63 protein-coding genes and 1 riboswitch (1 of these 64 only partly in view) are annotated in these 57,435 nt (G+C 33.3%); of the genes, 37 read left to right on the plus strand and 26 right to left on the minus strand.

The annotated features are described in order from the left end of the window. The 8 genes from ASG22_RS21045 to ASG22_RS21050 all read left to right on the plus strand — a co-directional run. A partial coding sequence (locus tag ASG22_RS21045) for a hypothetical protein (RefSeq protein ID WP_409991390.1) occupies positions 1 to 1,006 on the plus strand: 1,006 nt, incomplete at its 5' end. Next, complete coding sequence (locus ASG22_RS18695) at positions 975 to 1,514, plus strand: hypothetical protein (protein ID WP_055987915.1); 540 nt, start codon at positions 975 to 977, stop codon at positions 1,512 to 1,514. The genes ASG22_RS21045 and ASG22_RS18695, both read left to right, overlap by 32 nt. 501 nt (positions 1,515 to 2,015) lie before the next feature. Next, the gene (locus tag ASG22_RS18700; RefSeq protein ID WP_131726214.1) at positions 2,016 to 2,363 is read left to right on the plus strand and encodes a hypothetical protein; all 348 of its coding nucleotides are present in this window, start codon (positions 2,016 to 2,018) and stop codon (positions 2,361 to 2,363) included. Positions 2,364 to 2,493: 130 nt separating this feature from the next. Next, positions 2,494 to 3,054: a hypothetical protein gene (locus tag ASG22_RS21435; RefSeq protein WP_055987919.1), complete on the plus strand. Its 561-nt coding sequence runs from the start codon at positions 2,494 to 2,496 to the stop codon at positions 3,052 to 3,054. Positions 3,055 to 3,064: 10 nt separating this feature from the next. Next, positions 3,065 to 4,219 (plus strand): hypothetical protein, encoded by a 1,155-nt coding sequence (locus ASG22_RS18710; protein ID WP_055987921.1) that lies wholly within the window; start codon positions 3,065 to 3,067, stop codon positions 4,217 to 4,219. Between the two features lie 845 nt (positions 4,220 to 5,064). After that, the gene (locus tag ASG22_RS18715) at positions 5,065 to 5,334 is read left to right on the plus strand and encodes a hypothetical protein (RefSeq protein ID WP_055987925.1); all 270 of its coding nucleotides are present in this window, start codon (positions 5,065 to 5,067) and stop codon (positions 5,332 to 5,334) included. A 247-nt stretch (positions 5,335 to 5,581) separates the two neighbouring features. Further along, positions 5,582 to 5,782: a phage baseplate assembly protein V gene (locus ASG22_RS21705; RefSeq protein WP_055987927.1), complete on the plus strand. Its 201-nt coding sequence runs from the start codon at positions 5,582 to 5,584 to the stop codon at positions 5,780 to 5,782. A 253-nt stretch (positions 5,783 to 6,035) separates the two neighbouring features. Then, positions 6,036 to 6,200, plus strand: a complete 165-nt coding sequence (locus ASG22_RS21050) for a hypothetical protein (protein WP_157844732.1) — start codon at positions 6,036 to 6,038, stop codon at positions 6,198 to 6,200. A gap of 74 nt (positions 6,201 to 6,274) precedes the next feature. Here ASG22_RS21050 and ASG22_RS18725 read toward each other — a convergent pair whose 3' ends face one another. The 3 genes from ASG22_RS18725 to ASG22_RS18730 all read right to left on the minus strand — a co-directional run bounded on the left by ASG22_RS18725 (position 6,275) and on the right by ASG22_RS18730 (position 7,285). Further along, entirely contained in the window at positions 6,275 to 6,670 is a 396-nt protein-coding gene (locus tag ASG22_RS18725) for a hypothetical protein (protein ID WP_055987929.1), read from the minus strand. A 47-nt stretch (positions 6,671 to 6,717) separates the two neighbouring features. Continuing rightward, on the minus strand, positions 6,718 to 6,849 hold the full coding sequence (locus ASG22_RS21510; protein WP_262483961.1) for a hypothetical protein: 132 nt from the start codon (positions 6,847 to 6,849) through the stop codon (positions 6,718 to 6,720). Between the two features lie 79 nt (positions 6,850 to 6,928). Then, complete coding sequence (locus ASG22_RS18730) at positions 6,929 to 7,285, minus strand: hypothetical protein (RefSeq protein WP_055987932.1); 357 nt, start codon at positions 7,283 to 7,285, stop codon at positions 6,929 to 6,931. Between the two features lie 205 nt (positions 7,286 to 7,490). Here ASG22_RS18730 and ASG22_RS18735 point away from each other — a divergent pair, with 205 nt between their 5' ends. The 5 genes from ASG22_RS18735 to ASG22_RS18755 all read left to right on the plus strand — a co-directional run bounded on the left by ASG22_RS18735 (position 7,491) and on the right by ASG22_RS18755 (position 13,317). Then, complete coding sequence (locus ASG22_RS18735) at positions 7,491 to 8,504, plus strand: nucleoid-associated protein (protein WP_055987934.1); 1,014 nt, start codon at positions 7,491 to 7,493, stop codon at positions 8,502 to 8,504. 23 nt (positions 8,505 to 8,527) lie between these two features. Beyond that, positions 8,528 to 9,301 (plus strand): cyclase family protein, encoded by a 774-nt coding sequence (locus ASG22_RS18740; RefSeq protein ID WP_055987936.1) that lies wholly within the window; start codon positions 8,528 to 8,530, stop codon positions 9,299 to 9,301. A gap of 173 nt (positions 9,302 to 9,474) precedes the next feature. Next, positions 9,475 to 11,682, plus strand: a complete 2,208-nt coding sequence (locus tag ASG22_RS18745; RefSeq protein WP_055987938.1) for an ATP-binding protein — start codon at positions 9,475 to 9,477, stop codon at positions 11,680 to 11,682. A gap of 16 nt (positions 11,683 to 11,698) precedes the next feature. Next, positions 11,699 to 12,250, plus strand: coding sequence for a biliverdin-producing heme oxygenase (locus ASG22_RS18750; RefSeq protein WP_055987944.1), 552 nt, complete (start codon positions 11,699 to 11,701; stop codon positions 12,248 to 12,250). Between the two features lie 140 nt (positions 12,251 to 12,390). Then, complete coding sequence (locus ASG22_RS18755) at positions 12,391 to 13,317, plus strand: malate dehydrogenase (protein ID WP_055987946.1); 927 nt, start codon at positions 12,391 to 12,393, stop codon at positions 13,315 to 13,317. 59 nt (positions 13,318 to 13,376) lie between these two features. Here the strand turns inward: ASG22_RS18755 and ASG22_RS18760 are convergent, their stop codons facing one another. The 10 genes from ASG22_RS18760 to ASG22_RS18805 form a co-directional block, all read right to left on the minus strand. After that, positions 13,377 to 13,814, minus strand: coding sequence for a lipocalin family protein (locus ASG22_RS18760; protein WP_055987948.1), 438 nt, complete (start codon positions 13,812 to 13,814; stop codon positions 13,377 to 13,379). An 87-nt stretch (positions 13,815 to 13,901) separates the two neighbouring features. Next, positions 13,902 to 14,159: a hypothetical protein gene (locus ASG22_RS18765; RefSeq protein ID WP_131726215.1), complete on the minus strand. Its 258-nt coding sequence runs from the start codon at positions 14,157 to 14,159 to the stop codon at positions 13,902 to 13,904. A 32-nt stretch (positions 14,160 to 14,191) separates the two neighbouring features. Continuing rightward, positions 14,192 to 14,728 (minus strand): hypothetical protein, encoded by a 537-nt coding sequence (locus ASG22_RS18770; protein WP_055987951.1) that lies wholly within the window; start codon positions 14,726 to 14,728, stop codon positions 14,192 to 14,194. Between the two features lie 259 nt (positions 14,729 to 14,987). Continuing rightward, a complete protein-coding gene (locus tag ASG22_RS18775) occupies positions 14,988 to 16,556 on the minus strand; it encodes a rhomboid family intramembrane serine protease (RefSeq protein ID WP_055987953.1) in 1,569 nt (522 codons plus the stop codon). A 114-nt stretch (positions 16,557 to 16,670) separates the two neighbouring features. Next, positions 16,671 to 17,465, minus strand: a complete 795-nt coding sequence (locus tag ASG22_RS18780; RefSeq protein ID WP_055987956.1) for a helix-turn-helix domain-containing protein — start codon at positions 17,463 to 17,465, stop codon at positions 16,671 to 16,673. Positions 17,466 to 17,626: 161 nt separating this feature from the next. Beyond that, entirely contained in the window at positions 17,627 to 18,604 is a 978-nt protein-coding gene (locus tag ASG22_RS18785; protein WP_055987957.1) for an SDR family oxidoreductase, read from the minus strand. Between the two features lie 395 nt (positions 18,605 to 18,999). Then, positions 19,000 to 19,737 (minus strand): SDR family oxidoreductase, encoded by a 738-nt coding sequence (locus ASG22_RS18790; RefSeq protein ID WP_055987959.1) that lies wholly within the window; start codon positions 19,735 to 19,737, stop codon positions 19,000 to 19,002. A gap of 66 nt (positions 19,738 to 19,803) precedes the next feature. Then, positions 19,804 to 20,388, minus strand: a complete 585-nt coding sequence (locus ASG22_RS18795; protein ID WP_055987961.1) for a TetR/AcrR family transcriptional regulator — start codon at positions 20,386 to 20,388, stop codon at positions 19,804 to 19,806. 92 nt (positions 20,389 to 20,480) lie between these two features. Then, positions 20,481 to 21,017, minus strand: a complete 537-nt coding sequence (locus tag ASG22_RS18800) for a GNAT family N-acetyltransferase (protein ID WP_055987963.1) — start codon at positions 21,015 to 21,017, stop codon at positions 20,481 to 20,483. A gap of 4 nt (positions 21,018 to 21,021) precedes the next feature. Beyond that, positions 21,022 to 21,348: a hypothetical protein gene (locus ASG22_RS18805; protein ID WP_055987965.1), complete on the minus strand. Its 327-nt coding sequence runs from the start codon at positions 21,346 to 21,348 to the stop codon at positions 21,022 to 21,024. A gap of 418 nt (positions 21,349 to 21,766) precedes the next feature. Between ASG22_RS18805 and pafA the strand changes: the two genes are divergently transcribed. Then, positions 21,767 to 23,413 carry an alkaline phosphatase PafA gene (pafA, locus tag ASG22_RS18810; protein WP_055987968.1) on the plus strand — a complete coding sequence of 549 codons (1,647 nt, stop codon included), beginning with the start codon at positions 21,767 to 21,769 and terminating at the stop codon, positions 23,411 to 23,413. 53 nt (positions 23,414 to 23,466) lie between these two features. On the opposite strand, the gene ASG22_RS18815 is transcribed toward pafA, so the two are convergent. The 7 genes from ASG22_RS18815 to ASG22_RS18845 form a co-directional block, all read right to left on the minus strand. Beyond that, entirely contained in the window at positions 23,467 to 24,063 is a 597-nt protein-coding gene (locus tag ASG22_RS18815; protein ID WP_055987971.1) for a Crp/Fnr family transcriptional regulator, read from the minus strand. Positions 24,064 to 24,291: 228 nt separating this feature from the next. Continuing rightward, positions 24,292 to 24,600: a barstar family protein gene (locus tag ASG22_RS18820; protein ID WP_055987973.1), complete on the minus strand. Its 309-nt coding sequence runs from the start codon at positions 24,598 to 24,600 to the stop codon at positions 24,292 to 24,294. Then, complete coding sequence (locus ASG22_RS18825; RefSeq protein ID WP_055987975.1) at positions 24,597 to 25,214, minus strand: matrixin family metalloprotease; 618 nt, start codon at positions 25,212 to 25,214, stop codon at positions 24,597 to 24,599. Before ASG22_RS18825 ends, ASG22_RS18820 begins: the two co-directional genes overlap by 4 nt. Beyond that, positions 25,201 to 25,683: a ribonuclease domain-containing protein gene (locus tag ASG22_RS18830; protein WP_055987977.1), complete on the minus strand. Its 483-nt coding sequence runs from the start codon at positions 25,681 to 25,683 to the stop codon at positions 25,201 to 25,203. Before ASG22_RS18830 ends, ASG22_RS18825 begins: the two co-directional genes overlap by 14 nt. 121 nt (positions 25,684 to 25,804) lie before the next feature. Then, positions 25,805 to 26,596, minus strand: a complete 792-nt coding sequence (gene nadE / locus ASG22_RS18835) for an NAD(+) synthase (protein ID WP_055987979.1) — start codon at positions 26,594 to 26,596, stop codon at positions 25,805 to 25,807. Between the two features lie 60 nt (positions 26,597 to 26,656). Continuing rightward, positions 26,657 to 27,181 carry a GNAT family N-acetyltransferase gene (locus tag ASG22_RS18840; protein WP_055987981.1) on the minus strand — a complete coding sequence of 175 codons (525 nt, stop codon included), beginning with the start codon at positions 27,179 to 27,181 and terminating at the stop codon, positions 26,657 to 26,659. Beyond that, complete coding sequence (locus tag ASG22_RS18845; RefSeq protein WP_131726216.1) at positions 27,165 to 27,842, minus strand: leucine-rich repeat domain-containing protein; 678 nt, start codon at positions 27,840 to 27,842, stop codon at positions 27,165 to 27,167. Before ASG22_RS18845 ends, ASG22_RS18840 begins: the two co-directional genes overlap by 17 nt. A gap of 51 nt (positions 27,843 to 27,893) precedes the next feature. On the opposite strand from ASG22_RS18845, the gene ASG22_RS18850 reads away from it, so the two are divergent. The 10 genes from ASG22_RS18850 to ASG22_RS18895 all read left to right on the plus strand — a co-directional run bounded on the left by ASG22_RS18850 (position 27,894) and on the right by ASG22_RS18895 (position 37,304). Then, entirely contained in the window at positions 27,894 to 28,877 is a 984-nt protein-coding gene (locus ASG22_RS18850; protein WP_082505052.1) for a gliding motility protein GldB, read from the plus strand. A 130-nt stretch (positions 28,878 to 29,007) separates the two neighbouring features. After that, on the plus strand, positions 29,008 to 29,910 hold the full coding sequence (locus tag ASG22_RS18855; RefSeq protein WP_055987985.1) for an ABC transporter ATP-binding protein: 903 nt from the start codon (positions 29,008 to 29,010) through the stop codon (positions 29,908 to 29,910). A gap of 6 nt (positions 29,911 to 29,916) precedes the next feature. Beyond that, complete coding sequence (locus ASG22_RS18860; protein WP_055987987.1) at positions 29,917 to 32,118, plus strand: thioredoxin-like domain-containing protein; 2,202 nt, start codon at positions 29,917 to 29,919, stop codon at positions 32,116 to 32,118. Positions 32,119 to 32,151: 33 nt separating this feature from the next. Beyond that, positions 32,152 to 32,478 carry a gliding motility protein GldC gene (gene gldC / locus ASG22_RS18865; RefSeq protein ID WP_055987989.1) on the plus strand — a complete coding sequence of 109 codons (327 nt, stop codon included), beginning with the start codon at positions 32,152 to 32,154 and terminating at the stop codon, positions 32,476 to 32,478. Between the two features lie 89 nt (positions 32,479 to 32,567). After that, on the plus strand, positions 32,568 to 33,707 hold the full coding sequence (locus tag ASG22_RS18870) for a cystathionine gamma-synthase (protein WP_055987991.1): 1,140 nt from the start codon (positions 32,568 to 32,570) through the stop codon (positions 33,705 to 33,707). A gap of 23 nt (positions 33,708 to 33,730) precedes the next feature. Next, complete coding sequence (locus ASG22_RS18875; RefSeq protein WP_055987993.1) at positions 33,731 to 34,210, plus strand: DUF4440 domain-containing protein; 480 nt, start codon at positions 33,731 to 33,733, stop codon at positions 34,208 to 34,210. 22 nt (positions 34,211 to 34,232) lie between these two features. Next, on the plus strand, positions 34,233 to 34,727 hold the full coding sequence (locus ASG22_RS18880; RefSeq protein WP_055987995.1) for a DinB family protein: 495 nt from the start codon (positions 34,233 to 34,235) through the stop codon (positions 34,725 to 34,727). An 83-nt stretch (positions 34,728 to 34,810) separates the two neighbouring features. Then, complete coding sequence (locus ASG22_RS18885) at positions 34,811 to 35,119, plus strand: GIY-YIG nuclease family protein (RefSeq protein WP_055987997.1); 309 nt, start codon at positions 34,811 to 34,813, stop codon at positions 35,117 to 35,119. Positions 35,120 to 35,159: 40 nt separating this feature from the next. Then, complete coding sequence (locus tag ASG22_RS18890) at positions 35,160 to 35,708, plus strand: L-threonylcarbamoyladenylate synthase (protein WP_055987998.1); 549 nt, start codon at positions 35,160 to 35,162, stop codon at positions 35,706 to 35,708. 174 nt (positions 35,709 to 35,882) lie between these two features. Then, entirely contained in the window at positions 35,883 to 37,304 is a 1,422-nt protein-coding gene (locus ASG22_RS18895; protein WP_055988000.1) for a CCA tRNA nucleotidyltransferase, read from the plus strand. A gap of 349 nt (positions 37,305 to 37,653) precedes the next feature. On the opposite strand, the gene ASG22_RS18905 is transcribed toward ASG22_RS18895, so the two are convergent. The 5 genes from ASG22_RS18905 to ASG22_RS18925 form a co-directional block, all read right to left on the minus strand. Beyond that, entirely contained in the window at positions 37,654 to 38,667 is a 1,014-nt protein-coding gene (locus ASG22_RS18905) for a T9SS type A sorting domain-containing protein (RefSeq protein WP_055988004.1), read from the minus strand. A 25-nt stretch (positions 38,668 to 38,692) separates the two neighbouring features. Continuing rightward, entirely contained in the window at positions 38,693 to 39,973 is a 1,281-nt protein-coding gene (locus ASG22_RS18910) for a T9SS type A sorting domain-containing protein (protein ID WP_055988006.1), read from the minus strand. 19 nt (positions 39,974 to 39,992) lie between these two features. After that, positions 39,993 to 41,117, minus strand: coding sequence for a YncE family protein (locus ASG22_RS18915; RefSeq protein ID WP_055988008.1), 1,125 nt, complete (start codon positions 41,115 to 41,117; stop codon positions 39,993 to 39,995). A 15-nt stretch (positions 41,118 to 41,132) separates the two neighbouring features. Continuing rightward, positions 41,133 to 43,154, minus strand: a complete 2,022-nt coding sequence (locus ASG22_RS18920) for a TonB-dependent receptor plug domain-containing protein (RefSeq protein ID WP_055988010.1) — start codon at positions 43,152 to 43,154, stop codon at positions 41,133 to 41,135. Positions 43,155 to 43,268: 114 nt separating this feature from the next. Beyond that, positions 43,269 to 43,408, minus strand: a riboswitch (cobalamin riboswitch). A gap of 113 nt (positions 43,409 to 43,521) precedes the next feature. Further along, on the minus strand, positions 43,522 to 44,004 hold the full coding sequence (locus ASG22_RS18925) for a cytidine deaminase (RefSeq protein ID WP_055988012.1): 483 nt from the start codon (positions 44,002 to 44,004) through the stop codon (positions 43,522 to 43,524). Between the two features lie 103 nt (positions 44,005 to 44,107). Between ASG22_RS18925 and namA the strand changes: the two genes are divergently transcribed. From namA to ASG22_RS18985, 13 genes are all read left to right on the plus strand, one after another. Further along, positions 44,108 to 45,154: an NADPH dehydrogenase NamA gene (gene namA / locus ASG22_RS18930; protein WP_055988014.1), complete on the plus strand. Its 1,047-nt coding sequence runs from the start codon at positions 44,108 to 44,110 to the stop codon at positions 45,152 to 45,154. Between the two features lie 18 nt (positions 45,155 to 45,172). After that, positions 45,173 to 45,457 carry a DUF2752 domain-containing protein gene (locus ASG22_RS18935; RefSeq protein WP_055988017.1) on the plus strand — a complete coding sequence of 95 codons (285 nt, stop codon included), beginning with the start codon at positions 45,173 to 45,175 and terminating at the stop codon, positions 45,455 to 45,457. A gap of 210 nt (positions 45,458 to 45,667) precedes the next feature. After that, on the plus strand, positions 45,668 to 46,072 hold the full coding sequence (tssD, locus tag ASG22_RS18940; RefSeq protein ID WP_055988019.1) for a type VI secretion system tube protein TssD: 405 nt from the start codon (positions 45,668 to 45,670) through the stop codon (positions 46,070 to 46,072). Between the two features lie 151 nt (positions 46,073 to 46,223). Further along, positions 46,224 to 48,155, plus strand: coding sequence for a type VI secretion system Vgr family protein (locus ASG22_RS18945; RefSeq protein WP_055988021.1), 1,932 nt, complete (start codon positions 46,224 to 46,226; stop codon positions 48,153 to 48,155). A gap of 1 nt (position 48,156) precedes the next feature. Further along, positions 48,157 to 48,327, plus strand: a complete 171-nt coding sequence (locus ASG22_RS21055) for a hypothetical protein (RefSeq protein ID WP_157844733.1) — start codon at positions 48,157 to 48,159, stop codon at positions 48,325 to 48,327. 64 nt (positions 48,328 to 48,391) lie between these two features. Beyond that, a complete protein-coding gene (locus tag ASG22_RS18950; protein WP_055988023.1) occupies positions 48,392 to 49,366 on the plus strand; it encodes a DUF2931 family protein in 975 nt (324 codons plus the stop codon). 34 nt (positions 49,367 to 49,400) lie between these two features. Then, a complete protein-coding gene (locus ASG22_RS18955) occupies positions 49,401 to 50,813 on the plus strand; it encodes a T6SS phospholipase effector Tle1-like catalytic domain-containing protein (RefSeq protein WP_055988025.1) in 1,413 nt (470 codons plus the stop codon). A gap of 8 nt (positions 50,814 to 50,821) precedes the next feature. Further along, on the plus strand, positions 50,822 to 51,124 hold the full coding sequence (locus tag ASG22_RS18960) for a hypothetical protein (protein WP_055988026.1): 303 nt from the start codon (positions 50,822 to 50,824) through the stop codon (positions 51,122 to 51,124). 40 nt (positions 51,125 to 51,164) lie between these two features. Further along, complete coding sequence (locus ASG22_RS18965) at positions 51,165 to 52,208, plus strand: hypothetical protein (protein WP_055988028.1); 1,044 nt, start codon at positions 51,165 to 51,167, stop codon at positions 52,206 to 52,208. A gap of 31 nt (positions 52,209 to 52,239) precedes the next feature. Further along, the gene (locus ASG22_RS18970) at positions 52,240 to 52,746 is read left to right on the plus strand and encodes a DUF4280 domain-containing protein (RefSeq protein WP_055988030.1); all 507 of its coding nucleotides are present in this window, start codon (positions 52,240 to 52,242) and stop codon (positions 52,744 to 52,746) included. A 1-nt stretch (position 52,747) separates the two neighbouring features. Beyond that, a complete protein-coding gene (locus ASG22_RS18975; RefSeq protein ID WP_055988032.1) occupies positions 52,748 to 55,648 on the plus strand; it encodes an OmpA family protein in 2,901 nt (966 codons plus the stop codon). Between the two features lie 82 nt (positions 55,649 to 55,730). After that, the gene (locus ASG22_RS18980) at positions 55,731 to 56,666 is read left to right on the plus strand and encodes a hypothetical protein (protein ID WP_238586949.1); all 936 of its coding nucleotides are present in this window, start codon (positions 55,731 to 55,733) and stop codon (positions 56,664 to 56,666) included. A 13-nt stretch (positions 56,667 to 56,679) separates the two neighbouring features. After that, positions 56,680 to 57,132 (plus strand): hypothetical protein, encoded by a 453-nt coding sequence (locus tag ASG22_RS18985; protein WP_131726217.1) that lies wholly within the window; start codon positions 56,680 to 56,682, stop codon positions 57,130 to 57,132. Positions 57,133 to 57,414: 282 nt separating this feature from the next. Here the strand turns inward: ASG22_RS18985 and ASG22_RS18990 are convergent, their stop codons facing one another. Next, positions 57,415 to 57,435: the final stretch of an endonuclease gene (locus ASG22_RS18990; RefSeq protein WP_055988037.1), read on the minus strand. It continues 1,518 nt past the right edge of the window; 21 of the gene's 1,539 nt are visible here — the last part of the coding sequence; the start codon falls outside the window, past its right edge — the gene reads right to left on this strand; it ends in the stop codon at positions 57,415 to 57,417.

The raw sequence follows: 57,435 nt of genomic DNA on the forward strand, positions 1-57,435 counted from the left end.
AGGCGGAGATTTAATAGAAGAAATCGGAGGAAGCTATAAAATTTATGCCCAGGAAGGCTACGAAATTACTTCAGGAAAAGAAATTGTTTTTAATGCTAACAACGGAGTAAAGTATGCAGAACCTGTAAACCCTCCTGAAGTAGAGGATAAAGAGGATAAAAAATGTTATTGTAATAGGGATTTTACAGAAAACGAAATTAAAACAATTATTCAGACATTGCGAGAAACTGAAAAAATAAAGATCACATCTTTATTTTACGATGAAAACTGCCCATTACCTGAATCCGAAAAAACTTATAAAAGACTATGTGATGAACTTAACGATACAATGAAAAAACATAATATCAATACGTGTATTAGAAAAATTCATTTTTTAGCACAATCATATCATGAGTCATCCAGATATGGTACTACGTTAGAATATTCCTCTGGTAAAAGATATAATCCAGGAAATCATAGTGATGCCAAGAGTATGGAGCATAATATAGATGGAGATGGTCCTAGATACAAAGGTCGAGGGATCATCCAATTAACTTGGAGGAAAACTCAAAAAAAGTATCTCTTTTATATATTAGAAAAAGAACCACAATTATTAAATAATAAAAAGATAGACGAACTGTTTGATAGAAAGCCCCTCTACAAAGAAAAGTATATTTATTATAAGGATAAAGTAGATAGTAGTGGTAAAAAAATATTAAACAAAAATGGGAAACCGATTAAAGAGAAAGTTATAGAAATGGTTGATGTTGATTCCGCATCACTTATTGCAAGTAATTTGCATTTTGCTTTTGGCTCAGCTGGATGGTATTGGGAAAATATTGGAAAAACGGTACCGACAGGGGAGAATATTAACTTAGTTGCTGATACAGATGATGTTTTAAGAGTGTCACAATGTATAAATGGAAAAGTAAAAACCCCTTATGGACTTAAAGAACGAAAAGAATTTACAAGAAATTTAAAAATATTATTTAAATATGACGAAGAATGTATCTCTAAGAAAAAGTAAAACTATTTTATTTTTGTTTTTTTTTATATTAAATAGTGCACAATATAAAGTAATTGCCAAAGTAGATTTGAATTTAGATAAAATAAACGACAATGTTTATAAGGATTCTATTAGTAATAATTTTATTTTTGAATATGGAAAATTAAATCACAAAAAAAAAAATGATTCTATATTCTTTTTCTCAAACTATAACAAAGAAGCTGGTAGTGTAAATTTTAAAATAATAAAAAATATTATTACTGTTAAATTCACATATGCACCCAAGTATCTTGACCATGATTTGTTAACTTTTACCTACGACAAACAAAAAAAAGACTGGTTCTTGTCAAATCTTTTGAGTTATAGAACTGATGCTTTGAGTGAAAGATTAATGACTGAAAAATGTCATTATAAAGTCCCAAAGAAATTAGATTTTTCTTTTAAAAAAAATAGGTTTGATGATATACAGGAAAAAATAATTGATAACAGAAAATATTTATCCAAATGTTCAAAAAATTACCTTGAATAAAAGGATTTTATTATGGGTATAAATATCTAAAATGTAAAAAGTTATGTTTTTTCCATAAAATCAATTTAAAGAAGAAAAAGGCAATAGGACAAAGGAAATGGGAGATACAGCAGCGAGAGATTCAACAACATTTATTTATCATATTAAAAAAGATAGAAAATATTTTTAAAAAAATCCTAATGATTTTCCTAATTATAAAAAAGGTGATTTTTTAACACCAAAGACGGTTTGGAAAATAGTTCAAGATTCTCCGAAAAATGAAATCCATCCTGTATATATACTTGAAAAAGAAAAAAATAATGAAAAAAATTGTTCTTTCATTGTGTATTTTTATTATTGATTAATTGTCAAAAAAAGAAAGTCAGTATTAAATTATTAGATTATTTTGATATCAGTTGGTCATCATATTCCACTGTTTCTGGAATGGAATCTGGATAGTGAGACCTTCGCTGAAATGATTCTATTTTCTATTATAATCACAAAATGTATAAAAATGGAAAAATGTACTATTTAGGTGATTCATTAAAAAATAATGAGATAATTAAAAAGTACAATCTAAAAATAATAGAAAACTCATTTTTTTTTGGATATACCACAAATAATTATAAAGATCATTTTTCATATGAGGATATTTTTTTTAATAAAACAATCACTTGTGATTCTGGATATGTGACAACTTTAAAGTCTAAAAAAAATGATATTTATCAATTTATTGACTTAAAGAATAATCCAATGCTATTACAAGTATATTCTAAAGGAAAACGTACAAATTCAATATTGAAAAAAAACATCCAGAGGAAAATAATAAATATGGAAATGGAAGATCTAAATCTCTTTTGTATGATGTAGACAAAGATGGAGAAGAAGAATTTTTAGTGATTTTTGACAATTCTATTGATTATGTTCTGTATGCACAAGTTTATAAGATTATCTGGTAGTTTATTTATATTTTCATTTTATCCCTGAAATTGGCGAAGAAGTGTTGGTTGGTTTTGAATCCAATAATGCCGAAAAACCTTTTGTGATGGGAACGCATTATAATGGGAAGGAAACGAGCGGGTATCATACTGCAGGAAATGACAAAAAAGCAATTCATACAAGATCGGGAACAAAGATTATCTTAAATGATGCAGAGGGTTCGGTTTTTATAGATGATCCAAGTGGGAATACGTATCTGATGGATGGACAGGGGAATATTAATGTGAATGCGCCGAAGAATATGGCGTTTACGGCGGGAGAGAACATAAGTATGACAGCAGGAATGAATATCACTTCAAGTGCCGGAATGAATATTTCTGAAACGGCAGGAGCAAGTCACAGTAGTTTTGCGGGTGGAATGATGATCCAGAATGCGACACTCGATTATATGCTTAACGCGACTAATATTGTGAAAATAGCAAGCGAAAATTATTCTTATGAAGCAAATGACATTCATAAAAATGCAATAGAAACTATAGATATTTCTGCAGGAAAGGATTATATTCAAAATAGTGAAACAACCATACATAATCTTTCAGGAGAGAAAGGTCATAATGCATAAATTATAAAGTATGGAGCCAACAAATAAATCTGGACAGATTCGAGTTTTTACCAAAAATATTATTGGTAAAGCTAAAGAGGAAATACTCGAAGAAAGCAAACAGACTAAAAATAATGCAGGGCTAAGACATATCCAAAATGGCAAAACTAATGGAGTAAATCATGGAGCAAATCACGTAAGAAAGATATCTTTAGAATTAAGGGTTTTGAAAGTTGAAGGTCCTTTTGATGAAAAGAATAAGAAAGTTCAAATAATTGAAAAAGATAAATGGTATACTTATAAAGCTACTAAATTCAATAGAGAACCTACAAAGAATGAACTACAGAATTTACGATGGGGAATAAAGTATGATGACGATAAAATAAAAGAGTTGAAAGAAGTTTCATGTAAAGGTTACAGGGATATAACTCATAAAGTCTTAGATAATAATAGTGCATCTAAACTTACTATTTACTCTTTTTTTAAAGCTCCAAATCAAGATGTAAATACCTGGGCGAATTTAAAAAAATGTACATGTAATTGTTTAAATCCTAAAGAAAATTTTCCCTATACAGAAAATACATTTAATAAAATTAAAGAAATAGCCACTTTAATTAATTACTATTCAAGTAAATATTCTGTGCCTGCGGTAGCAATTGCAGGATCAATTGCTGACGAATACAATATTATAAATGAAAGTGATAGTGGAAAATTTATAAATTGGTTACAGGATGATATAGTAATAAATTTTATGCCCAATTTTGCGATCGAGTTTGATGTTTATATAGGTGGCACTTCAAAACTAAACAATGCAACAAAACATGATTTAGGTATTGGAAATATTAAACTTGAAACAGCCAAAAAATTATATGATCAATATAAAACAGAATTTAAAAGAAATGATTTGAATTATAAAGATATTGTTAGCTATATACAGTCAAATGAAGGAACAGTTCATTTAGCCACTTTAGTAATTAGAAAAGCGCAAGGGTTATTTGAAAAATATGTTTCAGAATATTGTAATTGTAAAAAAGAAGCTGTTTATGTAACATATTACAAGCAAGGAGATTTATACTTGAAGAAATTCTTAGCGGCAAAAAAAAATAATCCCAAACATAAGATATTGCCAGGTGAGGGTTGCAGAGTTAGTTTACAAAGAGAAAAAATTATTAATTCTTTGACTTAGATTAAAACGAATTATGCGAAATTTTATAATTTATTCCATATTAATACACATCATATCTTTTTTATTTTTTTCATATAATAAAAAAAAGCACCCTTTTTTTCTTGTATTTATTAATATTTTTATTTTAACTCTAATTCTCATTTCATTAGTTTTTATTGTCAAATCAGAGATTGAGATATTATCTACTTTGTTTATATGCATATATATAATTGGTCTCAATCTCTTAAATTATTTGATCATTAAAAATAAAATAGTTAAAAATAGCTATTTGAAATTTAGTTTAATTTTTTATCTCCTTTCAAGTCTTTGGTTTTTTCTATTATCTTTTATAGTTGTTATCATAGGCATATTGACAGGAGTTTCCGGTTTATGAAAGAAATGAAATATTTGAAATTTTTTGGATTAAGTATTTTTTATTTATGGATACCATTTGCGATTTCTTTTTTATCAATGATTTCATTTTCAAATGAACAATTATCTAAGTGCTTAGAATGCTCATATTTTAAAGAGATACTTTTCTTATCATCACTTGTATTTATAACTAATTTTTTACTTGTTTTTCTATTAAACAAAATGAAACTTAATAAGTTTTATTTTCAGTTATAATAACATTATTTATTGTTGTTTTTACTTTTTCAAATAATTTAAGCGTATTTCAAGATCGGGTTTCTTCTTGGTCTTCTTACAATTTGTCTGAGGAAATAATATCAACTTTATTTCAGTCTTATATTTATTTAATAATTGGAGGAATTATCATTTTTTCTTAAACAAAAAGATCTACAGTATTCTAATATAAACCCATTAATTCTAAATTTAGAACCAATGTTCATTTTCACCCTTAAATTTTGGAAGAAGTTCTGGATGGTTTTGATCACGATTATTTCTGGGATAGTAATGGAAATGATGATATGTCTAGTAAAGCATTAGGTGCTATTATAATATTAATAAATTCATTACAAGAACAATTTCCTAACATAAATGTACTAGGAGGACATCAGGAATGGAAAAATAATGTAGGAGAACGAGATGCCCAAGAAGAATATGGGATGAATTATATAAGATTTTTACGTCAAAAGTTAAACATGAAATCACCTAAAGAAACTGGACATGGTTAAAAAAAATAATTTTAATTACAATATTAATAATTCTGATTAGGCTATTTGGAGGTATATATGAAGATGATGAATTTGGTGAAAAAAATAGTCAGACGTGGAAATGGTATTTTTATTCTCCAAGAGGTATGAGTGATTTAAAAATAAGTGACATGACAGAAAAGCAAAAATATGATCAGCAAATGTATGATCATTATGTTACAAATAGGCTGGTAGCTTTTCCAATTTGGAGATAAGATAGAAAATAAATTTGAAACACAATCTCAATAAGACTAAAAGATTAGAAATCCTTTATATTAGCGGAAAAGGTTTTTATTTTATTCCTGAAATCAGTGAAGAAGTGTGGGTTAGTTTTGAATCCATCAATGCCGAAAAACCTTTTGTGATGGAACGCATTACAATGGCAAGGAAACGAGCGGGTATCACACGGCAGGAAATGACAAAAAAGTAATTCATACAAGATCGGGAACGAAGATAATTCTGAATGATGCAGAGGGTTCGGTTTTTATTGAAGATCCGAGTGGGAATACGTATCTGATGGATGGACAGTGAAATATTAATGTGAATGCGCCGAAGAATAGGACGTTTAAGGCGGGAGAAAACCTTAGTATGATGGCAGGAATGAATATCTCAGAGACAGTGAGCGCAAGTCACAGCAGTTTTGCGGGTGAAATGATACAAATGCTGTTGAAGATTATTCTTTGATGGCAGTCAATATTATGGAAGTGGCAGAGGGAGAAAGAAAATCCAGAGCTAAAGAGATTAATGAAAACTCTGGAAAGCATACAACTAACTCTCAAGGCGAAACAAATGTTCATGCTCAGAAAGAGTTGCATAAAAATTCCGGAGAAAAATCTAATTTTAATTAAGCAATTGCAGGTGGAGTATATTGAGAATTTCATAAAAAATCCCCAAACACAGTTCAGGGATTTCAGTTAATTTTTTATTTACCGAAGAATATTTTATCCTGTTTTCGCTGATCGTTATAGATCACCTGAAAATTTACCGGCATATTTTGATAGAGAAGCTTCCAATGTGTAATCTTAGCATGTTTTTTAAAGCTTTCGAATGATCTCACAAAAAGATTTTCAATAATATGTTTAACATACGAATCTCCGATTTTATGGATCATATCCATCAGTTTGATATGATGGGCAATGATGCTTACTTTAGACTCCAATAGAAGTTTTTTTAGATAATTAATTGTTGCTTGAATTACTCCTGCGAAATTATCCTGTACAGATAATTGTGTGATTTCTTGGCGAAGTGGTGGATAGAAAAATTTTAAATATTCAACAGCTATTTTTTGATTAATAGTTTTCATATTTACATTCATCATAATTAATATTTTTCAGACACAGCTAAGGATACTAAAACTGTACCAAATTATATAATAGCAGCAATAATAAATACACCGATAATCACAGCGATGTGAGTTGCCAAAATTTCTATATTATGTCTGTTTGTAGTAGTTCTGAAGGTTTTCCAATCGGAAATTTTTCTTATTTTTGTTTTCATAATGTGTTGATTTTGAATGTGTTTTTATTTTGTTGGATTTTATCATTCCGTAATGAAATACATTAAAAATGTAATAAAACTATATTCCGTGACTGTAAATCTGTCTTGAATACAATTTTTGCAGATCATTTGAAATATGACTAAAGATCAGTTTACGATATTCGGGGCTGCAAAAAGTGGTAGAATTGTCCAGAGAATATATGAAAGTACACTCAACCGCGTATTTTAACATAATATCTCCGTTTCGATAAATATCATTCATCTTTTTAAGGCTTTTGAATAACAGATTCCGTTCTTTCTGCACAATCATAGTTTTTATCCTATTGGTAAAAGCATTAATTACACTGTAAGAACTCTGTATTTTCTTTTCTTCTAATTCTTCTTCGATATTGGGAATAATCCCTGAAATTTCCTGAATGGCTTTTAAATAATTCATTATAATTGTTTTGAAGGTAATGATGCCAAAAATATTCCGTTAGATTTTTATTTGACGTAATGATTTGGAAATGAGTATTTTGATTTGTTTCTGTTGAGTTTTTATTATTAGAAATGATCTCAGATTGATAGGGTTTTTATCAGAATGAAATGCTGTTGATTGTTTGAGATTATTAATATCTTTGCAATCCAAAAATATACAAGAGATGTTTTCAAAAATAGTAGTACACAGAGTCGGAAATAAAATCAATGGAGAATCGCTTATTCTTTCTCAGGAGGAGTTGCAGTTGGAAGAGGGAATGGCAGAATTGCTGGAAGATTATTTTTTAGGTTCGTTCAAATCCGAAGAAACGTTTAATTTTTACAGTGATTCTTATTTGGTAAATAATCCGGTGTACAGTGCTGTGTCAGAAATTTTTGATGACAAAGCAAAATTCCTTTGGGAATCTGAAAATATTGCAAAGCATCTTTTCGAAGCGGCCGAAAACCCAAGAGTTCAGGGCGGAGAATTATTCATCGTATATTTTGAAGATGAAAGAGAAGGAACAGAAAGGGTCGACAAAATTGGAATTTTTAAAACCGAAAAAAGAGAATCTTTCCTGAAAATTTCTCCTCAAAGCGAGACTTTTGATATTGAAAAAGATCAGGGAATTGGTTTGTCAAAAATTGATAAAGCGGCTTTAATTTACAATAATCATAAAGAAACCGGATATGTACTTTCTGTGGTTGATAACAACAAAAATGGTGATATGTATTATTGGTTTGAGGATTTTTTAAAGGTAAAGCAGCGTGATGACGAATATTTTCATACACAAGAAGCTTTAATGGTGTATAAAGATTATATTACCAAACAATTGCCTCAGGAATTTGAAGTTTCTAAAGCAGATCAGGCAGATTTCTTAAATAAATCAATCAATTTCTTTAAAGAAAAAGAAGAGTTTAAGCTGGATGAATTTGCGAGTGAAGTATTGGGAGATGAGCATGTGATCGAGAGTTTTAATAATTTTAAAACAGATTACGAGCAGGATATGCAGATCAATATTGCCGAAGAATTCCCGATCAGTGAAGCTGCGGTGAAGAAAACCCAGAGACATTTTAAAAGTATCATTAAGCTAGATAAAAACTTCCACATCTACATTCACGGGGACCGTCAGAAGTTAGCGACGGGAGAAGATGAAAAAGGAAAATATTATATGCTTTATTTTGATAAAGAAGTGTAATTTTATTTGAAAATTATCTTCATATGGAACAGCCAAAAATAATTGATCTTTCTAAGCCCATTCAGTATAATGCGGGAGATCCGTGGTTTATGAAAGTGAAAATTAAACATAAATCACACAAAAAATCACATTGGCTGATTCGTTTGGCACTGGGACTTCCATCAAAATTATTTCCTAAAAACTGGATCGGTTGGTCAGACGACAAGATTCAGAGTATGGGGCTGCATTCTACTACTCATCTTGATGCACCTTGGCATTACGGTCCGGTGGTGGAAGGGAAACCTGCCAAAACCATCGATCAGATTCCGTTGGAGTGGTGCTATGGAGATGGAATTGTAATTGATTGCTCGCATAAAGAAGATTTCGTTGCCATTACGGTTGATGATCTCAAAAAAGATTTGGATAAGAACGGAATTACCATAAAACAGGGAAATATTGTACTGATAAGAACTGACCGCGACAAATTAATGGGAACTCCGGATTTTCCCGACAAAGGAACAGGAATGAGCCGTGCAGCAACAGAATGGCTCATCGATCGGGGAGTAAAAGTAATGGGAATCGACCAGTGGGGCTGGGATCTTCCCCTGAAATTTATGGCAAAAAAAGCCAAAGAACTCAACGATCCCGAATATTTTTGGGAAGGTCACAGAGTTGGTATCAATAAAGAATATTTACATATGGAACAGCTTACGAACCTTGCCGCACTGCCTGTTTCGGGATTTAAAGTCTGTGTATTTCCGTTGAAAATTGTTGGCGGATCGGCGGCTCCTGCAAGAGTTGTTGCTATTATAGAATAATAAGGCAATAATTCTGAAATTTCAGTAATTATTAATAAATTTAATATTTAACGAATAACTTGAATTACTTCTCTTAAAGTCTTTGTTTTGTGAATTTTCGTGGTATCTGTTTTTGTGTAAAAAAGCATAATACCTTTAAAAAAAGTTTTATATTTGATTGGTCAAAATATTATATGAATTTTGTAGAATGTCATGAAGAGCCCATCCATATTCCGGGCTACATACAAAGTTTTGGTTATCTGATAGGCATTGATGCAGAATCTCGTTCCATAACTTTTTTTAGTAAGAATATTGAGGAGATTTTTACTGTCGAAGATGCGGAACAGCTTTTCGGTAAAAGAATTACGGACTTTCCCGAAAGTTTTAAAAGCATTATAGAATCCGATATTTACACGTCTTTAGACAAGTTTACAAGAAGGGATAACGAAACGTATTTTGATAAAATTTTTATTTCCGGAAAAGAATACCATTTTTCTGTTTTCAAAAGCAAGAATAATATTTTCCTTGAATTTGAGAAAGTTATAAATAATCCCAACAAACGAATTTCTAATAAATACGACAATTTTTATGTCATCGATGATGAGCAGGAAATTTGGGAACAGCTTTTAAATACCCTGGAAAAAATCGTGAATTATGACCGGATGATCGTGTATAAATTCATGATGGACGGGTCCGGAAAAGTAATTGCAGAAAATCGTAAAGAAAATATAGAAAGCTACCTTGGTCTGCATTATCCGGAATCTGATATTCCGAGACAGGCAAGAGAACTTTACCTTAAAAAAAGAAAAAGAATTTTCAGTAACGTATATTCTGAGCCCGTTCCTATTTTCAGTAAATTGGAAGGAAATATAGATCTTACTTATTCAGGATCGCGTGCGATGTCGCCTATTCATGCACAGTATATCAAAAATTCTGGGTCGGCATCCAGCTTCAGTGTTTCTATTATTATAGATGATCACCTTTGGGGGCTGGTAACTTGCCAGAACACCGAGCCTAAGCATATTGATCTGGAAGACAGAGTGCAGGCAGGTATTTTTACGGCATTGGCATCAAATGCTTTTTCCTCATTTAGATCTAAAAAAGAGCTTGAATACCGTTTAAGTTTAAATGACAGAACAACCAGATTAAAAGAAGAATTCATCAAATATAATTACGTATTTGATGCATTAGTAGAGAATAAAAATAAAATTAAAAATTTTCCTGAAGCTGATGGTTTGGCGATTATTTCAGATGATCATGTGGTAACAGAAGGTGTAACTCCCGATCGTCGGGTAATTGATAAAATCATTAAATGGGCGCATGAAAATGTTGAAGAAAATATTTATCTGAGCCGCAATTTTTTAGGAAAGTATGGTGAATCATTAGGGTTGGATACATCTTCCGCAGGAATCATAATTTTCTTTGTTGAAAAAGAAAAAAATGAAATCCTGATCTGGTTCAGGAAAGAGTTTGATGAACACATCAACTGGGCAGGAAATCCGGAGAAAAAGATAGATGTGGTGGCAAAAGACGGACAAGAAATGCAGATGGTCTCGCCAAGAACTTCTTTTCATCTTTTTACCGAAAATATCAAAGGATGCTCCAAAAGGTGGAATTCCAAAAACATTGCGGCCGTACAGGCGGTGCGTGATGTAATTCTGGAAACTTCACATAAAAATTATACGGCAATCAAGAAGCTGAATGATGAGCTTAAAAAGGTAAATGAAGAGCTCGACAGCTTTTCTTATACCATTTCTCATGATTTGGGAACACCGCTTACGGTGATGAAACTGAATGCACAAATGCTTTTAAAAAGTATTACAGATACTTCTGAAAAAAGCAGAAATAAGATTAATTCTATTATCGATGAAATCGACAGTATGGCTGCAATGATGCATGATGTCCTGCAGTTAAGCCGTGCAAAATATAGCGAAATTGAGCTGGAGAGACTGAATACAGCTCAGACGATTGAAAAAATTGTTGAAAATGCTAAAATCACTTTTAACAGTGCAAAAAGTGAAGTCGTTATTAAAGATTGTCCCGATGTTCTTGCCGATAAAACATTGCTTCATCAGGTATTTTTAAATATCATTAATAATGCCATCAAATATTCTTCACAGCAGGAATTACCTAAAGTAGAGATTTCAGGAACGGAAAAAGGAGATCATGTGATTTACAGGATCTCAGATAATGGAATTGGAATTCCTAAAGATCAGCAACATAAAATGTTTAAGATCTTCAACAGAATGGATAATGCGAAGAAATTCAAAGGGAATGGGGTAGGATTGTCTATTGTGCATAGAATTATGAAAAGAATCGGCGGAAATGTAGAATACGAAAGCGATAATAACGGAACTTGTTTCATTTTAACGTTTCAAAAACCTAAATTTGCGGAACTTTAATTCAAAATAAAGAAACATGGTATCTGAGTATTTAAAACAAAACACCGCGGAGTTTCATGATGCAGCTGAAAAATTATTTAGTTCCGACAAAATTTTCAGTAAAACATTCACTTTAGAAGACTACAAAAAAATCATCAACACCAATTATTTGATGTTGCTGAATTCAGAAGATAAAATTTTCAACAGCCTTTCTGATAACTTCTCTGAAAAACTTCAGCTAGACAACAGGAAAAAACTTCCTTTAATTGAAAAAGATCTGGCAAGCCTTTCTCTTGAAAATAAAACTGCTGCTCACAATCTTGAATTTGATAATGAAAACGAAGCGCTAGGAGCAATGTATGTGATTGAAGGTTCTACGTTGGGGGGAAACGTCATTGCAAAACAGCTTTCTAAAACAGAAGGTTTCGATGATATAACCTTCAATTTTTTTGGATGCTACCAGGAAAATACAGGACCGATGTGGAAAAACTTTAAAGAAGTTCTTGATACAGAAGTTACGGAAGAAAAATACGACGAAGTATTATCCGGAGCTAAAAAATTATATACGTTCTTATTAAACGTTAACTAATTTTTTTCAATACAATACAAATATTACTTTTGAAGATAATTAAATTCCTGAAAGATTGCCCAATCTTTCAGGAATTGTTAAATTTGGGAGTCAAATTTTTGAACTAAACTTTACTAATAAATTTAAAAAAAGTATACATTATGAAAGTAACCGTAGTAGGTGCAGGAGCTGTAGGAGCAAGTTGTGCAGAATACATCGCAATGAAGAACTTCTGTTCAGAGGTAGTTTTGGTAGATATCAAAGAAGGATTTGCTGAAGGTAAAGCAATGGATTTGATGCAGACAGCATCTCTTAACGGATTTGATACAAAAATTACAGGAACAACAGGAGATTACAGCAAAACTGCAGGTTCTCATGTAGCTGTTATTACTTCAGGGATTCCAAGAAAACCGGGGATGACAAGAGAAGAGCTGATCGGTATCAACGCAGGAATCGTAAAAGACGTTACTGAAAACTTGGTAAAACATTCTCCTGAAGTGATCATCATTGTGGTTTCTAATCCAATGGATACAATGGCTTATCTTGTACACAAAACTTCAGGTCTTCCTAAGCACAAAATCATCGGTATGGGTGGTGCATTAGATTCTGCAAGATTCCAGTACAGATTGGCAGAAGCATTGGGAGCTCCAATTTCTGATGTAGACGGAATGGTAATCGCTGCTCACAGCGATACAGGTATGCTTCCTCTATTGAGCAAAGCAACTAGAAACGGTGTTCCGGTAACTGAATTCTTAGACGAAGAGCAACAAAAATATGTAATCGAAGAAACAAAAGTAGGAGGGGCAACGCTTACGAAATTGTTAGGAACTTCTGCTTGGTATGCGCCGGGTGCTGCAGTTTCTGTAATGGTTCAGGCAATTGCTTGTGACCAAAAGAAAATGATCCCTTGTTCTCTGATGCTTGAAGGTGAATACGGACAAAACGACATCTGTCTTGGTGTTCCTGCTATCATCGGGGCAAACGGAGTAGAGCAAATCGTAAACATCACCCTTACTGCAGACGAGCAACTGAAGTTTGCTGAAGCTGCTAAAGCGGTAAGAGAAGTAAATGGTGATTTGAAATTTTAATATTTCAAGCTTTATATAACTGAAAGAATCCGTCTCACAACTGAGACGGATTCTTTCAGTTATTTATAGAAAGTATATTTTATGTAGTCGTTTACTCCGTCACTATTGTAGTCATAATTATCGGGAGTAAGGATAACCAATTTACTGGTTGTAGATTCCAGAACGGTTGATATAGATCCGCTGATGTTAATTTTCTGTTCAGTCTGGTTGTAAGTGTAATCTACAGTAGCAGTAGATTTCTGGCAATTGGTGCCAATACTGTTGTAATCGTTTAGATAATATTTGCCATCATTTCGGAACTCATAAGTACTTTGTTTTTTGCAGTCGTCAATCACTTCCTGCCCTAAAACTGTGGTTTGGTTGGTTCCGGAAATAGTCGTTTTAGACTGTATTTTCCAGATTCCTATAATATTGTTTTGATTTTGAGATGGTTCATCATCATTACTGTTACAAGATACGGCGCCTAAAGCAATAATTCCCAATAAGATTTTTTTCATGATTAATAATTTTTTGTGAACATAAGAAAAAAAATGGACTTCAGAAAATTATTCCATAAAATTATTTTGCGGTCTAATCGTTTGTAATTAAATATTCCTGTCTTTTATCTCCTTCTTCAGTTTATTCAAATTATTAATATTTACAACCAATATGGGAATAAATGCCATTGGCATTATTGAAAAAGCATTGAATCCTTTTGTTGAAGTAAATATATTAGTGAAGAACATTAAAACCATTGCCACTGCAAGCATAATGGTCATGGTTTTTACTTTCTTTTCATTACTGATTAATTCTTCGTTGGTGTATTCGGTTATCGGTTTATTTTTTAAGTCTGAATTTTTCATGAATTTAATTTTCTGATGAATGATAGGATTAATCAATTGCTTTTCGGTATTTTAAACAGAAGAATAATTACCCATGCTTGAAGAATTGTCTGTGCAATATTAAATGTTGCCAAAACGAGATTGGTTTTTATTGTTGTAATAACTTCCGGAAGTGAAATGAGTCCTAAAAGAAATAAACCTCCCAAAAGATATTTTACCCAGCTTTTTCCTTTTGAAATCAAATATCCTATTCCAAAAATAAAGATTAAAGTGGCAAAAGCTATGAAAATATTAGAAGGGCTGTTCAATAATTCATGCAGCCAAATTATATTGGTAATTGCCAATGCTCCGCTAAGATATATGAGATTGGATGCTTTAATATAATTAGGATTAATTTCTTTATCCTGTATATTATTTACACTCAAAGATTGAATTCTTTCTATTTCCTGAGAGCTGAGCACTCTCCCTCTTTCTTTGAGGATTTCATAGGCATATTGAATAGCTTCGGGAACAAATCTGCTTTCAGGCTGAATATATTTTTCAAGTTCCTGATCGGACATTTTTTTGAGAATATTTTTATCTGCGCTCATTTAATTTTTAATTCGCAATATTAGAATCACGTAAATATAAAATAAAAACTTCAAAATTATCTTAATTAAAAACTGCCTGAATTCCAATGGAGAAAGATTGGTTTTATTCTTACGGGTTGTTTAATAATAGCTAAGTTAGTTGATTTTTCTTTGTCCTGAACCAAGAAAGATTTCGAAAAGTCTTCAACTTTCAGGAATGTAGCTGAATCTACTTTTTGTAGTCGAAAAAACTTTACAGTTGTGGCAGAGTTTATACAAACTATTCTTTTTCATTTGGATCAACTTTTTTTATCATGAATATAACCATTAAAGTTCCAATGATAAATCCACTCAATAATCCTCCAATATGTGCAGCGTTATCAATACCACCTGTTAATCCCATTAATAAATTAATTCCAATAAAGACTATTATACTTAATAAGAATGCTTTACTGAATTCGGGAGTAAAGATTTTAAATACCATAAATGAAATAAAAAGTCCATACATACCAAATATTGCTCCTGAAGCTCCGATACTTACAGTTTCATCATGCCAGAAAAGACTTACTAAGCTGGCAAGAATTCCGTTCAATAAATAAATTAACAAGAAATATTTCCTTCCTAAAAGCGGTTCCAGAAAAATTCCTACAAATAATAATCCATACATATTGGTAAACAAATGCATTATTCCACCATGCAGAAATGTACACGTTAGTAATCTCCACCATTGTCCATCTTTTGTTAATGGACCAAAATTGGCACCCCAATTCAGCAGATCCTGTCCTTTAAAGGAAATGAAACCATATCCCATAAAAAACATGAGAAGAAAAATAGCAATATTAATGTATATTAGGATTAACGTTATAAAATACCCTTCTTTAGGAATTAAAAAATCGAGAAATTCTTTGACTTCTCTTTCAGCTTCCTTGTCCGGTTTTCCTGCTTTTATTCTGTTTAGATGTCTTTCATCAATCTTTGGAATTAATATCATGATCAGCCAGACAACAGATCCAATCAATGAAGATTTAATAATCCATTCCAGTTGATCTCCGTTTCTTGTTTCAAAAGGTTCATTGATTCCTTTTAAAATAATGGGATTTGGAGAAATAGTCTTTTCAAAGAATTTGTTGTTTTTAACTGCATTTGTAAAACCGTGCTTTTCATCTGAATTTCCTATGTGGTCTAAATATTTGAATTCTGAAAGATTTTTTGATCTAAAATCAATTTCACTTTTGTTGGTAAATTCTCGAAATTTTTTTTCTTTTTCATCCGGTTTTAATCTATTGCTGATTTTTTCAGAATATTCTACTCCGAGCCATGCTTTAGGAATCGAGCCAATAGTGTCATTGGGTTTTTCAAAAATTGGAATAGCAGCGTAAATTTGCATGCTGAAGTTTTCATTGTTTCTGCCACTTACTTCTGCATCCAGAAAAATTCCAGGACGATTTTTATCAATATAATAAGATTGTAAGGTGTAATATTTTGTAGGATCAGATTTATTAATTTCAGAAATTGTTTTGAGTTGTGTTAATTTTCCGGATGCTTTAATGATATAGTCCTGCGACATAACTGATAGAATTGTAAGAGCAATCCAAGCTACAATACAATAAAGGTCAATTAAACTGTCTTTTGAGGTTTTTAGATTTAAAATTTTCAGTTTTGGTCTCAAATAAAACCAAGAAATTAAAGCTGCAAGAGAAATGGGAATTCCGAAATTGGTAATGATTTCTTTTGGCTGAAATAGTTCGAATTTTATGAAAATAAGCCAATGAAGAAAAGTATATCCAACTAATAAACTAATTAAGCTTATAAAAAAAGGCTTAAAAGTAATGTTTAATTTGTCGTACATTGATGATTAGAAATTTTCTTCAAAGATCTACATTTTATAAATTACTAACCAATATAAAAGAGCGGAAAAATCACCTTTGAAACAGATGTTACCACATTTCTAAATGTAAAATTTTTAAACTTTAGTTTTACCGACTTCCGACGGCGAAACTCCAAATTCTTTTTTAAACACAAATGAAAAATGTGAAAGATCTTCAAAACCAAGATCAATATAAATTTCGGTTGGTTTTTTATGTTCTTTATCCAATAGAAAATAAGCTTCATCAAGACGTTTTTTCATCAGCCATTTTCCGGGACTTGTATTAAAAACTGCTTTAAATTCCCTTTTAAAAGTGGATAAGCTGCGTCCCGTCATAAAAGCGAAACGCTCTAAGCTGATGTTGAATTTAAAGTGATGATTCATAAACAATTCCAGATCAATCTTGTGTGGAACATTGAAATTGAAAAATATATTTTTAAGATCAGGATTGTTCTTTAATAAAATCATCAGTAATTCTTCACGCTTGATGTCTACAAAAACATCATCCAGCTGCTCCGTTCCGTTGTAGTAAGGTTCTAAAGACTGTACAAAATTATGAATCAGCTTATCTTCATGAATGAACAGAAATGAATCTGTATTATTTGTAGGCTCAGCCTGATAAGGATGGCGTTCCAGAAATCTCTTTAGAAATGCTTCATCAAAAGCGATAATTACTTTTTCAAATTCTCCTTCATCTTTATATTTCGTATATCGCACCAAATGGTTTTTACGGGCAATACAGTAATCGCCGGGTTTCATCGAATAATGTTTGTAACCGTCGTACGACACCATCGAGCCTTTCAACAGAAACAGGAAGAAATGCTCCGGAATAAATTGCTCCGGAGATATTTCTGGTCCTAAATGACAGGATTGAAGGTTATTGAATTTCAATGTATAATGTTTTTATAAATTTAAATAAAAAGAGATCCTGAATCTCTTCAATTCGAGTAAGTTTTGAAAAAACTGTACCGAGAATTTTGAACTTATTGATTCTCGATACAAAATTATTTTTCACTTTGTTACAAATAATTTTTACTCGAATTGACGGAATATTATGAATTTGCCATTAAACTATCTGCACTCGCCAACAAAGCTTCTTCACGGCTTCTGGGGTTCCAGTTAAGGACTGTTTTTGCTTTTTCATTGGACATTTCTTTATAGAACTCCTTGCCGATAGGTTCCAGTTTCTTAATGTTGGAAGTATATTGCTGTCTTTCTTTTTTGAACAGTTCTGCAACATCATAAAAACTCATTACACCTTCTGAAGTAGCGATAAAACGTTCTCCCGATGCATCCGGATGAAGCATTGCTTTGATATGAATATCCACAACATCTCTCACATCCACAACGCCCATCGTGAAAGTCGGGGTGTATTCCATATTTCCGCTAAGGATACCAGAAACAGCTATGTCTAAAGAAGCTGAGGTGATTTCGCCAAGCGCAGGACCGAAAATTCCTACCGGATTAATGACAGCTAATTCCAGCTCGTTTCCTTCTTTTTCGATAAATTCCCAAGCTGATTTTTCAGCAATCGTTTTAGATTTGATATAAGCGGGAAGTTCCGTATTTACATCGGTCCAGTCTTCTTCCGTGAAAATGTGATCTTCGTTATTGTTGCTGTAACCAACTGCTGCAAAAGATGATGTTAAAACTATCCTTTTAACTCCGGCATCACGAGAGGCTCTCAATACCCGTAAAGCACCATCTCTTGCAGGAATAATGAGTTCGTTTTCATCTTTCGGATCCTGAGCAGGGAAGGGCGAAGCAACATGAAGTACATAATCACAGTCTTTTACGGCTTCGTCCCAATTGTTGTCGGTGGTAAGATCTGCTTCCACAAATGAAAGATGTGAAAAATCTCTCAATCCGCCTTCTTTCAATGCTTTAATGACATTTTCTTTTTTTGCTAATGAACGGAGGGTTGTTTTTACTTCATATCCTTGCTGTAATAACTGCAGAACGGTATGAATTCCCAAAAATCCTGTTCCTCCTGTTACTAAAACTGTTTTATTTGTCTGTACGTTTTCCATTTTACTTAAATTTTATTGGACAAAGTTCAGGTTTATTTTGGATTTGGATTTTGTTGTGGAGTTCAATTTTTGATTGTTGTGGAGGTCAATATTTTCATATATCAACAAATTTAAAAAACTTATATTATTAACGCATTGTGCATTTTGAAAAATTTTAATGTTAGATACGTCGATTCGAGTGTTTTTTCGTAATGAAGTGGAGAAAAAATGTATCGAGAATAGATCTGTCTTCAAAATTACAAACTTCTCGATACGATTTTTTTCAAAAACCTACTCGAAGTGACGAAAATACATCAAAATGCACAACGGGTATTATTAAGAAAAATCCCCCACAAGAAAACCTGCGGGAGATAAAATATATGGAATCAATTCCCCATTAGGAATGATGAAAATTTTTAATTGTTGAAAGTCGCAAAAGCGCCTTCTGTAGCAGCAAAGAAACTGTTGTGAACAGATTCTGTATCTCCTACGTGAATTTCATAAATATTTTCCTGAAGAGCCTTCACCAAATCGTTGGCAACTTGAGATGCGGGAATTCCGTTTTCCAGACCACCAATTTCGGCTGAGAAATCTGTAGCAACCAAAGGTGGCATCAATTCAAAAACCTTTACGTTGGTTTCTTTTGCCAGTTCGTATCTTAACAGTCTTGTGTGAGAGTGAAGTGCCGCTTTAGAATCTGAATACGTCGGAAGATGAGAACTTGGAACAAGTCCAACAATAGATGAAACGTTCACAATGGCGGCTTCGTTTTGTTGTTTTAATAAAGGAAGAAATTTATCAGTCATTCTGATGGGTGCAAAATAATTTGTAGTAAATTCTGCCACCGCTTTGTTGTAAATATCGCCACCATTCGCAAGATTGTAAACGTAAGCATTTCCGGCATTATTAATCAAAATGTTGATTCCTCCAAAAGTCGTTTTTACTTCTTCATACAGTCTATCGATATCTGCTTCATTCGTAATATCTGCCTGAATCGTGAAAACGTTTTCTAAATCTTTTGCTGCTGCTTCCAGTTTTTCTTTTGTTCTTCCAACGATAATGATTTTATTCGCTGGACTTAATGCTTTTGCAATTTCTAAACCGATTCCTGAACCTCCGCCAGTGATCAAAATTGTGTTGTCTGTAATGTTCATAATAATTTGTTGTTGTTGTTTAAATTTTTAAATTGTACTAATTGGTACAAAATTGTGTAAATTTTTTTATTGCAGTATTTGTAAATTCATTTTAATTATAGAAGCAAGAATCGCAGGAGAATTTTCCATACGTCTTGTGACATGAACTCCGTTCCAAAGATTGGTTAAATGCCAAGCCAGAATTTCAGGATCTTCCTGGGTTGTCAGTTGCCCATTTTGTTGTGCTTTTTTAATAGCTTTGGCAAAAATTTTCTGTAATCCTTTTAGTAATTCTACCGTAATCTTTTTAATATCTTTATCTTTTTCAGAAAGTTGAACTAAAGTATTTCCCAAGTAGCAACCTCTTTCAATATCACAATCTTCAGTTTCGGCAAGAGATAAGAAAAACATTTTGATGAATTCAATCTGATCTTCCGAATTTTCAATAGCCTTACCGATTTTGTGACTGAAATTATCAGAAAACTGTTTAATGGAACGAACATATAATTCCTTTTTTCCACCTTTAAAAGCCAGATAAAAACTTCCTTTCCCGATTCCCATGGCATTCAAAAGCTCCTCTGCAGAAGCGGTATCGTAGCCTTTATTTCTAAAGACTTCGGTTGCTTTTTGGATTGCTTCCTGCTCGTCGAATATTTTTGGTCTTCCTGCCATTTCTTTATTTTGTTGAGACAAAGGTATGTAATTGTACCAATTGGTACAAAATAAAATTTAAAATATCTTTTATAGTTTCTGTCGATAAAGTATTAGAGTACATCAAAACTCATAAATAAAGCCGTTTCTGTGGAATCGTTGTATAATTTTGTATTAATTCCTGTAAAAATAAAACCTGCCTTCTGAAAGAATTTTATTGCATAATAATTGGTGTTTTGTGTTTCCAATTCTACGATTCTGCATTGCAGTTCTCTGGCTTCCCGGTTGATTTTTTTGATAAGAAGTTTGCCAGTATTCTGCCCTCTGAATTTTTCGCTGACCAATATGTTTTTAATGAAAAGACTGTTATTCCAATTTCGAAAATCACAGACCGCCCAACCAATTAATTCATCATTTTCGAAAGCTCCGAAAGAATGTCCCTGAGAAATAATTGCATTAAGATCATTAATATCGTCGGAATCGAAATCCCAGAATTTACTGTACGATTGATTTTTTTCTCTTAGATTGAATTCAAAGGATTCACCGATTTCAATTGCGGAAACAACGAGTATTTTATCAGTTTCATAACCATTTAAACCCCAATCTAAAGTTGGATTTTCGGTTAGTATTTCTAAGTTTCGGATCTCCATTAACTTAAAGATCTAATGATTTTGAGTGAGAAAAATTTCCTTTTGTAGCGTACAGAATGATCTGAATTAAAACTAAAATAGAAATCACGGCAACTCGGATCAGTGCATTTTCAGAAAATCTATTTCTGATCACCTCCATGTAATTGATCTTTTCGATCGTAAATTCTTTAAGCTGGTTGATACTGGTAAAGCTGTTTACTTTTCCGATTTCTGAACTGATTTCAGCTTCATTCAGTGTTGTTGCTACGTTAATGAGGTTGATGTTGCTTATAAAAAGCCAACCGAACAATAGTATTGAAATGAATAATAAAAAGGGTCTCAGCAGTTTCATTTGTGTAAGTTTAAGGATTGATATTTTCAAATTTAGTTAAAATCTATTAAAATCTTTTAAAACTGATACATTTTAATATAATAAATTTAACTGATTGGATGTTTTTCATCTCTAAAATGGAATTGCCAGCATATTTTTCGAAATATTATAATCAAAAAAGAGACGTATCTTAAAGTATTATAATGTGTTCTGAAATTCGTCGTATAACTTTTTATGCTTTTGATAGGAAGTCGCTTCTTTTTTGAATGCTGTATTTAATAATATTTACTGTAATTTACCGATCAACTAATGCAATCGCAGCCATTAATTTCAATTTTTCAGCATGAGAATCGTAAAGTGAAGAATCAAAATTAATCAAAATTTCATATACCAAAACTTTCAAAACCCGTAAATTTGTAGCTAATTAAAATTTTACCGGATGCTTAGGAAAATTTCGATTGCGGCGGCTACATTCTTGTCCGTAATTACAATCAATGCTCAGAAGAACAAAAATACTCAGTTAGAAAGACCGAAATTAGTAGTAGGTTTGGTGGTAGACCAGATGAGATGGGATTATCTATATCGTTTTTACAATAAATATGGAAATGACGGTTTTAAAAGACTTTTAAACACAGGATATTCTCTGAATAATGTTCATATTCCTTATGTGCCCACAGTTACGGCTCTTGGACATACTTGTATTTATACAGGTTCGGTTCCGGCGATTCACGGGATTGCAGGAAATGACTGGACGGATAAGGAAACAGGGCAAAATGTATATTGTACGACCGACGAAAATGTAAAACCTGTCGGAACTGCCAATGCAAAGGTGGGAAGCCATTCTCCAAAGAATCTTTGGTCGACAACGGTTTCAGATGAATTGAGATTGGCAACAAACTTTCAGGGAAAAGTGATAGGGGTTTCTTTAAAAGACAGAGCTTCTATTTTGCCTGCGGGTCACACGCCAAACGGTGCGTATTGGTTTGATGATTCTACGGGGAATTTCATTACGAGTACTTGGTATATGAACGATTTGCCGCAATGGTTGAAAACTTTTAACGCTCAGAATTTACCGGATAAATTGGTGTCAAACGGTTGGAATACATTACTCCCGATCGATCATTATACAGAAAGTGCACCAGACAATTCTTCTTGGGAAGGTTTGTTGGGAAGTTCAAAAACGCCCACTTTTCCTTACAATAATTTGGCTGCAGATTATCAGGCTAAAAAAGACAATATCAGATATACCCCTTTCGGAAATACCTTGACGTTAAAGCTGGCTGAAGCGTCTGTAGAAGGAGAAAAATTAGGAAGTGATGATGTGGTGGATATGTTGGCAATTAATTTGGCTTCAACAGATTATGCAGGTCATAAATTCGGTCCAAATTCTATTGAGGTTGAAGATGTTTATTTAAGATTGGATAAAGATCTGGCGGAGTTTTTCAATTATTTGGATTCAAAAGTTGGAAAGGGGAAATATACAGTTTTCCTTTCAGCAGACCACGGTGGAGCTCATTCTGTGGGATTTTTACAGGAACATAAAATCACCACAGGTTTCTTTGGAGAAGATATGGATAAAAAGATTAATCAAAAGCTGAAAGATAAATTCGGGGTTGATAAGCTGATTAATGCCATTGATAATTATCAGATTTATTTTGATAGAAAACTTTTAAAGGAAAACAAATTGGAGCTGAATGATGTGAGAGATTTCACCGTTAAGGAAATTGAAAATGATCCTAGTGATCTTTACGCTGTTTCTGTTGATAAAGTTCAGGAATCAACCATTCCGGAGCCGATTAAACAAAGAATTATTAACGGAATCAACAGACAGAGAAGTGGTGATATTCAATTGATTTCTCATGATTCTATGCTTCCGCCATATGCAAAAACAGGAACGACGCACAGTGTCTGGAATTCTTATGATGCTCACATTCCGTTGATTTTTATGGGATGGGGAATTCAGCATGGAGAAAGCAATAAACCTTACTTTATGACAGATATTGCACCTACAGTTTCTTCATTACTAAAGATTCAGTTTCCAAGTGGAAATGTCGGAAATCCTATTACCGAAGTAATCGGAAAATAATTTCAAGTAAAGAAAAATATAAATCCTTAACTGTAATGGTTAAGGATTTTTTATTAGTAATAAATTTTTCCGTTATCGATTTTTACGATTTTGTTTTTCTCCATCTTTTTTATGGTTCTTATAACAGTTTCTATCCGCAATCCTGTAAGAGATGCTAGCTGCTGTCTTGTGTAAGGAACCGCAAATGAAAAAGGTTCTTCAAAACCGAAATAGCCTTTAAGGTGAGTCATCAGTTTTTTCATAATAGTAAGCGGATCCATCAAGGAAAGCGGTGCACTTATAACATATCGGTAATGCATCCGATCTGCAGTATACGTGTATAAATCAATCAATTTTTCCGGATTTTGAATCATCAGTTCCCGGAATTTTTCTTTTTCCAGTTTTATAATTTCGCAATCTGTAACGGCAACAGCATTTACGGCATAATTCTTATCGTGAAAGACATACGTTTCAGCTACAGAATGACCGTCAAAGGGGAGTCCGTGGATAAATTCTTTACCATTTTCATGAAAATTAGTAAGTTTAACTGTTCCGGTTTTTATCTGAAAGTAATATTTTACGTTACTTCCTTCTTCAAAAATAATTTCACCAGAATTATAGTTTTGTAGTCTTGCTCCATGGGAAAACAGTAGGTTTTCGCAAACGATCATATTTAGCTGTTTAATTTTTATAAAAATACTAAATAAACGGATTGCCAAAAAATGAAAAGATACCACAAAAGGGAATGTTAAATACCATGTATTATGTTAAATTATTAAAGCTTTATGAATTATAATAGGGTATTTTTAAGAATTAAATGTCTTAAGCTTGTTATATGATATTCTTAGATAAAAAAACTCGCAAAAAAAATCTGCGAGTCTTGATTATTCTAAAAATGATTATTCTTGTTCACTTTCTTCATCCTCCTCATCTTCATATTGTTCCAGAAAATAAGTAAATGTAAAATCTTCCTTTTCTTCTTCAATATCTTCCAACGTAAGCAAAAGATCTTCAAAAATTTCCAGTTGATCTACTGTCATGTTTACAAATTCTATGTGAAGCGGCATTTCTAATTCTCCGGTGATCACATCAGAAAGAGCATCCAGATTATCCCCGAAATGATCAGGAAGCGTAAGCTTTTCCCTTAATTGTGCATAGAAATCCTCAAAATCTCCTATGTCTGTAAAATCTATATATATTGTCTTCATATCGAACTGAATTTCCAGTTTTTATTAATTAAAATTTGTTTACATTTCTTACAAAAATCAGTTTCTTCATCGGTCGGATTTTTACCTTCCGCAGATCTCATAAAACACATTTTTACGGGGCAGTGCTTTAAACCTTGAGTGTGACCAAGCTCATGAATGGCTATTTTAAAAAACTGCTCGTCTGATTTTTTTTTACTTAATCTGAAACTTGATGCAACACATGCTCTCCCAGGTCTGAACCCAAGACCCATTACTCCAAAATCTTTTATTTTCCCTTTTGTTATACTTATATCTTTTGATGTCAAGCCAATGGTGACAAAATTTTCTTTTGTTTTCTTACTCAGGAATGAAATAATAGAATCTGCTCTGTAGCGGTTTCTTTCTTTATAATATATATTTTCAGGAAAATCAATAGGTTTCAGAATTTCTACATTAGGATAGAATTTTTTAATTTGATTCACCACAAATTCTACATTTTTAGGGCTAATATCCTTAAATGGCTGAACCAAAATAGTAATGGATTTTTCTTCCTTTATTGTTTTCTGTTCTTTGTCTGAACAGGAAACAATGAAGGTTAAAAATAAGAGGATATAATAAAAACTACTGCTTTTCAAAACTTTTATAATGGTTTTTAGTCAGATAAACCTCGCCATTTTTAGTAAAAACAATTCGGTCTGCATTTCGGTTTCCGCAATGATAATTGACATCAGCTTCAAAATATTGTTCACTTTGGGGCAATGTTTTTTCTCTGTTGCTAAAATGATCTCCACCAATTGCTTTTCCCGGTAAAACTTCACAAAGATTTCCCTTTGAAGGATCCCAGCCTTGATTTTTAGCTTCGTTTTTTGTGATGTAATAACTGGGAAGTTTATGATTTTGTTTTACATAATTGATCACAGTTTTTTCTTCCGTTAGAGAATATATTTCACTGCTGTTTTGTATTGTGTTGCCTTTTTTCGACTGATAATTAGATGCTGAATTTTCCTTTTTATCAGCAATAAAATTCTTGTAAACATACATCACAGACATTCCGAAAAGAAGTCCTAAACAGATAAAAAACAGAGACCTTATTTTACCATTCATATATTAAAATGTAAATTATTAAATGTGAATTTTTCTTCGTAAATCAACTGTGAATTTAAAATAAAACTGAATATTTGAAAAAATTCCCCGTTGACAATTCATTTGTAAAACAAAATTCACCTTACAGCCTCCATTCCTCCGGAATATCACAAATCGGAATCGGAACCATTTTATGTTTTGCAGCTTTATGCATTCTGTCGAAAATCATGAAAACTTCTTTGTCACGACCTTCATAATCTTCCGCTGCTTTCGTTCCGTATTCTTTCTGAATTTTTTCCAGTTCAGGGTAAGTTGCCCCTATTTGATCTTCATCGGTTCTTTCCGCATCCCAAAGTCCGTCTGTAGGAATTGCATTTTGAATACTTTCGATAAGATTTAATGCTCTTGCCAGTTCGTACACTTCAGTTTTGTAAAGATCAGCAATTGGCGAAACGTCGACACCGCCGTCACCATATTTTGTGTAGAAACCGATTCCGAAATCTTCCACTTTATTTCCTGTTCCGCAAACCAGCAATCCGTGAAGCTGTCCGAAATAATAAAGATTTAACATTCTGAAACGTGATCTTGTATTGGCCAATGCCAGATTATTGCTCCATCTTCCTTCTATATGATCTTCAACGATATTTTCAAAACTTTCGAAAACAGGAGTTAAATTGATCGTTTTTCCCTGTACATTCGGGAATCTTTTCTTTAAATCTTCAATATGATCCTGCGCTCTGCTCACCTGATCTTCTTTTTGACGGATCGGCATTTCCAACAGTAAAACTTCCAGTCCCGTCATAGCGCAAAGTGTGGAAACCACTCCCGAATCTACACCTCCCGAAACACCGAGTACATATCCTTTCACATTAGATTTCTCTGCATAATCTTTTAGCCAGCTTACAATATGGTCTATTACTTTTTGTGTCTGCATTGTTTATATTTTTATCTGTTTTAAATAAGAAACTTCAAAATTAAAAGTTTCATCAGTATATTAAAGAAATTTTTCCTGTTTTAATTCATACCAAAAGCAAATTCCGTCGGGTTCTTTAAATTCCCCTGTCTTTTCGAAGCCTAATTTTCTTAAAATATGATTAGAACCATCATTTTCTGAATGAGCATGAGCATAAATTGTATCAGCTTTTAATTCGTTAAATCCAAATTTGAGAGAAGCTTTTGCTGATTCCAGCGCATATCCTTTTCCCCAATATTCTGGTAAAAATCGATAACCAAGATCGTAAATATGATTGTAACCGGTGATTTCCTGAGTAATCAATTTCAAACCGCTCCAGCCTATCAAAAGTCCGCTTTCTTTTTCAATTACAGCCAATCTTCCAACTCCGTTTTTGACGTATTGTTGCTGAATCATTTCAATAACTTTTTTAGAGTCACTCATGTTGGTAAGAACGGGCATTCCGATGTATTTCATGACTTCTTCGTTCGAGTCCAACAAAAACAAGCGGTCAACATCTGTTTCTTCAAATTTTCTTAAAATCAGGCGATCAGTTTCTATGTACATCTGTTGGTCTTTGTGGTGTTGGTGTTGATGATGGGGAAGGCTTGTTCACTACTTGCTTTCCTCTTTTTATATCTGACTCCTGCAGCGGATTATTTTTAAAATTTAAAATCTCTAAAGCAGGATTTTGTGATACATCCAGACTTTTGATATGATTGTTTTCTATATTTAATGTGGTCAGTTTTTTTAGTCCGCTTACATCAATGCTTGTTAAACTATTTGACGGTACACTCAATTCAACAATTTCGGGGGTATTTTTTAAAGAAATCTGCGAAATTTTGTTTCCGCTAAGATATAAAGCAGATAAACTTCTTAGATTTTCACCTTTAAATGTTAATAAATTACAGGCTTCACAAGAAAACAGCGTAAGATTATCCAGATTTTTCAAATCGAAACCAATAATAATAGAACCGTCAAGAACAACAGTCTGTACATTCTTAAAAAGATTAATATCTTCCGCTGATCTTACCTGTATTTTATTGGAAACGAATAGATTAATTACTTTGTCTGCTTCGGATTGATCGATGCTGCCATCTTTATTAAGGTCAAAATTGGTAAGAACAGCTCTCTCAAAATTATTATCAGTGAACGTCAGTTTTTGTGCATGGAAATAGGAAACGGCAAATAAGGAATAAAGGATGGGAATAATTTTTTTTTTCATCATTAAGTTATGTTTAAATCATTATTTTTGTAGACTTTAATTTCATGTAAAAATATGAAGATTTTCAAAACTATCGCATTTTCTTTACTATTAGTTTTGGGTTTGAGCTCTTGCAAAAAAGAATCTCAGAACCAATGGAAGGTAGAAGTCACAAATCCTGCCGAAAAGGTAGAGATAACAGATATTTCCAAAGAATTTTATGATCAGAGCTTACCGTTGGATCAGTTTAAAACTAAATTTCCGTGGTTTCAGGGAACGGTAAGTGATGCAGATTTTGTGAAAAGAAAAACAGATCAGTCGGAAATTAAGATTTACAAAGAAGCAATCGGGAAAATTGATCAGAAAAAGCTTCAGTCGGACCTTCAAGATTTATTTTCTCATATCAAATATTATTTCCCACAATTCAAGAGTCCGAAAGTATTTTTGTTCTCTTCTGTTTTACAGATGGTTCAGGATCCGATTTTTTATGATGCAAAAAGTAATCTCTTGTTTATAGATGTTACAGGTTTTATGGGAGACGGAAATCCGAATTATAAAGGATTGGAATTGTATTTCCAGAAATCGATGAATCCTAATAATATTGTTCCAAAAGTTTCTTTAATTTTTGCTGAGGGTTTTGTGAAAGAATCTCCGGATCATCAGAAATTTATTGATCAGCTGATCCTTAACGGAAAAATTATGATGCTTCAGGATGCTTTTTTACCAAATTATCCTGATTATCTCAAAATGAATTATACGCAGAAACAATATGAGTGGGCAACAAATAATGAAGCCAATATCTGGAATTATTTCGTTGAAGGTAACCTGATTTTCGGTGACGATCACCGATTAGTAGAGCGTTTCATTACGCCGGGACCGTTTTCAAAATTTTATACGGAAATCGACAACGAATCTTCTCCACAAATTGGAATTTTCACGGGATGGCAGATTTGCAAATCTTATTTTAAGGAAAAACCGGATACAAAATTGGTAGATTTCTTAAAATTAGACGGAACGATTATTTTTAATCAAGCTGGATACAAACCAAAATTAGATTAATTCTACTATAAAAAATACTAATCCTTCAAGAAATTGAAGGATTTTTTTATTTTAAATATTTAAAAAGGCACTACTTTGTATTGCATATTACTATTTTAGTTATATATTTGAAACCAACAAATAATAACCTATGGAAAATGTAATCCAGATTCAAAACTTAAATTTTGAGTTTTCCAAAAATAAACCTATTCTTAAAAATATCAATCTTTCGGTTCCGAAAGGAAGTATTTTCGGTTTTCTCGGAGCTAACGGAGCCGGAAAATCCACGACAATGAAAATGCTGATCGGAAGTATTCCCGACGAAAACAATTCGATTCAGATTTTTAATGAAAAACTTTCAACTCTTTTTCCTGAAGGTTTTAATAAAATAGGAAGTCTTATCGATACAGCGGCTTTTTACGATCATCTTTCGGGTTGGGACAATCTTTTAATTATTTCGAAACTGAGAAATCTCCCTGAATCGGAATGCGAAAGAGTCTTGCATCTTGTCAATCTTTGGGAAAGCCGGAATATGAAGATGAAAAGATATTCTTTAGGAATGAAGCAGAGACTTTCCATTGCTATGACCTTGTTGGGAAAACCGGATTTGTTAATTCTTGATGAACCTGTAAACGGGCTCGATCCCAACGGAATGCTGGAAATGCGTGAACTTTTTATTAAACTTAACAAAGAGGAAGGCGTAACGATTTTTATCTCCAGTCACTTACTTCAGGAAATCGAAAAAATGATTACCCATTTGGCAATTATTTCTCATGGTGAAATTCGTTTTACGGGAAGTATTAAAGATTTAAATGAAATTTACAGATATAATCACATCAGAATCGGATTGAATAATGCTTCAGATTTTATCGCTGTAATTCCAGAAAATTATTCACCAAAAATCTTGGATGAAAACACGGTAGAAATTACTGCAGAATCCAAAGAAGACATCATTCAGCTCGTGAAAAAACTGGTTCAGAATAACGCTGAAATTTTCGAAATTAAAAACAGCGCAGGATTAGAAGACTGGTTCATGGAAATTACTAAAAACTAAAACACAATGAAAAAATTATTAACAGCAGTCGGCACAGAATGGCTGAAAACGAAAGGTCTTGGATTAGTTTATATTGCGATTGTTTTAGGGGCTTTAATTCCTTTATTGGGATTTGTACCGTCATTTTTCAGACCGGAAATAATTCAGGAAGATACCCTTAAATTTTCCATTTTTGAAGATGCGATCGGTGGGGAAGCGTTGAAATATTTCACATTTTTCGTTCTACTTTTATTCATCATTATTGCAGCAAACAGAATTGCACAGACCGATCATAAAAACAACGGCTGGCAACTAATGGAGACACAGCCTGTCAGTAGATTTCAGTTGTATTTTTCGAAATATATCATCTTAATTCTATTAAGTTTTCTGTGTGTTGCTTCTTATTTTATTGTTAATATTATTCTGGCATTAGCAGATTATTATATCCATCCGAATGAGGTAAAATTGATGGATTTTGATTTTATATGGATTATTAAAACTTACATAAGAATCTGTATTACGATTTTAGGAATTGCAGCTCTACAACTTTGTGCTTCTGTAGCTTTTCCTGGATTTATCTGGTCTTTTCTGGTAGGTTCTTTGGGAATTGCATCCAATATTACTTCTTTGGTTCAGAAGCAGTCGTTTTTCTTTAATCCTTACAGTTCGTTATATACATTTTGGAACGCTCCGGAAATTAAAAATCTGAACAGTTTTATTTCTTATTCCGAATATATGAGTGTTTTCTGGATGATTATTTTTATGATTATCGGCTATTTCTGGTATAGCAAAAAAGGGTTTAAAAATGCTTTCCTTAAAAACAAAAAGCAGATTATTATTTCATCGGTTTTGTTCATGGTTGGAGCCGGATTTTTATATATGTTTCAAAAGCCAAAATCTTACAAAAGCAATGGCACTGGAATTATAATGACCGGAAAATTAGAAACTGATCTTAAAATCGATTCCATTAAAATTTATACAACAGATTTCCACAAAAAAATTGGTGCGGCGGCAGTTAAAAATAATAGTTTCAGTTGGTCAACAAAAGAAAATCTCCCATTGGATGAATATTTAATTGAAATTGGAAATAAGAAATTGATTCTTGTGATGGCAGGTGGAGACTGGTTTGATCTTAATTTTAAACTCAACAATACCAAATTGGTTTCTTACATCAAATCCAATAGAAAAGCGGACCAAAAGTATCGGGAAATGGAAGATTCTTTCGGGCGGGAATTTGGTTATGCGCTGGAAGATCAATCTTACAACAACGATCCGAAAAAATTCTATGAATTGGCACAATCCGATTGGAAAGAAAATAAAAGAATCCTGAATGTTTTCGCAGATCCTGCAAATAATGCACTTTCTGATGATTATAAAATGTACAGAAGACAGTTGATGGCAATTCAATATTTAAATGAAATCAATAATTACAGAAAAATGACTTCGTGGAATGATCCTAAATTTGCTCCACCAAAAGATTTTATTACTGAATTAAATCAAAATATCCAAAAACCGACACAACTTTTAAGCAAAAATGATAATTATCTTCAGTTTAAGCTTGATAATTTATTGACCAACAAAGACCAATCAATCGATGCTGACAGTATTCTCTTTGTGAAAATTAATCAACTTCCAAAAGGTTTTGAAAAAGATCAGTTATTGTCGAAACATTTGTCGAAAACGATGGAACTTCAAAGCGACAGTGCTTCAAGAAACAAATTATTTGCTTCGGAAATCAATAAAGTTAACAGCATTGATTATAAAAAAATGTTGTATTCAAAGTTGGAACAGATTAATATGTCTCAAAAAGGTTCTGTATTTTCAGATCTTGCTTTTTTAAATGATAAAGGAAAGACGGTCAATCTTTCAAAATTCCGAGGAAAATATGTAGTGATTGATCTTTGGGCAACTTGGTGTGCACCTTGTAAAAAAATCCGTCCTGTTTTCGAAACAAGAAATAATCAGTATAAGTATTATAGTAATATTCAATTTATCTCTGTAAGCTTAGATCAGGATCAGTCGAAATGGAAAAATTATTTAAAAGCAAAACCTTCCAATATCCCTCAATTTTGGCTGAATAATGCTGAACAATTCATGAGAATGTATAAAATTCAGTCAATTCCAAGATTTTTAATTATCGATCCCGACGGCAAAATATTTAATCTGAACACCCCTTTTCCTGATGAAGATAACTTCGTAGAAATTTTGGATAAACTGAAGAAGTATTAACTTTGCATCAAATTTAGAAACAAATAGAAAGTTATGAGAAAAACTCAGATTACGATAGATGTAGAGCTTGATGAAAACCACATCCCTGAAACAATGACATGGAATGCTCAGGATGGAGGTATTGAAAAAGAAGACACAAAAGCGGTGATGATTTCCGTATGGGATGAAAAAGCAATGGAAGCTCTTAGAATTGATCTTTGGACAAAAGAAATGCCGGTTGACCAAATGAAAATGTTCATGCATCAGATTTTAGTTTCTCTTGGAAGCACGTATCAAAAGGCAACAGGAGAGGAAGATGTAGCAGAATGGATCGAGCAGATCGCTGAGGAATTTGCGATTAAATCTGCCATAAAAATGTAAAAAAAAAATAAGTGTAACAATCTAAAAGTCTAACAATATAACAATCATTGATAAACTGGTAAATTGATACATTGGTAAATTATACAATTATGAATTTTAATACAAAAGTAATACACGGCGGACAACATCATGAATCTGCAACAGGTTCTGTGAATGTTCCGGTTTTTTTAACATCTACATTCGCACAGAAATCTCCGGGAGTACATTCCGGTTATGAATACTCAAGAGCGGCGAATCCTACAAGACAGGCTTTGGAAGACTCTTTGGCAAGCATTGAAAACGGAGCAAGAGGGTTGGCTTTCGGATCAGGTCTGGCGGCAATCGACTGTGTTTTGAAATTACTAAATCCTGGTGATGAGATAGTGGCAGTGGATGATTTGTATGGGGGAACGTACAGAATGTTCACCAGACTTTTCGAAAAATATCAGTTGAAATTTACGTTTGTGAATTTTGATGATGTTTCTAAAATTGCAGACGTTATTACAGATAAAACGAAATTGATCTGGGTTGAAACTCCGACAAACCCATTAATGAAATTGGTTGATATTAAAGCTGTTGTGGAAATTGCAAAAGGAAAAGATATTTTGGTTGCGGTTGACAATACTTTTGCAACACCTTATCTTCAAAGACCAATTGATTTGGGAGCAGATATTGTGATGCACTCGGCTACAAAATATTTAGGAGGTCACTCAGATGTTATTGCCGGAGCTCTGATCGCAAAAGATGCTGAATTGGGAGAAAAACTTCATTTCATTCAGTTTGCGAGTGGTGGGATCTTAGGTCCTCATGATTCTTATTTAGTATTGAGAGGAATTAAAACGTTAGCATTAAGAGTTCAGAGACATTCTGAAAACGGAATGGCTGTGGCGAAATATTTGGAATCTCATCCTGCAGTTGCTCAGGTAATTTATCCGGGATTAGAATCTCATCCACAATACGAATTGGCAAAAGCCCAGATGAAAGATTTCGGAGGAATGGTTTCTTTCACGTTCAAATCGGGTAAAAAAGAAGATGCTATTAAATTTTTAGAGAAAGTAAGGGTGTTCACTTTAGCTGAATCTTTAGGTGGAGTAGAATCTTTGGCAAATCACCCTGCTTTGATGACTCATGCTTCAATCCCGGCCGAAAAACGTGCAGAATTGGGAATCACAGACGATTTGGTTCGTTTGAGCGTAGGAATCGAGGATGCAGAAGATTTAATTGCAGATTTGGAAAAAGCTTTTTCTTAAAATAATATTTAAAATAAAATATAATGAGAAAGATTCAGATTTTGTTGTTTTTAATTCTAAGTCAAATTGCCTGTTCTCAGGTTAAAAATACAGATGAATTGTACAAAACGGCAAAAAAATTAGACAGTCTGATATTTGATGTCGGATTTAATACATGTGATCTTTCTCATTATAAATCAATTGTAAGCAAAGATCTAGAATTTTATCATGATAAAGGAGGTATCACTTCGGGCGAAGAAGCATTTACAGCCTCCATTAAAAACAATATTTGTGGCGGACCAAACAAAGTAAAGCGTGAACTGGTTTCAAATACCCTGAAAGTTTATCCTTTATATAACCAAAATGTTTTGTACGCTTTCATCGAAGAAGGTGAGCATGAGTTTTCCGAATTATATCAGGGAAAATGGAACAAAGGGAGCCGTGCAAAATTTACCATTCTCTGGATTTTAGAGGGTAAAGACTGGAAAATGAAACGTGTTCTGAGCTACGATCATCATTTATAAAATCAAAATATTACTATTACTTATGAATGATTTTCAAAAATATATTCAGAGATATTTAGATTTAATTCCATCTGAAAACTGGTTAGAAGAACTAACAATTTCACAAGAAAAAACTGTTAAAATTTATTCAAATCTTACTGAAGAACAATCGCTTTTCGCTTATGCAGAAGGAAAATGGACTTTAAAAGAACTGCTTTTGCATTTATCTGATACAGAAAGAATTTTCCAATACAGAATTTTAGCTTTTGCAAGAGGTGAAAAATCCGAATTGCCAGGTTTTGATGAAGAAAATTATGCTGCCAATTCTTTTGCAAATGAAAGAAGTTTAACATCTTTATTGGAAGAATATCAATTGATTAGAAAATCTTCTCAAATCTTCTTGGAAACCGCAGATTCCTCAGCTTTAAAGAATATAGGAATTGCCAATGGAAATCAAATCTCATCCGAAACAATCGGTAAATTGATTGTTGGTCACAATATTCATCATTTGAATGTGATTGAGGAAAGGTATTTGTAGAAGGTGTAGAATTTTTTAATTTTATTGTCATTGCGAGGAGCGAAGCGACGAAGCAATCTCATTAATTTTTAAATAGTACACAAATGAAAGCCGGATTTATCTACATTATGACCAACGAAAATAATACTGTTCTTTATACAGGTGTTACATCTAATCTTCCAAAAAGAATTCAACAACATAAAGAAAAGTTTTTTGAATTGAGCTTTATGTCTAAATATAATATAAGCAAACTTGTTTATTGGGAATCATTTCAAGAGATTGGTGATGCTATTTTTAGAGAAAAACAAATTAAAGCTGGCTCAAGGCAGAAAAAAATAAATTTAATAAATTCACTTAATCAAGAGTGGAGAGATTTAGCAGAAAACATTAAGGATATTATGAATCCTTTTTGAGATTGCTTCGTCGCTTCGCTCCTCGCAATGACATAAAACAATGGAAAACATAATTAATATACTAAAATCCGGCGGCACAATTTTATATCCTACCGATACCATCTGGGGAATTGGTTGTGACGCTACAAATATAGAAGCCGTCAATAAAATTTTTGACATTAAAAAACGTGAAAAAAACAAATCGATGATCATTCTGGTAGAAACCGAAAAAAGATTGCAGGATTTGGTTGATGTTCCGGAAATGGCTTGGGAAATCATGGATTTGAGTGAAAAACCGGTAACGATCGTTTACGAAAACCCAAGAGGATTGCCGAAAGAATTACTCGCAAAAGACGGAAGCATAGGAATTCGTCTGGTGAAAGATATTTTTTGTAAAAAATTAATCACAAAATTAAATAAACCGTTAGTTTCAACTTCTGCTAATTTCAGTGGTGATAAAAGTCCGCTAAAATTCTCTGATATTTCATCTGAAATCATCAGTTTGGTAGATTATGCGGTAGAAGAAGAAAGAGAGAAAGTTTCGCAATATTCCGGTTCTTCGGTAATAAAAATCTGGAGTGACAATAGAATAAAAGTTCTTCGCGAATAAAAGAAAAGATTTTAATTATCTTTGCAAAATCATTTAACCATTAAGAAGTCGGAAATTTAGTTTTAAAACTTAAAATCTGATTTCTTAATGGTTTTGAATTAGATAAACGTTTGCAACTTGTATCCGTTGAGTTCTAATATCTAACATTTAATATCTAACAATCTGTCAAAAAAAATGTTCATTAATCTTAATCAAAATAGAAATCTAAAACTTTTCAAACTCATTTCTGAAGTGGCATCTGCAAACAACCAGTCTGTATATATTGTTGGCGGCTACGTCCGGGATTTACTGATGAAAAGAAAAGCTTCTACGGATATTGATTTTGTGACGGAACAAAGCGGAATTGAACTTGCCCAAAACGTAGCAAAGGAAATTGATCCCAAAATGAAAGTTTCTGTTTTCAAAACATATGGAACAGCGATGATTAAATATAAAGATCTGGAACTGGAATTTGTCGGTGCAAGAAAGGAAAGTTATACTGAAAACAGCCGTAAACCCGAAGTGGAAGGAGGAACAATTGAAGATGATCAAAAAAGGAGAGATTTCACGGTTAATGCCATGGCAATTTCTTTACACAAAAACAATTTCGGTGAATTAATCGATCCTTTCAATGGAATAGATGATTTGAAAAAAGGAATTTTAAGAACACCTTTGGAGCCTGCACAAACCTATTCTGATGATCCGCTGAGAATGATGAGAGCGGTTCGTTTTGCTTCGACTTTACATTTTACAATTGAAGAGAATTCTTTAGAAGCAATCAAGCAGGAAGCAGAAAGAATCAAGATTGTTTCGATGGAAAGAATCATGGTTGAATTCAATAAAATCATGCTTTCCAAAAAACCTTCTATTGGCTTAAAATTAATGGAGCAGACAGGTTTAATGAAATTAATTATCCCTGAATTAATTGATCTGAAAGGTGTAGAAGAGGTTGAAGGGCAGACTCATAAAGATAATTTTTACCATACCTTAGAAGTGGTTGATAATATTTCTGAGAATACAGATAACTTATGGCTTCGTTGGTCGGCTTTGCTTCACGATATCGGAAAAGCTCCGACGAAAAAATTTGTCGAAGGAACGGGCTGGACTTTTCACGGACATGAGTTTTTGGGTTCAAAAATGACAAAAACACTCTTCCAAAGACTAAAATTACCGTTGGGACCAGACATGAAATATGTTCAGAAAATGGTGAAATTATCATCACGTCCAATTGCCTTGATTACAGATGACGCTTCAGATTCTGCGCTGCGAAGATTATTATTTGATGCGGGAGAAGACATGGAAGATTTGTTCACGCTTTGTAAAGCCGATATAACGACAAAAAATTCTAAAAAGCAAGAAAAATTCAAGAGAAACTTTGAATATGTTGCAGTTAAAATTAAAGAAGTTGAAGAAAAAGATCAGGTGAGGAATTTCCAGCCACCTATTTCCGGAGAAGAAATTATGACAATGTTTAATCTTAAACCTGGTCGTGAAATCGGAATTTTAAAGGAAAAAGTAAAAGAAGCTATTTTGGAAGGCGAAATCGGAAATGATAGTGCAGAGGCAAGAAATTTTGTAATTTTAGAAGCTGAAAAGTTGGGGCTAACACTTGCTTAAAATGTTTTTCGGGACATTTGATTACATAATTTTAACAATCATTTTCCTCTTCAATTTTGGAGTTTGGAAATATAAAATAATTAAAAAACGTAACTGGATAGTAAATCTAGTTACGTTTTTGTTCTTCGGGCTCGTTTTTCCGATCTTTTCTATTCATTTTGAAATTCAAAAAGCTATAAAAGGTCAGCCATTTGTCGATAATTTTACACTTCTATATACTTATTTCAGGTTTCCTATTTGGTGGATTATTGGAAGTATAGAATTTTTGATTCTTAAGAAAATTATCAAAAAATAAAAAACCTCTTTCAGTTAAATTTGAAAGAGGTTTGCTTTTATAATCTGACTGGATTTATCTTGATATTACCAGTTTTAGATTTTGTTTAGTGACATTGTTATCAGTTTGAATGATATAATTTCCATTAGGTAAATCAGAAATGTTGAATATCTTGTTAACTGTTTTGCCTTGTTTTACCAATGATCCGCTAACACTGAAAATTTTCAAAACAACATCTTTGCCTGTATTGATTTTAATAAAATCTGATGCAGGATTAGGATAAATACTGATTTTATTTTCTGGTTGCTGAGTTTCTACAGTTGATAAATTAGCCGCAGTAAATTCATTGATTACACCCACTGCATCCAAATCAAAACCTGATGAACCAAAAGGTGTAGGGAACGGATCTATTGCAATATTTCCAAAACTGTCATACGTTCTATATCCTTCGATATTGGTACCTACCACATCAATAATTTTTACGTGAGTGATTTTTGTTTTGTCCAAAAGCGGATTATCAGGAAGATCACTGATGTCGAAAGGCGTTCCGTAGTTTGAAATATACTTTCCTGCGAAATTATTAAGGTATCTTGCATCCATAGTTGCATAACCGGAACCTCCCTGATCTGGAGCATTTTGTATATAATCTGAAGGATATTCATTATGAGATGGAAAACGGAAGAAATTAATTCCGTCTGAACTTACTTCTACAAAGGCTAACTCTAAAAATGCTTTTCCTGTGACATTTGAATTAAAACCGTTTTCAAATACGGCAAAATCAAAATTTGGTCCATTGGTAATTGGTTTTGAGAAAGTAAGGATAGCTGTACCTCCGTCTCCTAAACAAACAACAGATCCGTTGGATGCTCCTATTGCATTGGCATCAACACCAACATTGGCAAGTGCTCCTGAAGTTCCGTTAATCTGCTGTGGACCGCGTACAATGGTAGCGCCCGTTGCCCAAGATTTAAAAAGAGTACTCGTACTGATAATAGCCGTAGATCCTGCAGCACCAACCTGTGGAGCATAACTTTGGGCATTTATAAGATAAGCAGAAAAAAACGAAGCTGTTATAAATAAATTTTTCATTGTAATTAATTTAATTTTTCACCAATTATTTAACGATGAACTTTTCTGTTTTCTGAGTGTTTTTAACTGAAATCTGAATAATATACGCTCCCTTATTCAAGTCTGAAATTGCAATTCCGTTCTTATAAGTTCCTGCTTTTACAAGTTTTCCTGAAATATCAACAATTTGATATGAAGCCGCATCTGCATTTTTAATGTAAAGTACATCTGATACAGGGTTTGGATAAATTGAAATTGCATTGCTCAGCTTATTTTCTGCAATCGCAAGGTTAGCAGGTGTGAATAAGTTTTTATAAACATTATTGGCACCGATAGTGGTAGAGAATGTATTTAACAAAGTTCCTGTTAAACTATATACATTCACAGTAGAACTTGGGCCGAAGCTGTTTGCATTCCCTTGGAAAATTTTTCCGTCGATCGCTGCGAAACCGTAGAAATCACCATAACTCGTGCTCGGAGTTGTCGTAAAAATAGGAGTACTGCTGAATGTCGCTAAATCTGTGTTTAAAGAATACACACTGGTAACTCCCGCAATATAAAGTTTTGTTGCGTCTGATGTAAATTTAAGAGCCTCATAATCTGATGGAGGTACTACCGTAGCATTTGCGATGCTTGCTGCTACCGTATCTGTAGTAGTATTAATTTTATAAACCGTTGATCCTGTTAATCCTGTACATAATGCGAAAATATCATTTCCAATGACCGTAATAGACTGCAATCCGCTGCTTAGAGTGATGGTTTTAATAATGGTGTCCGTTGAAGGATCAATCACCTCAATACTGTTTCCTGCACGGTACGATGATTTGTTTACATATACTTTTCCGTTTACCGTAACGATTTCTTCAGGATTTTCACTTAAAGGAATACTTGTAATATATGCTAAAGTTGTCGCATTGTGCACCGAAACGTGTGCAGAAGATGTTCCCCAATTGCTGGTATATATTTTTCCGTTCGCAATGGTTGTATATCTTGGCTGTACAATGTTGTTGGTAATCTCTGCAGATTTTACAAAACTTGCTCTGTTGGTTACCACTACTTTGTTGGAATTGTTTAAAACTAAGTAAGATTTATCTCCATTGAAATAAATAGACTGTAAAATATCTCCCAATGCCTCGTCGTTGTTGGCTAAATGGTAAACATTATTGGTAACATTATTGTTAGCATCGATGTAAGAAATTTCTCCTGTCGGAGAGCCATAGTTTCCTTCGTTAGCAACGATATAACCGTTTGAATACTGTGCAGATGTCAATACAAAACCTGCAACGGCAAAACTTAGCGAAAGAAATTTAGAGTAAAAGTGTTTCATTGTTGTTAAATTATTTTAATTATTTATATAAAAAAGTTAGGTGTCCGGGTATATCTCCGGTTTGGACTTTCCATTTCAGTTTTCCGAATTTGTTGTAGCAGAAAAGCTCGCCGGATGAGGTGTAATCTTTAGCATCGCCAATAAAAATATCTCCATTTTCAGGATTGGCAGCGATGCCATAAGGTATCACAATATTGTTCTGTGTTCCGTCGGTAATGAAATTATCGCTCATGGTAGCAAACGTATCGGTATTAATGATTCCGTAACCGTTTGCAGTTCCTGAAGAGGTGTAGATATAACTGAAATAATACAGTCTGTTTTCGATAATAGAGAAATCACTTACGGGAATATTAATTTCCTTTACAACCTGATCGGTTTGAGGATTCAGTACATATATTTTAGGCGAAATATTTGAAAAATTTCCGCGTGAGGTTATCCAAAGTTTTCCGGTGTCGTCTTTTTTAATTTTACTTAAATTGATCGCCACAGGAATTTTTTTAATCTCCGTAAAAGTATTCAGATCAATTACGGAAACGGTATTGTCATAATCAGGATAGCTGTACCCTCCGGAATTGGCAACGTATAATTTATCTCCAATAACTTCAAGCTCATCGGGTTGTTTTCCGACATATACCTGACCGACAATCTGTAACGTGTTTACATCTACTTTCACTACATAGCCAGGCTGGGAAGCTCCCACCGCACCGCCGTAAGAAGTAATGTAAGCATAATCTTTATGGAAATTAATGAATCGGCAGTTCTGCACCGGAATTTCACCGATATGTTTCGCCGTTTTCGCATCCATCACTTCAATATAATTGGAAACATTAATGACAGCATATAATTTGTCCTTATAAACTTTTATATCATTACCGACATCACCAAGACTGTTAACTACGGTTGGATTCTGAGCATTATAATAATTTTTGGTAAATGTTCCTGTCGTATAATCAAAGTAATCAATCGAAGCCTTGTTGCTTCCCATATTCCCTTCGTTGAGTACATAAAGACCTTTAATATCAATATCTTCCGGCTCCTGCACTCCGGAAACACTCGCTCCGTAGTTCACATAATCATAATCTTCTCTACACGAAAAAATAGTAAGAATTAAAAAGAAGGCTGATAATAAATGTAATTTTTTCATAATAAAATCTTACTGTTAAAACATTATTCTTAAGTTAACACGGTAGTTTCTCCCCGGCATTGCATAATTCTTAATCACACTGTAATTCTGATTCAGAAGATTATTGACTTCCAGTCCCAGTCTGAATTTCCAGTTTTTCAGATTAAATTCTTTCGTCCCGGAAATATCGCTGCTGTACCACGGCTGTTCGTAGTTTTCAGGAATATTTTGAGACATATTATAACGTTCTCCCACATAGATATAACTGTAGTTGAGTTGCCAATCTTTATACGTAAGTCCGAGCAACATACTGCCGTTATTCTTTGCGGTATAAGGAATTTGATTTCTGTAATAAGACGTGATTTCGCTTTTCGTGATATTTAGCGCTTGCGTAAAAGTATATGTAAACCTGCTGCTGAAAAGAAGATTATCCGCAATCAGCCAGATTGCCTGTGCTGAAACATCGGCTCCTTTTATTTCTACTTTACCGAGATTCGACATTTCCCAACGGAAAGGCTCTCTGGCAACCGCAACAATTTTATTATGAACTTTATTATAATAAGCATCAGCAATGATGTTGATGTTTTTTAATATTCCTTCTTGAAAATCTTTATTAAAAGTAAATCCTAAATCATATTGATTGGTAAATTCCGGCTTTAGCTGAGAACTTCCAATATCTGCATAGTACAGATCGTTGAAAGTTGGCATCCTAAAAATTCTTTTGTAAAATCCGTGAATTTTAAAGTCAGCCGCAAACGGTTGATAAGATGCAAATACGGTAGGTGTAAATTCCGAACGGTTTTCAGGAATTGAAAAATTTGTATTCTCGATTTTTTCCTGAACAAAAGTTCCCAAAATACTTCCTTGTAATTTAACCTTTTTAAGATCAAGTTGTGTTGCCAAAGCAATCAGTTCTGTATTCCTTTGTGGGTAGGCAAATTGCCTTAAATTCGCATCTAATGTATTGTATTGATAATCTGCAGATAGATTGATTTTCCAGAATTTATAAGGAGAATATTGATGAGCCGTTGAAAAATAAAATTCCTGCTGTTTATAAGTATTGTCAATTAGAATCGGAGTTCCGCCGGGATTATCATTGTAATAATGAGTATAATCATCCGCAAATTTTGAATTAATCAAAAACTTATATTTTGGAGAAATTTCTTTTTCAAAACTTCCCTGCACAAAAAAGTTTGTATCCCATTGTCTGCTCGAAGGAATTGCTCCATTCTTAATGATAGCTCCGGGTATGCCTCTTTCAGAATCGTAATAATAGGTTTTCAGTTTCCAGCTTCCATTGTTTATTTTACCGAAAACTCCAGCTTCTGCCCGCAAAGCTTCTATGTCGCCGTTTTCCCTGATTCCCTGGCGTTCCCAACCCAAACTTCCGTCAGGTAAAGCTACCCTCTGGTAATATTTATATTTTCCGTCTCCCGTTAGATATTCAGTATTTAATGAGAGACTGATCTTATCACTCAATTTTTGTTCAAATAAGATGGAAGGATTCACAACACCGAAAGATCCTGAGCGGTAATTCAGGTTAACATTAGTCTTTTTTGAACCTTTAAAAACAGGAGTTCTGCTTTGTAAATATATGGATCCCGATGAACCGAAATCTTTTGCTGCCTGAAAAATTTCACTTTTCTGACCGTTGTAAAGAGAAATCGATTCTAAATTATCTAAAGAAAATCTTCCTAAATCTACCGTTCCGTTTTGAGCATTTCCAATCGGAATTCCGTCATAGAATACACCAACATGCTGTGATCCCATCGCCCGGATATTAACCGTTTTCATCCCGCCGATCCCGCCATAATCCTTGATCTGTATACCGGAAAAATATCGCACAGCATCCGCTACCGAAGTACTGTTGAGTTTTTCCAGTTCCGTACCCGAAAGTTTTTGAGATGAGATAACTCCGGTTTCCTGACGCTTCATATTGATAATAATACTCTCAATCACTTTTGTATTAACAGTATCATTCTTGCTACTTTGCGAAAAAATAGAAATAGGAGTTGCCAACAAAAAAATCAGCGCAGGAGAGTAAAAATGTTTATTCATTCAATTCTTATAAAAGCTCTTAAACAGCTTAATGAAATGATATGAATAGATGGAAATAACCTATATTGCGAATACAAATAGGGTTAATCCGACTATGCCTCACTCCACGAAAGCTTCATCTATGATCAGTTTAAAAGGTATCTGACTTGCAATATTTTATATATTGCTCACAGTAGCGGGTCTGCTTTGGATTTTCACCAAATTCCCTTTTTAAACTGTTGCAAATTTAAGTTTTTAATTATTACTTGGCAATGAGAAATTGTTAAATTATTCTTTGATTTTTTGAAAATTCTATAAAGTGAAAACGGAATTGAAATCCTAAAAATATTATGAATTCTGTATTTTAAATGAAATTATACTGATAATACTACAAAAACGTCGAGTCAAAATAAAACGGCAACAAATCTTTAATTGCATGCACTTTAAAGACTTCTTCATTCATACTTGAAAAATAAAGGTCAATATTTTCGTTTTGTTTTGTTTCATATTCCATTAAGCTCTGTCTGCAGGCACCACATGGCGGAATTGGAGGATTTTTCTCATGGAATTCTTTCGGACCTCCTACAACGAAAATCTTTTTAATCTTAACATCCGGAAAATTAGCGGCAATCCAGAAAAGAGCCGTTCTCTCAGCACAAAGCCCAGAAGGATAAGCGGCATTTTCCTGATTGTTTCCGGAATATATTTCACCATTTTCCAGTAAGACAGAACAACCTACCCAAAAGTTTGAATAAGGCGCATAAGCATTTTCACGAGCCTGTTTTGCTCTTTCGAATAATTCTTTTTCAACATCACTCAGTTCGCTGCTATTCTTAAAATATTCGTAACTGATCAGAGTTTCTTTTTTCATATATTGTGGATTCAAAAAAGGGGAGTAAATTTACTTCTTTTTCATGAGGTGGGCAATATAATCTCATTCTTCAAAATTTTAACAAAAAAATAGTAGTATCAAAATGTTATATACTTCAATCAAATTCAGAAATGTTGAGTTGAAAAACCGTTGGGTAATGTCGCCAATGTGTATGTATTCTTCCGAGAACGGACTTGCCAATGATTTTCATTTTGTGCATTACGGAAGCAGAGCACAGGGCGGAACAGGTTTAATTATAGTAGAAGCATCAGGTGTAGAGCCTAACGGTAGAATCACCAATCACTGCATGGGAATCTGGAATGATGAACAGGCAGAAAAATTGCAGAAAATTGTGGAATTTGTTCACAAAAACTCCGAAAGTAAAATAGGAATTCAGTTGTCGCATTCAGGAAGAAAGGGTTCGACATGGAATAATGTTCAAATTCCTATTGAAGAAGGTTGGGAAACAGTTGCGCCAAGCCCGATTCCTTATCATCCCACGGAAAGAATTCCTCATGTTTTAACGGCTGAAGAAATTAAAGAACAGGTTCAAAACTTTAAAGATTCTGCAAGAAGAGCAGTAAAAGCTGGTTTTAATGTGATTGAAATTCATGGAGCGCATGGATATCTTATTCATCAGTTTTTATCACCACTTTCAAACATCAGAACCGATGAATATGGCGGAAGTTTTGAAAACAGAATCAGATTTTTAATTGAAATTGTGGATGCTGTTAATGAAGAGCTGAACGAAAATGTTGCATTGTTTGTAAGAATTTCCGGAACAGAATACGCAGAAAATGGTTGGGACATTAATGAAAGTGTGGAATTAGCAAAAGTATTAAAGAATCATTCTGTTGACTTGGTTGATGTTTCCAGTGGTGGAAATATTCATGGTGTGAAAATTCCACTTTTTGAAGGATATCAGGTTCCGTTATCTTCTCAGGTAAAAAATGAAGCAGAAATAAAAACTGCGGCGGTGGGTCTAATTACAAAAATAGAGCACGCAGAAGAAATTCTACAAAAAGGAGACGCTGATTTAATTTTTATTGCAAGAGAAATGTTGAGAAATCCATATATTGCGGTTCAGGGTTCTTTTGAAACAAACGAAGAATGCTTTTTTCCTCATCAGTATTTAAGAGCGAAAATTTAAGTGTATTAAAAAAATAATATGAAAGTTGAAGACTTCTTGTTGCCTTGCCCCATCAAGAGATTTTTCGGAGTAGAGTGTCTTGGCTGCGGAAGTCAGAGAGCAATTTTGATGGTTTTCAAAGGTCAGTTTTCAGAAGCTTTTCATCTTTATCCTGCAGTGTATACATTGTTGATTTTCTTTGGAATTTTGGTGGTAAGTTTCATTGATAAGAAAAGGAAATATGGTAATATATTGATTGCTTTGGCTGTAATAAATTTAATTATAATGGTCACTTCATATTTTTATAAACACTTTTTACATTAGATAATTTAAAAAATAAAACTAAAAAGATCGCTCATGGCGGTCTTTTTGCAATTAAAAATGTTAATGATTCTTAAAAATTAAATCAAAAATCGTAGAATTACTACAGAATGTAAAACTCAGTGTTAAAAATTCTCTCAATTAAATTCTGAAACTTATATTTGTGGTACCATCATAATGAAAGTCGAATATTAATGAATAAAATTTACAAGTATGGCAGCAAATTCTAGAGGAATTTTAAAATTCAACGGAGGGGAAGGACAAAAATTATTAAAACTGAACTACAGCGTTTCCCGATCTACGGATGTTTCGGGTAGAGTAGCTTCAGATCCTTCCAACGCAATTATCAAAGTAACAGTAGAAGCAACGGAAAAATCAGATATTCTGGAAAGTTTACTGAACGGAAAATATAAACCGACAAAGGGAGAAATTTCTTTTAATAAATCTCACGAAGAAGGAACGTTGATCACATTAAACTGGGAAAACGGTTATGTGATTCAGCATGAGGTAGATTTCGATGCTATTGACAGTAACAATATGTTGATCAGTTTTGTAATCAGCGCAGAAGAGATCACTTACGGAAACTCTGAGTACAAAGGACTTTGGCCATCCAGCTAAGTCTTTATTAAATTAAGAATGAAAATTTTTAATAAAAGGTTTTCAACAGATATTCTGAAATTATTTTCAAAAGGGAAATCGTTATCTCTGATTATGAATTCCCTTTTGCTGAATAATTTTTAGTTTAAAAACACACATCAAACACAAAATTATGTCATCCACACCTGAACACAATGGGAGTGCACCATTCCGTCCGACACAAAATGCAGACGGAATTTCTGCAAATCATCATATTGGAATTAACCGTCTGGTTAAGCTTTCGGTTGTTATCGAAGGTAAAATTATCAAGCACTACAAACATTTTACGCTAAAACAAAGTGCACAACGTCATCATGAGTTTAAACTTACGCTGGCTCACGATGCTTTGGGTGATCTTCAAAACCATACGTTGGAAGAAGCGAATAAATTTCTTGGAAAACGTTTAACAGCGGTAATTTCCTATAAAGATATTGAAAGCAGCCCGGAAAGAACTTTTGTTGGAGTTATCACAGGGGTAGGTTTCAGTCAGGAAAAGATGAGCTTGGGAAATATTGTACTTTCTGGTTATAGCCCAACCATTTTATTGGATGGAGCTCCTCATATCCAAAGTTTTGGAGGAAATCAACCAGTGAATATGGGAATGATTGCCGAAGAAGTTATCAAACAAGGAATTGATAAAAGCAGGTTTGATGTAAGAATTGATACCAATGATTATTCGCAGATTATTTATAGCAGTCAATACAACGAAACCCATTACAATTATCTGGCGAGAATGGCTGAAGCGTATGGCGAACAGTTTTATTATGACGGTGAAGTTTTACATTTTGGAAAGCTTCCGGCTCAGAATAAACCCATTCAATTAACCTACGGAAGCAGTGCCAATGATATTAGAGTAGAATTAAAGGCTGTTCATACCAAACCGCAATTCTACGGTTACAACAGCAACAAAAATGAAAAGCTGGTCTCAGGAGAAACTCCGGTTCAACATGTGAGTGATCTGGCAAAAACCGCTTATGCTCACAATGACAAAATTTATAAAACACCTTCGCTTCAAGTTGCTCCAATTAAGGCTACAACGCATTTAGATGTGGAATATTCTCAGAAAAGTACGGCGGGAAGTGCTTCTGTAAATGTTTTTTCTATTGCAGGAAACACGACGGTTCCTTTTTTGCATCCAGGCTGTATTGTAGATGTTCAGATGAGAAAAATGGATTCCAATGAAACATCTTATTTTACCAAAATAATGGCAACGGAAGTTACCCATGAAATCGATACTATCGGTCATTATCAGGGTACTTTTGAAGGAATTGCTGCAGATACCGGATTTTTACCAAAACCCGATTTTACGGTTCCCAAAGCAGAACCGCAAACGGCAGTCGTTGTCTCCAATACGGATATTGAGGGACAGGGAAGAATTCAGGTGAGGTTCGATTGGCAGACGAATGATACCACGCATTTTATCAGAATGATGAGTCCTGATGCCGGTGGAACAGATCAGATAACCCAAAACAGAGGATATGTGGCAATTCCGGAAGTTGGAGATCAGGTGATGGTGAATTTCGTTCACAACCATCCAGACAGACCTTTCGTCATGGGCGGAATGTTCCATGGAGGAATTGGATTAGGTGGCGGAATTAATAATCATCTTAAATCTATCCAAACCAGAAGTGGAATCCGAATTTTAATGAATGATGAAGAAGGAAGTGTAAAGATCGTTGATCCTAGTGGTAATATCTATTTCATGGATGGGAAAGGAAATATTAGCTTAAATGCTCCTAAAAATTTCACATTATATGCGGGAGAAAATATTAATATCACTGCCGGAAAAGAGATTGTTGTTGATGCAGGTGAAAGTATTTCAAGTACTGCTAACCAGAATATCAATTCTACAGCAGGAAATGACATTGTTCAAAATGCGGCGGGAGATATCAGAGAATCTTCGGATACCAGAACAGAAATGGTAGAAAAAGAATTCTCCCGACAGTCTGAGACTTCTAATGAAATAGCCGGAGAAATTTCTATGTTTAGCGAGTTGGAAAATATGACCATGCAAAGTGGTAAGATTGTAGAATTCAATAGTGCTGAAAAATCTAAACTTTTCTGATATGGCCATAAGAAAGACTGCGAAAAATTTAATAATAACCGTCAAAGACTCTTATTATTTGAGTGCGGGGAGTAAGGTTGAAAAGATTGCAAAAAAAATCAATGTAGAAGCAAAAAAAGAAAATCTGGTTCTCTCATGCAATAAAAAAATAATGTCTCATGGCAATAAGTAAACTGAAAATACTGATCCTTTTCGTTGTATACAGTTTCTCGCTGATAAATTGTCAAAATAAAAAGATGGAAGAAAAATATAGTTGGCTGGGAACAGTCTCTGCACCGCAGGAATATCCGATGGAAGTGTATAAAGGAGCTATTATTGCTGATGATTTTACTTATGGCTTTGATGCCATTTGGGGAACACAAAACACAGGCTGGGGAAATGAAGGCGGAACAATGAGTGTAGAAATTCAAAAAATGGGAATTCCACATAAACTGGAATTTACATGGTATTCTCTCGTAGAGAATAAATTTTACACCGGAAAATGGGATTTAAACAAAGAAAAAATAAACGATCTGTTTACAAAAGGTTTTATAGATCAGGATAATAATAAAAAAACGACCTATACTAATTTTATAGTTGGTCTGGCTCCAAAAGGTAGAGTGGTTTTATGGATCAATGGTTCGGGAAACCAGAAGGAAGTTGGTGTTTTTCAGGCTCATGATACTATTATTACTAAAGAAAAAGCATACGAAAATGCAAAGTATATGCTAAAGGAAGGTTTTGCAGACCGAATGTTAAATGACGCATCTTATGAGACATTTAAACCTGATGTAAGAGCAAAAATAAAAGAACAAGGGTATCCTGATCCAAATCTGTATGATGTTTATAGAGAAAGATACAATTGGAAACCTATGGTCATCTTACCTGAAGGTGCAGAATGGATAGATTTTGGATTTAAGAATTATAATGGTGAGCAGGAAAATCTTTTCGCTGAAAGTTTACACAATGACACGTATCAAAAAAGAGCGATTCCTAAATTCTGCGGTTTTTACTGGCGGGATAAAAGTAAAAACAGATATGCCGTGTGGATAGACTCTTTTGATGAGAAAGAAATTTTTGAGCTTTTTCAAAAAGGCGGGAAAGAAGAACAAATAGATTTTATTATTAAAATTAATGAAGATAATACCAAAGTATTACTGTTGTTAAAAACTGAAAAGCAAGAAGTTCCTATTACAAAAGCAAAGATCAGATTATCTCAGAAAATAGAATAGCTGATCCTTATTCATCAATTTTAAAATAAGAATTATGCCCAATAATATATTTGGAGATTATACACCAACCATAACCAAAGAGGAAGTGCTAGACATTACTCTCGGGATATTTTTTGATGGTACTTTGAATAATAAAACCAATACCATCGAAAGAATTGGCAAAACTGACGCATACAAGAAAAAAGGAGGGAATCCTACCGATAATAACAGTTACAATAACGATTGGAGTAATGTAGCACGTTTGTGGGACAATTACGATAAAAATTTTGGCATTTACATAGAAGGGATTGGTACGGAAGACAAGGAAAAAGATTCAATGTTGGGCTATGCCTTCGGAACAGGTCCTACCGGAATTCGCGGAAAAGTAAAAAAAGGCTGTGAAGAGATCGTGAAAAAAGTGAAGAATATTAAAAGTGCAAAAAAAGCAGATAAAATTACTGTACTTACTTTTGATGTTTTCGGTTTCAGTCGTGGTGCTGCAGCAGCTCGAAATTTTGTTCATGAAATTGGTAAATCAAAATATAAAGCGACCTCAACAACATATTCAAACGAAGGAATGACTGTTACAGTTCTTTCTGACAGTGATGGTGACGGAGTAGAAGGTCCTGATCTTCCAAAATGGGGACATTTAGGACTCAAACTTCAGGAAGCCGGAATTGTAGTTGATGTGTTGAAGGTCAGATTTTTAGGTATTTATGATACCGTTTCTTCTTATTCAAAAAGTTTTTCTGCTACCCCGAATTTTCATAATGATGTGGAAGAATTAAGCCTAAACGATATCGGAAAAGCACAGACCGTTATCCATTTTGTAGCAGAAAATGAGCACAGAGAAAATTTTGATCTTACCCACGTGCATGTAGGTACAGAAAGAATATTTCCTGGTGTACACTGTGATGTAGGCGGTGCTTATGAAGACGGAACAGAGACGTGGGAGGAAGTTGAAACATCTTGGACAACCACAACAAAATTAAAAGAATTAAGGAGCCAGCTTATAGCAGATGCCTGGTACAAAGAAGATCAGCTTACTATTGTCACAGGCTTTTATCATTCATTAAGGGGGACTCGGGATTTAGTTAAAAGATACAGCTATGTTCCCTTGCATTTTATGGCAGAGTATGGTGTTCAGAAAACAGTTCCGTTGACTATCAAAAAATTGATTGATGAAAAGTATTCTATTTCGGAAGATCCTTTATTGGTAAGAGTAAAAGATCGTCTCAGATCTTATGCAATGGGAAATGGTAAACAGTATACTTTTAAGCGATATAAAGAAGTCGAGAACGAATATAGGGGCGCTGCAATACCGGAACAAAAATATGCAGACTATCAAAGAGAAATGAAGGAGCAGGATGATTTAAGGATTCTTAGAAATAAATATCTACACTGGTCTGCAAGAAGAGAAGGTATTGGTATGGACCCAACATCAGATAGAGTAAGAGTATTGCATTAATTTATTAAATGAAAAGACACCTGATCATAAGAGTTGCATTATTATTAATAGGATTTCTATTAATATACATCTATGCCCACTGGGATTCTTGGTTTCATTCTCATCAATCAATTGGAGGGAACGATGGAATGTCGATTCCCATGGATCTTGTTTTGAATGTCGGCTGGATGACTGTTTGGTGTTTTTTGCTTTTTATAGAATTGCTTGTAAGCTTTTTTACCTCCCGAAATAAAGAAAATAGAGTTACCAATATAATTTTGATCATGGTGAGCATTATTTTACTTGCCTTGTATATTTTCAGTATTAAATAAAACCTTTCAAAAATCTGTTTTTGTTGCAGGATCATTTTAAATGCAGAAATTTAATAAACATATCGTCCAGAAGAGCGAAACTTTAAGAAGTGTTGCTTCTCTATACAACTTATCCGAAGATGCTTTAAAGTTATTTCATAATAACAATTGCAGTGTTAAGGATATGATTTTGATAGATTTTACCAGTCAAAAGGAACTTTTTATTCCAAGAACTGCTGTTACCGACAAAAAACGATTGGTAAATTTCGGTCGGGGAAATAGCTTAGCTTTTCAACCTGAGCATTCATTATTAAAATATGGAGTTACCATTAATATTGAAAATGGAAACCATAAAAATGAGCTTAAATATGAAACTTCTGTACGTTGGTTGAAAACTGAAAATAATCTGCATTTTTTTGAAATAGACAGAACTTCAAATCTATATCTGAATGAAGAAGAAGTAAATGAAATAGCCGATCTGTTGGCTTATAAGACCTCTAAAGTTTTATACCCGCTGCAAGTGAGTGTAGATGAAAAAGGGAAATTCAATGATATTGAAAATATTTCAGTGTTTAAAGAAAGGTGGTCTAAGGTAAAAGAGGAAGTTTATAAAGAATTTGACGGTGAAACAGTAGATGAATATTGTCTTAAAATAGAGAAAATATTAAGTGAGCCTGATACGTTAAGTCTGCTTTTAAAAAATGACTATTTCATTCGAACATTGTTTTTCGGAATATATCAGAGTTTTGGTCAAAATTTTAAAATTGAAGGTATGCAGACTTTCCCGATCGTGAATAATTCGGTAGAACCAAATTATCAGATTGAATTGGAAATAGATCCATTGAAAGATGAATATGATTTAATAAATATAGAAGGATACGGAAACTTACATGACGAACGAAGTGTTTATGATTTTATTAATAAAGCACCTTTTTCATTAATCGTAGAAGATAATCCGGAAATGAATAATGAAGGAAGTTGTAGAATAGTACATTATCTGAACGGAGAAACTTTGCTTCCCGAATCAGTATATCTGGAATGTAGTATTATGCTGCAGGAGGAAAAAAAGATTACTGTAGCTATTGCAGTGATTAATGAAAATTAAGAATTATCAAATCACGAAAATATAAAATAAAATGGCAGAAAAACATATTGTAGTACAAGGTGCTATGTGCAAATGCCAGTTTGGACAGGCTCCGGATAAGCTTAAAGTGCTTACCCATAAGAAAGAATATGCTAATGACAAAGATGCTTCCAAAAAGCTGATTGTCACAACAAAAGAAATAGGAGCTGCAACATTTGAAAAAAATACTTTCGGAAACTGTACAAAGATGGGAGTTCCGCCTCCACCTTGTAAAATAATGGTTACCGAATGGCAGAATTTTTACGATAAAGTACAGCTCAGCAATGGAGGATTTATCATTTTGGAAGACAGCAAAGCGATTTGTGCAGTTGCGGGTACACCCTGTATAGAAATTATAGATAACGGACAAAGAGCTGAAGCTTGCCAACAAAATTTTAAAAACGCAAATAGGGACGTGCAGCAGCAGATCAATCCATTAGTAGATTCTGAAAGTATGCAGAAGAAAGAAATGATGTACGACACTTCAGGAGACGCAACTAAACAAACTCTAAACTATTAAAATGGGAAAAGGAGTAAACAAGATCGATATAGCAGTAAACGAGGTCAATGCAAGGGTAATAAGACGATCGGGAAACCGCATTTGTGTTGAAGCTGGCAAACTGGTATGGTTTAAAGTTTCCGAATGGATGTCAGGAACTACAGATGCTGATAAAAAGAAAGGTACTATCTGGATAAGGCAGGACTATACCAGAGAAATGATCATTAATAAAAAACAGATTGGACCCAGTCAGATATACGGTTATGCTTTTAAAAAAAAGGAATGTGGAGCATCAGCATATTATTATATTGAAGCTACACTTTTCGGCAATAGAGATACTAAAAATATTACAGGACTTTATGTAAAAGGATTTACTCCGGCTTTACTTGTCAGTAGCAAATGGTGTTTGCAAAATGATGGAGCGGATCAACGTGACCATAAATTTTCATTTGGAGAGAATGTCTTTCTGGGGCTGGAAACAGAAGGTTTGAATCAGCAGACGCTTACCATAGAAGTATATCGCCTAAACAGTGAAGTTACGTTTGGCAAAGTTGCTGGAAGAGTATTTGACAGAAATTATGATCCTACAAAAGATGACCAGCAAACCAAAGTATTTCAGAAGCAGGCTAAAGTCATTGATGGAGAGGTTAATACGGAGTTTACCATTCAGCCATCCTGGAAAAAAGGAAACGAGGACAATTTATTTTATATTAAAGTAAAAGATGGGAACCATTATGTACAAGACAACAAGAAACAGATTATCCATGGAAGATATCTGAAAGTTAAAAACAATGTTGTTCCCATAAAAAAGGATATCGTAAAACTCACCAACAATGCCCCGGTAAAAGTAGATGCGGCTGATAAAGATGTTAAAGTAAATCACCTTTGCACATTCAAGCAAATCAATATAGATGATAATGGTGAGACTTTCGAGGTTTTTAAAGAAGGGCAGACTACGTTCAAAAAAACTTCTCCTGTGGTGCAATATACTACGGCAAAAGTTCATTTTAATTTTGATAAATCTGATATCCGTCCTGAAGCCCAGGATACTTTAAAATTTCTGTTAGATTTTTTGCTCTACAACCAACATTTAGACATGACCCTTTCGGGACATGCAGATGACAGGGGAACATTAGATTATAACCAGGCACTTTCTGAAAGAAGAGCGCAGGCGGTAAAGAATTTTTTCGCAAAAGGAGGATTAGATAAAAACAGGATAAAAACAAGAGGGTATGGAGAAGTAAGTCCTGTAGCTTCTGGAAAAACAGAAGAAGCCTATAAGAAAAACCGAAGAGTAGAGATCGAATTCAGCTATATAGAATATAATCAGAATGCGCTTTTTTATGAAATGATTGCCCCCGATGCCAACAAAATGAAGGAGATTAAGGTGAATGTTCTAAACCGTTCGGATAAAGGCTGTTTCAGGAAAGAAAAGCATAATAAAAATATAATCTATGTAAATGAAACCGACAGTAAAGATCTTGTTCCAAAAAATGGAAATAGTGTAAAACAAATTGTTTTCTCCCAACAGTCTGGCTTTCCTAAAAATTACGCATTGCTATTGGGGAAATTTTTGAATCCTCTTTCAAAGATCTATTATCAGTTTGCGTTTCATATTAACAGTTGTGCGTATTATTCCGACAAAGATAAGGCAACACTGGAAGTAAGGGTTTATCCGGATGTGGTATGGATAGGGCATTTTCAATACAATGGAGAAGAAACCGTAATGTCTTATTATTTTCATCAGAAGAATTTTGAATTGGAACAAGGGATTTCTGATGTTCTTAATGAGTTGAAGGCGACTACTTTTTATAAAATTTACAGATTAATCCCTGCAAATTTTATCGTTGAGCATACCTTATTAAAATATATCGAAAGCCAGGCAAAAAGCTATTTTTACGGAATTCATACTTATCATAATCGTAATGTAGAGAAAGCTGGACAAGAGCTTTCTCTTTCTGGTACGAAAACGAATTTAATAAAACAAACTCAATATACGAGATTTGCAGCAGCAGCTGTGATTTACGGTTTTGTAGTTGTAGGTATTATTATCGACTTATTAATGATTTATCTTACAAGAGGTAAAAATATAAGCACAAAGCTGGAAAAATTTGCTAAAATGGCAAGAAAGGCTGAAAGTATTCTTAAAAGGATGGATGACGCAGGTGTTGATTTGATTCCGCCAGCTATTGCTGTGAATGCAGGAATGTATTATCAGAAGCAAAAAAATGGAAAACTTGCTTTAGTGTATGAAGCTAATCTTAAGGCTGATCCTTTGATTGCTATTAACTTTAAGAGAGAATTTGATCTCGTACAGTTAATAACAAAAACAATACAGGATATTAAAAATGCAAAACATCCTAAAGGCTCGGAAAACAAGTTAAATAAAAATAAAGAGAATAACAGTAAAATTGAAGAATATTTTAAAAGCTTAGGTGTCTCTATCAAAGGAAGTATAACAGTAAGAGGAGATCTTATGTTTGAACAAAATATGCGATTTAATTTTCTTACTAATAGTTATAGCTTTACAGATAAATTAGGAAACTTAGTACAGAAGGCAGAAAATCAATCTATAATAAAAGAACAAATCAGTTTTAAAGCTGATATAAGTTTAAAATATAAGAAAGAGTTTCGATTTGATCCCTTTCAAACAAAGATTGATGGAGTTGTTAATGTAGAATTGAATGGTATCTTAGGTGCAAAATTGATGTATGGAGTAAATAACAGAGAGGGAAAAGGTCTTTTTGTAAAAAAAATAATATATTGTTCAGGAGTAGAAGGTAATTATTTTGGCAGTTTAAAAGTTTCTACATTTATTGGGAAAATTTTGGATTTAGAAACAAATGAAGGAACACCCACTCCATTTACTTTAATAGAGCCATTTGAACTTCCTCTATATGAAATAGAATTGTTTAAACAATAATGTAATAATACATATGAAATATTTAGTATCACTTTTAACCGTATTAATTAGCTTGCAGAGCTGTTCTCAAAAAAAAGAAAATATGATTGATCAAAACTCAAACATTACTGCAGAAAATATATCAGATGAAATTTTGAAGCAGGTAAAACATTATCCAGTAGAGCCAATGTATGTAATATCACATGAGGGAAACTATTGTTATTATGAAATATTTTTAGATGATATACCTGTTTTTAAAAATTTCGATAATATGGTACCTGAAGGTTTTGATATTAATAAAGTGATTTTTAAAAGTGGAAAACATACTTTAAAATATAAATTGTATCCTTTTGGAAATCAAAATAAATATAAGCAAAACTATCCTACATTAACAGATGAAACCAGTCTTAATCTAAAATTGGGTTCATATGATCTGAAGAATGATGAGACATCAGACAAAACACTAATGGAATACAGCTTACCGACCATAAAAAATGAAGTGACAAAAGGGTATGTAAAACAAAAGTTTGTAGGCGCAGGAAAGACATTTTACGAAGGCAGTATAGATATTAATGTTACCGTTCCCTATCAAACACAATCTCCATTTGAAGATGCACAGGATTTGAGAAAAATGGATGAAAAGGTACTTGAGGCAAAACTCCTTAAAAAATATAAAGAAATTTCATCAATCTATGGGAATGGCGATCAGGATAACATTGCAAGATTGGAATACAATGCATTAAAACATTTATATGTTTCTAATTATGACAATAAAGAAACAATCACTAAAAATATAAGTACACTTTTCAAAGACATTTATAAGAATCCAACTTTTAAAATGCAGCCTATAGAAAAATATAAGCTAGAATTTTTTGCTAATGGAAAATTAGTAGCTTTAATGATGGATACAACGGATAATAATCTGCGTGGAAATACAGCACTTTGGGCAAAAGTAAATTATGATGGAGGAACAAGAGGTATATTTTTAAACAGATATTTCTACATTCCTCAGGGTAAAACGGAGTTTATGGCTTACTAAAATGATAATTAATATGATAAAAAGTTTTGCTTTAACAGGGATTTTATGTCTAACAATACTGTCTTGTTCGGAGAAGAAAAAACTGGCTAATGATGAATTCAGAACAATAATATCCAAATATAAACTTGAAGGAGATACGCTGAAACACGTCACCTCATTTCTTCAAAAAATGGATGACCAAAATACAGAAGTAGGCGTTTTTATAAATAAAGATCTCTATTTAATCAGTGATTCCTGTTATGCTGCCAATAAAAAATTCTGCGATTCTATGAGTATTTATCAGAACGAAAGATATGGTGATATTTTCGACAGCATTGTAAATCCTAATGTAAAAAAGTATGAACAGCGTTTTAAAATAGATCAGCAAGAATATTTTGTAGCAAGAGAATTTTTCCTTTCCCATCCTGAAATTGTCCGTTATCTGAATAAAAAATATAATATGCAGATGTGGGATGGAGTATCATAAAAACTAATAAATAGAAATGTTTTTTTATCTAATTCCAATTAATTATTATAGATTGAATTAAATTATATATCAAGGTATTGAAAACAAATACATAAAACGTAAGTAATATAAAAAAGAAACTAAAGTTAAAAAGACTTCTCTTATATTAAAGAGAAGTCTTTTTTTGTCATTTCGAGGAGTGTAAGCGGGCTTCTGTTGAGCTTGTCGAAGTAAGCCAATCTAAATACAATCACTTTAGTTTGTCATTCGGTAGAATCTAAATCTAATTATCAAGTATGATTCTTACTGTACCACAAATTTCAA

It is taken from the genome of Chryseobacterium sp. Leaf405, assembly GCF_001425355.1.
Lineage (GTDB): Bacteria > Bacteroidota > Bacteroidia > Flavobacteriales > Weeksellaceae > Chryseobacterium.

Excerpts from the sequence above, each read along its gene's own strand:
- ASG22_RS18845 (WP_131726216.1), bottom strand. The coding sequence starts at position 27,842 with ATGATGAAAAAAAAAATTATTCCCATCCTTTATTCCTTATTTGCCGTT.
- ASG22_RS18785 (WP_055987957.1), bottom strand. The coding sequence starts at position 18,604 with ATGGAAAACGTACAGACAAATAAAACAGTTTTAGTAACAGGAGGAACA.
- ASG22_RS18950 (WP_055988023.1), top strand. The coding sequence starts at position 48,392 with ATGGAAGAAAAATATAGTTGGCTGGGAACAGTCTCTGCACCGCAGGAA.
- ASG22_RS18970 (WP_055988030.1), top strand. The coding sequence starts at position 52,240 with ATGGCAGAAAAACATATTGTAGTACAAGGTGCTATGTGCAAATGCCAG.
- namA (WP_055988014.1), top strand. The coding sequence starts at position 44,108 with ATGTTATATACTTCAATCAAATTCAGAAATGTTGAGTTGAAAAACCGT.
- ASG22_RS18695 (WP_055987915.1), top strand. The coding sequence starts at position 975 with ATGACGAAGAATGTATCTCTAAGAAAAAGTAAAACTATTTTATTTTTG.
- ASG22_RS18795 (WP_055987961.1), bottom strand. The coding sequence starts at position 20,388 with ATGGCAGGAAGACCAAAAATATTCGACGAGCAGGAAGCAATCCAAAAA.
- ASG22_RS18985 (WP_131726217.1), top strand. The coding sequence starts at position 56,680 with ATGATAAAAAGTTTTGCTTTAACAGGGATTTTATGTCTAACAATACTG.
- ASG22_RS18855 (WP_055987985.1), top strand. The coding sequence starts at position 29,008 with ATGGAAAATGTAATCCAGATTCAAAACTTAAATTTTGAGTTTTCCAAA.
- ASG22_RS21510 (WP_262483961.1), bottom strand. The coding sequence starts at position 6,849 with ATGAAAACAAAAATAAGAAAAATTTCCGATTGGAAAACCTTCAGAACT.
- ASG22_RS18895 (WP_055988000.1), top strand. The coding sequence starts at position 35,883 with ATGTTCATTAATCTTAATCAAAATAGAAATCTAAAACTTTTCAAACTC.
- ASG22_RS18700 (WP_131726214.1), top strand. The coding sequence starts at position 2,016 with ATGTACTATTTAGGTGATTCATTAAAAAATAATGAGATAATTAAAAAG.
- ASG22_RS18765 (WP_131726215.1), bottom strand. The coding sequence starts at position 14,159 with ATGAAAAATTCAGACTTAAAAAATAAACCGATAACCGAATACACCAAC.
- tssD (WP_055988019.1), top strand. The coding sequence starts at position 45,668 with ATGGCAGCAAATTCTAGAGGAATTTTAAAATTCAACGGAGGGGAAGGA.
- ASG22_RS18775 (WP_055987953.1), bottom strand. The coding sequence starts at position 16,556 with ATGTACGACAAATTAAACATTACTTTTAAGCCTTTTTTTATAAGCTTA.
- ASG22_RS18870 (WP_055987991.1), top strand. The coding sequence starts at position 32,568 with ATGAATTTTAATACAAAAGTAATACACGGCGGACAACATCATGAATCT.
- ASG22_RS18710 (WP_055987921.1), top strand. The coding sequence starts at position 3,065 with ATGGAGCCAACAAATAAATCTGGACAGATTCGAGTTTTTACCAAAAAT.
- ASG22_RS18910 (WP_055988006.1), bottom strand. The coding sequence starts at position 39,973 with ATGAAACACTTTTACTCTAAATTTCTTTCGCTAAGTTTTGCCGTTGCA.
- ASG22_RS18860 (WP_055987987.1), top strand. The coding sequence starts at position 29,917 with ATGAAAAAATTATTAACAGCAGTCGGCACAGAATGGCTGAAAACGAAA.
- ASG22_RS18915 (WP_055988008.1), bottom strand. The coding sequence starts at position 41,117 with ATGAAAAAATTACATTTATTATCAGCCTTCTTTTTAATTCTTACTATT.
- ASG22_RS18735 (WP_055987934.1), top strand. The coding sequence starts at position 7,491 with ATGTTTTCAAAAATAGTAGTACACAGAGTCGGAAATAAAATCAATGGA.
- ASG22_RS18730 (WP_055987932.1), bottom strand. The coding sequence starts at position 7,285 with ATGAATTATTTAAAAGCCATTCAGGAAATTTCAGGGATTATTCCCAAT.
- ASG22_RS18805 (WP_055987965.1), bottom strand. The coding sequence starts at position 21,348 with ATGAAACTGCTGAGACCCTTTTTATTATTCATTTCAATACTATTGTTC.
- ASG22_RS18955 (WP_055988025.1), top strand. The coding sequence starts at position 49,401 with ATGCCCAATAATATATTTGGAGATTATACACCAACCATAACCAAAGAG.
- ASG22_RS18875 (WP_055987993.1), top strand. The coding sequence starts at position 33,731 with ATGAGAAAGATTCAGATTTTGTTGTTTTTAATTCTAAGTCAAATTGCC.
- ASG22_RS18725 (WP_055987929.1), bottom strand. The coding sequence starts at position 6,670 with ATGATGAATGTAAATATGAAAACTATTAATCAAAAAATAGCTGTTGAA.
- ASG22_RS18830 (WP_055987977.1), bottom strand. The coding sequence starts at position 25,683 with ATGAATGGTAAAATAAGGTCTCTGTTTTTTATCTGTTTAGGACTTCTT.
- pafA (WP_055987968.1), top strand. The coding sequence starts at position 21,767 with ATGCTTAGGAAAATTTCGATTGCGGCGGCTACATTCTTGTCCGTAATT.
- ASG22_RS18815 (WP_055987971.1), bottom strand. The coding sequence starts at position 24,063 with ATGATCGTTTGCGAAAACCTACTGTTTTCCCATGGAGCAAGACTACAA.
- ASG22_RS18925 (WP_055988012.1), bottom strand. The coding sequence starts at position 44,004 with ATGAAAAAAGAAACTCTGATCAGTTACGAATATTTTAAGAATAGCAGC.
- ASG22_RS18935 (WP_055988017.1), top strand. The coding sequence starts at position 45,173 with ATGAAAGTTGAAGACTTCTTGTTGCCTTGCCCCATCAAGAGATTTTTC.
- ASG22_RS18980 (WP_238586949.1), top strand. The coding sequence starts at position 55,731 with ATGATTGATCAAAACTCAAACATTACTGCAGAAAATATATCAGATGAA.
- ASG22_RS18905 (WP_055988004.1), bottom strand. The coding sequence starts at position 38,667 with ATGAAAAATTTATTTATAACAGCTTCGTTTTTTTCTGCTTATCTTATA.
- ASG22_RS18770 (WP_055987951.1), bottom strand. The coding sequence starts at position 14,728 with ATGAGCGCAGATAAAAATATTCTCAAAAAAATGTCCGATCAGGAACTT.
- ASG22_RS18745 (WP_055987938.1), top strand. The coding sequence starts at position 9,475 with ATGAATTTTGTAGAATGTCATGAAGAGCCCATCCATATTCCGGGCTAC.
- ASG22_RS18740 (WP_055987936.1), top strand. The coding sequence starts at position 8,528 with ATGGAACAGCCAAAAATAATTGATCTTTCTAAGCCCATTCAGTATAAT.
- ASG22_RS18850 (WP_082505052.1), top strand. The coding sequence starts at position 27,894 with ATGAAGATTTTCAAAACTATCGCATTTTCTTTACTATTAGTTTTGGGT.
- ASG22_RS18890 (WP_055987998.1), top strand. The coding sequence starts at position 35,160 with ATGGAAAACATAATTAATATACTAAAATCCGGCGGCACAATTTTATAT.
- ASG22_RS18790 (WP_055987959.1), bottom strand. The coding sequence starts at position 19,737 with ATGAACATTACAGACAACACAATTTTGATCACTGGCGGAGGTTCAGGA.
- ASG22_RS21055 (WP_157844733.1), top strand. The coding sequence starts at position 48,157 with ATGGCCATAAGAAAGACTGCGAAAAATTTAATAATAACCGTCAAAGAC.
- ASG22_RS18760 (WP_055987948.1), bottom strand. The coding sequence starts at position 13,814 with ATGAAAAAAATCTTATTGGGAATTATTGCTTTAGGCGCCGTATCTTGT.
- ASG22_RS18880 (WP_055987995.1), top strand. The coding sequence starts at position 34,233 with ATGAATGATTTTCAAAAATATATTCAGAGATATTTAGATTTAATTCCA.
- ASG22_RS18960 (WP_055988026.1), top strand. The coding sequence starts at position 50,822 with ATGAAAAGACACCTGATCATAAGAGTTGCATTATTATTAATAGGATTT.
- nadE (WP_055987979.1), bottom strand. The coding sequence starts at position 26,596 with ATGCAGACACAAAAAGTAATAGACCATATTGTAAGCTGGCTAAAAGAT.
- ASG22_RS18965 (WP_055988028.1), top strand. The coding sequence starts at position 51,165 with ATGCAGAAATTTAATAAACATATCGTCCAGAAGAGCGAAACTTTAAGA.
- ASG22_RS18820 (WP_055987973.1), bottom strand. The coding sequence starts at position 24,600 with ATGAAGACAATATATATAGATTTTACAGACATAGGAGATTTTGAGGAT.
- gldC (WP_055987989.1), top strand. The coding sequence starts at position 32,152 with ATGAGAAAAACTCAGATTACGATAGATGTAGAGCTTGATGAAAACCAC.
- ASG22_RS18755 (WP_055987946.1), top strand. The coding sequence starts at position 12,391 with ATGAAAGTAACCGTAGTAGGTGCAGGAGCTGTAGGAGCAAGTTGTGCA.
- ASG22_RS18750 (WP_055987944.1), top strand. The coding sequence starts at position 11,699 with ATGGTATCTGAGTATTTAAAACAAAACACCGCGGAGTTTCATGATGCA.
- ASG22_RS18920 (WP_055988010.1), bottom strand. The coding sequence starts at position 43,154 with ATGAATAAACATTTTTACTCTCCTGCGCTGATTTTTTTGTTGGCAACT.
- ASG22_RS18975 (WP_055988032.1), top strand. The coding sequence starts at position 52,748 with ATGGGAAAAGGAGTAAACAAGATCGATATAGCAGTAAACGAGGTCAAT.
- ASG22_RS18945 (WP_055988021.1), top strand. The coding sequence starts at position 46,224 with ATGTCATCCACACCTGAACACAATGGGAGTGCACCATTCCGTCCGACA.
- ASG22_RS18800 (WP_055987963.1), bottom strand. The coding sequence starts at position 21,017 with ATGGAGATCCGAAACTTAGAAATACTAACCGAAAATCCAACTTTAGAT.
- ASG22_RS18885 (WP_055987997.1), top strand. The coding sequence starts at position 34,811 with ATGAAAGCCGGATTTATCTACATTATGACCAACGAAAATAATACTGTT.
- ASG22_RS21050 (WP_157844732.1), top strand. The coding sequence starts at position 6,036 with ATGGCAGTCAATATTATGGAAGTGGCAGAGGGAGAAAGAAAATCCAGA.
- ASG22_RS18840 (WP_055987981.1), bottom strand. The coding sequence starts at position 27,181 with ATGTACATAGAAACTGATCGCCTGATTTTAAGAAAATTTGAAGAAACA.